The sequence below is a fragment of the Phyllobacterium sp. SYP-B3895 genome (genome assembly GCF_009647635.1).
Classification (GTDB): domain Bacteria; phylum Pseudomonadota; class Alphaproteobacteria; order Rhizobiales; family Rhizobiaceae; genus Phyllobacterium; species Phyllobacterium pellucidum.
In genome coordinates this window covers 1-54,803 of the sequence record NZ_WJIG01000002.1, presented here as the reverse complement: position 1 = coordinate 54,803, position 54,803 = coordinate 1, and the positions used below count along the sequence as shown (strand labels likewise).

General features: G+C 58.7%; 65 protein-coding genes and 2 pseudogenes (1 of these 67 running past the window's edge). 16 read left to right on the top strand and 51 right to left on the bottom strand.

All coding sequences use genetic code 11. The features are described from left to right. Both GF108_RS06755 and GF108_RS06750 read left to right on the top strand, forming a co-directional pair. Positions 1-89, top strand: partial view of a S10 family peptidase gene (locus GF108_RS06755; protein WP_246663877.1) — the final stretch only. The gene continues 1,483 nt to the left of window position 1, outside the view; 89 of the gene's 1,572 nt are visible here — the last part of the coding sequence; its start codon lies beyond the left edge, outside the window; it ends in the stop codon at positions 87-89. A 156-nt stretch (positions 90-245) separates the two neighbouring features. After that, complete coding sequence (locus tag GF108_RS06750) at positions 246-506, top strand: hypothetical protein (protein WP_210386062.1); 261 nt, start codon at positions 246-248, stop codon at positions 504-506. 18 nt (positions 507-524) lie between these two features. On the opposite strand, the gene GF108_RS06745 is transcribed toward GF108_RS06750, so the two are convergent. Together GF108_RS06745 and GF108_RS06740 are read right to left on the bottom strand one after the other, a co-directional pair. After that, a complete protein-coding gene (locus tag GF108_RS06745) occupies positions 525-1,934 on the bottom strand; it encodes a HAMP domain-containing sensor histidine kinase (RefSeq protein WP_153667381.1) in 1,410 nt (469 codons plus the stop codon). Further along, on the bottom strand, positions 1,931-2,647 hold the full coding sequence (locus tag GF108_RS06740) for a response regulator (RefSeq protein ID WP_153667380.1): 717 nt from the start codon (positions 2,645-2,647) through the stop codon (positions 1,931-1,933). Before GF108_RS06740 ends, GF108_RS06745 begins: the two co-directional genes overlap by 4 nt. Positions 2,648-2,858: 211 nt before the next feature. Between GF108_RS06740 and GF108_RS06735 the strand changes: the two genes are divergently transcribed. The 3 genes from GF108_RS06735 (at position 2,859) to GF108_RS06725 (ending at position 3,884) form a co-directional block, all read left to right on the top strand. Continuing rightward, complete coding sequence (locus GF108_RS06735) at positions 2,859-3,161, top strand: hypothetical protein (protein WP_091922908.1); 303 nt, start codon at positions 2,859-2,861, stop codon at positions 3,159-3,161. Positions 3,162-3,200: 39 nt separating this feature from the next. After that, positions 3,201-3,413, top strand: coding sequence for a hypothetical protein (locus tag GF108_RS06730; RefSeq protein ID WP_027233234.1), 213 nt, complete (start codon positions 3,201-3,203; stop codon positions 3,411-3,413). Between the two features lie 216 nt (positions 3,414-3,629). After that, positions 3,630-3,884 (top strand): GlsB/YeaQ/YmgE family stress response membrane protein, encoded by a 255-nt coding sequence (locus GF108_RS06725; protein ID WP_027233233.1) that lies wholly within the window; start codon positions 3,630-3,632, stop codon positions 3,882-3,884. A gap of 72 nt (positions 3,885-3,956) precedes the next feature. Here the strand turns inward: GF108_RS06725 and GF108_RS06720 are convergent, their stop codons facing one another. Then, positions 3,957-7,034: an efflux RND transporter permease subunit gene (locus GF108_RS06720; protein WP_153667379.1), complete on the bottom strand. Its 3,078-nt coding sequence runs from the start codon at positions 7,032-7,034 to the stop codon at positions 3,957-3,959. Continuing rightward, positions 7,031-8,245, bottom strand: a complete 1,215-nt coding sequence (locus tag GF108_RS06715) for an efflux RND transporter periplasmic adaptor subunit (protein WP_153667378.1) — start codon at positions 8,243-8,245, stop codon at positions 7,031-7,033. Before GF108_RS06715 ends, GF108_RS06720 begins: the two co-directional genes overlap by 4 nt. A 164-nt stretch (positions 8,246-8,409) precedes the next feature. Between GF108_RS06715 and GF108_RS06710 the strand changes: the two genes are divergently transcribed. Then, positions 8,410-8,988, top strand: coding sequence for a TetR/AcrR family transcriptional regulator (locus GF108_RS06710; protein ID WP_027233230.1), 579 nt, complete (start codon positions 8,410-8,412; stop codon positions 8,986-8,988). A 6-nt stretch (positions 8,989-8,994) separates the two neighbouring features. Here the strand turns inward: GF108_RS06710 and tgt are convergent, their stop codons facing one another. Genes tgt through coaD form a run of 5 tightly spaced genes read right to left on the bottom strand, consistent with a single transcriptional unit; the run spans position 8,995 to position 12,865 of the window. Beyond that, positions 8,995-10,131 (bottom strand): tRNA guanosine(34) transglycosylase Tgt, encoded by a 1,137-nt coding sequence (gene tgt / locus GF108_RS06705; protein ID WP_153667377.1) that lies wholly within the window; start codon positions 10,129-10,131, stop codon positions 8,995-8,997. Continuing rightward, positions 10,128-11,204, bottom strand: coding sequence for a tRNA preQ1(34) S-adenosylmethionine ribosyltransferase-isomerase QueA (queA, locus tag GF108_RS06700; protein WP_153667376.1), 1,077 nt, complete (start codon positions 11,202-11,204; stop codon positions 10,128-10,130). Before queA ends, tgt begins: the two co-directional genes overlap by 4 nt. 17 nt (positions 11,205-11,221) lie before the next feature. After that, complete coding sequence (locus GF108_RS06695) at positions 11,222-11,731, bottom strand: peptidylprolyl isomerase (RefSeq protein WP_153667375.1); 510 nt, start codon at positions 11,729-11,731, stop codon at positions 11,222-11,224. A 25-nt stretch (positions 11,732-11,756) separates the two neighbouring features. Beyond that, positions 11,757-12,341, bottom strand: coding sequence for a peptidylprolyl isomerase (locus GF108_RS06690; protein ID WP_027233226.1), 585 nt, complete (start codon positions 12,339-12,341; stop codon positions 11,757-11,759). Positions 12,342-12,370: 29 nt separating this feature from the next. Then, a complete protein-coding gene (coaD, locus tag GF108_RS06685) occupies positions 12,371-12,865 on the bottom strand; it encodes a pantetheine-phosphate adenylyltransferase (protein ID WP_153667374.1) in 495 nt (164 codons plus the stop codon). A 185-nt stretch (positions 12,866-13,050) separates the two neighbouring features. Here coaD and GF108_RS06680 point away from each other — a divergent pair, with 185 nt between their 5' ends. Next, positions 13,051-13,191, top strand: coding sequence for a hypothetical protein (locus GF108_RS06680; RefSeq protein WP_153667373.1), 141 nt, complete (start codon positions 13,051-13,053; stop codon positions 13,189-13,191). An 18-nt stretch (positions 13,192-13,209) separates the two neighbouring features. On the opposite strand, the gene gyrA is transcribed toward GF108_RS06680, so the two are convergent. Then, positions 13,210-15,927, bottom strand: a complete 2,718-nt coding sequence (gyrA, locus tag GF108_RS06675) for a DNA gyrase subunit A (protein WP_153668193.1) — start codon at positions 15,925-15,927, stop codon at positions 13,210-13,212. Positions 15,928-16,244: 317 nt separating this feature from the next. Here gyrA and GF108_RS06670 point away from each other — a divergent pair, with 317 nt between their 5' ends. After that, complete coding sequence (locus GF108_RS06670) at positions 16,245-16,874, top strand: MarC family protein (protein WP_027233224.1); 630 nt, start codon at positions 16,245-16,247, stop codon at positions 16,872-16,874. Positions 16,875-16,886: 12 nt separating this feature from the next. On the opposite strand, the gene GF108_RS06665 is transcribed toward GF108_RS06670, so the two are convergent. Then, a complete protein-coding gene (locus tag GF108_RS06665; protein WP_153667372.1) occupies positions 16,887-18,176 on the bottom strand; it encodes an NAD(P)/FAD-dependent oxidoreductase in 1,290 nt (429 codons plus the stop codon). Between the two features lie 58 nt (positions 18,177-18,234). Further along, the gene (locus GF108_RS06660; protein WP_153667371.1) at positions 18,235-19,098 is read right to left on the bottom strand and encodes an AraC family transcriptional regulator; all 864 of its coding nucleotides are present in this window, start codon (positions 19,096-19,098) and stop codon (positions 18,235-18,237) included. Positions 19,099-19,133: 35 nt separating this feature from the next. Between GF108_RS06660 and GF108_RS06655 the strand changes: the two genes are divergently transcribed. After that, entirely contained in the window at positions 19,134-19,541 is a 408-nt protein-coding gene (locus tag GF108_RS06655) for a DUF2000 family protein (protein WP_027233221.1), read from the top strand. Positions 19,542-19,561: 20 nt separating this feature from the next. On the opposite strand, the gene GF108_RS06650 is transcribed toward GF108_RS06655, so the two are convergent. The 5 genes from GF108_RS06650 to GF108_RS06630 form a co-directional block, all read right to left on the bottom strand. Beyond that, a complete protein-coding gene (locus GF108_RS06650) occupies positions 19,562-20,002 on the bottom strand; it encodes a YqaA family protein (RefSeq protein WP_153667370.1) in 441 nt (146 codons plus the stop codon). 113 nt (positions 20,003-20,115) lie between these two features. Further along, a complete protein-coding gene (locus GF108_RS06645; RefSeq protein WP_113280487.1) occupies positions 20,116-21,348 on the bottom strand; it encodes an HlyD family secretion protein in 1,233 nt (410 codons plus the stop codon). Positions 21,349-21,351: 3 nt separating this feature from the next. Further along, positions 21,352-21,771, bottom strand: a complete 420-nt coding sequence (locus GF108_RS06640) for a hypothetical protein (protein ID WP_153667369.1) — start codon at positions 21,769-21,771, stop codon at positions 21,352-21,354. Between the two features lie 123 nt (positions 21,772-21,894). Further along, entirely contained in the window at positions 21,895-22,992 is a 1,098-nt protein-coding gene (locus GF108_RS06635; protein WP_153667368.1) for a porin, read from the bottom strand. Between the two features lie 538 nt (positions 22,993-23,530). After that, positions 23,531-24,046 (bottom strand): single-stranded DNA-binding protein, encoded by a 516-nt coding sequence (locus tag GF108_RS06630; RefSeq protein ID WP_091922962.1) that lies wholly within the window; start codon positions 24,044-24,046, stop codon positions 23,531-23,533. 416 nt (positions 24,047-24,462) lie between these two features. Between GF108_RS06630 and uvrA the strand changes: the two genes are divergently transcribed. The 4 genes from uvrA (at position 24,463) to glnA (ending at position 30,310) form a co-directional block, all read left to right on the top strand. Further along, a complete protein-coding gene (uvrA, locus tag GF108_RS06625) occupies positions 24,463-27,384 on the top strand; it encodes an excinuclease ABC subunit UvrA (protein WP_153667367.1) in 2,922 nt (973 codons plus the stop codon). Positions 27,385-27,441: 57 nt separating this feature from the next. Further along, complete coding sequence (locus GF108_RS06620; protein ID WP_153667366.1) at positions 27,442-28,248, top strand: DUF72 domain-containing protein; 807 nt, start codon at positions 27,442-27,444, stop codon at positions 28,246-28,248. A 242-nt stretch (positions 28,249-28,490) separates the two neighbouring features. Beyond that, positions 28,491-28,829, top strand: coding sequence for a P-II family nitrogen regulator (locus GF108_RS06615; protein ID WP_027233194.1), 339 nt, complete (start codon positions 28,491-28,493; stop codon positions 28,827-28,829). Positions 28,830-28,900: 71 nt separating this feature from the next. After that, positions 28,901-30,310 (top strand): type I glutamate--ammonia ligase, encoded by a 1,410-nt coding sequence (glnA, locus tag GF108_RS06610; RefSeq protein ID WP_027233193.1) that lies wholly within the window; start codon positions 28,901-28,903, stop codon positions 30,308-30,310. A 63-nt stretch (positions 30,311-30,373) separates the two neighbouring features. On the opposite strand, the gene GF108_RS06605 is transcribed toward glnA, so the two are convergent. Then, a complete protein-coding gene (locus GF108_RS06605; RefSeq protein ID WP_153668192.1) occupies positions 30,374-31,165 on the bottom strand; it encodes an ATP12 family chaperone protein in 792 nt (263 codons plus the stop codon). Positions 31,166-31,233: 68 nt separating this feature from the next. Continuing rightward, positions 31,234-32,220: an RluA family pseudouridine synthase gene (locus tag GF108_RS06600; RefSeq protein ID WP_113280039.1), complete on the bottom strand. Its 987-nt coding sequence runs from the start codon at positions 32,218-32,220 to the stop codon at positions 31,234-31,236. Between the two features lie 330 nt (positions 32,221-32,550). Here GF108_RS06600 and GF108_RS06595 point away from each other — a divergent pair, with 330 nt between their 5' ends. Continuing rightward, positions 32,551-34,326 (top strand): glucan ABC transporter ATP-binding protein/ permease, encoded by a 1,776-nt coding sequence (locus tag GF108_RS06595; RefSeq protein ID WP_370462103.1) that lies wholly within the window; start codon positions 32,551-32,553, stop codon positions 34,324-34,326. Positions 34,327-34,378: 52 nt separating this feature from the next. Here GF108_RS06595 and GF108_RS06590 read toward each other — a convergent pair whose 3' ends face one another. Further along, positions 34,379-35,692, bottom strand: a complete 1,314-nt coding sequence (locus tag GF108_RS06590) for a replication-associated recombination protein A (RefSeq protein ID WP_153667365.1) — start codon at positions 35,690-35,692, stop codon at positions 34,379-34,381. Positions 35,693-35,708: 16 nt separating this feature from the next. Next, positions 35,709-37,133, bottom strand: a complete 1,425-nt coding sequence (locus tag GF108_RS06585) for a DegQ family serine endoprotease (RefSeq protein WP_153667364.1) — start codon at positions 37,131-37,133, stop codon at positions 35,709-35,711. Between the two features lie 195 nt (positions 37,134-37,328). Here GF108_RS06585 and GF108_RS06580 point away from each other — a divergent pair, with 195 nt between their 5' ends. Then, a complete protein-coding gene (locus GF108_RS06580; RefSeq protein WP_153667363.1) occupies positions 37,329-38,135 on the top strand; it encodes an AraC family transcriptional regulator in 807 nt (268 codons plus the stop codon). Between the two features lie 72 nt (positions 38,136-38,207). Then, entirely contained in the window at positions 38,208-38,819 is a 612-nt protein-coding gene (locus GF108_RS06575; protein ID WP_370462102.1) for a LysE family translocator, read from the top strand. Here the strand turns inward: GF108_RS06575 and GF108_RS06570 are convergent. From GF108_RS06570 to tuf, 30 genes and pseudogenes are all read right to left on the bottom strand, one after another. After that, positions 38,816-39,220 (bottom strand): annotated as a pseudogene (locus GF108_RS06570) (hypothetical protein); the annotation flags it as partial. The gene GF108_RS06575 and the pseudogene GF108_RS06570 overlap by 4 nt on opposite strands. Before the next feature lie 267 nt (positions 39,221-39,487). Then, the gene (locus GF108_RS22365; protein WP_153667361.1) at positions 39,488-39,895 is read right to left on the bottom strand and encodes a type II toxin-antitoxin system VapC family toxin; all 408 of its coding nucleotides are present in this window, start codon (positions 39,893-39,895) and stop codon (positions 39,488-39,490) included. 239 nt (positions 39,896-40,134) lie between these two features. Next, positions 40,135-40,563, bottom strand: a complete 429-nt coding sequence (rplQ, locus tag GF108_RS06560; RefSeq protein ID WP_027233184.1) for a 50S ribosomal protein L17 — start codon at positions 40,561-40,563, stop codon at positions 40,135-40,137. 73 nt (positions 40,564-40,636) lie between these two features. Further along, positions 40,637-41,650, bottom strand: a complete 1,014-nt coding sequence (locus GF108_RS06555) for a DNA-directed RNA polymerase subunit alpha (RefSeq protein ID WP_027233183.1) — start codon at positions 41,648-41,650, stop codon at positions 40,637-40,639. Between the two features lie 111 nt (positions 41,651-41,761). Further along, a complete protein-coding gene (gene rpsK / locus GF108_RS06550) occupies positions 41,762-42,151 on the bottom strand; it encodes a 30S ribosomal protein S11 (protein ID WP_008124952.1) in 390 nt (129 codons plus the stop codon). Between the two features lie 130 nt (positions 42,152-42,281). Further along, positions 42,282-42,650, bottom strand: coding sequence for a 30S ribosomal protein S13 (gene rpsM / locus GF108_RS06545; RefSeq protein ID WP_027233182.1), 369 nt, complete (start codon positions 42,648-42,650; stop codon positions 42,282-42,284). A 210-nt stretch (positions 42,651-42,860) separates the two neighbouring features. After that, complete coding sequence (locus tag GF108_RS06540) at positions 42,861-43,511, bottom strand: adenylate kinase (protein WP_091922980.1); 651 nt, start codon at positions 43,509-43,511, stop codon at positions 42,861-42,863. Beyond that, positions 43,508-44,848 (bottom strand): preprotein translocase subunit SecY, encoded by a 1,341-nt coding sequence (secY, locus tag GF108_RS06535; protein ID WP_153667359.1) that lies wholly within the window; start codon positions 44,846-44,848, stop codon positions 43,508-43,510. Before secY ends, GF108_RS06540 begins: the two co-directional genes overlap by 4 nt. Positions 44,849-44,977: 129 nt before the next feature. Continuing rightward, positions 44,978-45,454 carry a 50S ribosomal protein L15 gene (gene rplO / locus GF108_RS06530; RefSeq protein ID WP_027233179.1) on the bottom strand — a complete coding sequence of 159 codons (477 nt, stop codon included), beginning with the start codon at positions 45,452-45,454 and terminating at the stop codon, positions 44,978-44,980. A 16-nt stretch (positions 45,455-45,470) separates the two neighbouring features. Further along, positions 45,471-45,671 carry a 50S ribosomal protein L30 gene (rpmD, locus tag GF108_RS06525; protein ID WP_027233178.1) on the bottom strand — a complete coding sequence of 67 codons (201 nt, stop codon included), beginning with the start codon at positions 45,669-45,671 and terminating at the stop codon, positions 45,471-45,473. Positions 45,672-45,736: 65 nt separating this feature from the next. Beyond that, positions 45,737-46,300: a 30S ribosomal protein S5 gene (gene rpsE / locus GF108_RS06520; protein WP_091922984.1), complete on the bottom strand. Its 564-nt coding sequence runs from the start codon at positions 46,298-46,300 to the stop codon at positions 45,737-45,739. A gap of 55 nt (positions 46,301-46,355) precedes the next feature. After that, positions 46,356-46,718: a 50S ribosomal protein L18 gene (gene rplR / locus GF108_RS06515; protein ID WP_027233176.1), complete on the bottom strand. Its 363-nt coding sequence runs from the start codon at positions 46,716-46,718 to the stop codon at positions 46,356-46,358. A gap of 12 nt (positions 46,719-46,730) precedes the next feature. Further along, positions 46,731-47,264 (bottom strand): 50S ribosomal protein L6, encoded by a 534-nt coding sequence (rplF, locus tag GF108_RS06510; protein WP_027233175.1) that lies wholly within the window; start codon positions 47,262-47,264, stop codon positions 46,731-46,733. A 40-nt stretch (positions 47,265-47,304) separates the two neighbouring features. Further along, entirely contained in the window at positions 47,305-47,703 is a 399-nt protein-coding gene (rpsH, locus tag GF108_RS06505; protein ID WP_027233174.1) for a 30S ribosomal protein S8, read from the bottom strand. Positions 47,704-47,715: 12 nt separating this feature from the next. Beyond that, positions 47,716-48,021 (bottom strand): 30S ribosomal protein S14, encoded by a 306-nt coding sequence (gene rpsN, locus GF108_RS06500; protein ID WP_027233173.1) that lies wholly within the window; start codon positions 48,019-48,021, stop codon positions 47,716-47,718. A 25-nt stretch (positions 48,022-48,046) separates the two neighbouring features. Next, entirely contained in the window at positions 48,047-48,604 is a 558-nt protein-coding gene (rplE, locus tag GF108_RS06495) for a 50S ribosomal protein L5 (RefSeq protein WP_153667358.1), read from the bottom strand. Beyond that, positions 48,597-48,911, bottom strand: a complete 315-nt coding sequence (gene rplX / locus GF108_RS06490; protein WP_027233171.1) for a 50S ribosomal protein L24 — start codon at positions 48,909-48,911, stop codon at positions 48,597-48,599. The genes rplE and rplX overlap by 8 nt, the downstream gene beginning before the upstream one ends. Before the next feature lie 10 nt (positions 48,912-48,921). Beyond that, complete coding sequence (gene rplN, locus GF108_RS06485; protein WP_027233170.1) at positions 48,922-49,290, bottom strand: 50S ribosomal protein L14; 369 nt, start codon at positions 49,288-49,290, stop codon at positions 48,922-48,924. Positions 49,291-49,369: 79 nt separating this feature from the next. Further along, positions 49,370-49,612 (bottom strand): 30S ribosomal protein S17, encoded by a 243-nt coding sequence (gene rpsQ / locus GF108_RS06480; RefSeq protein ID WP_027233169.1) that lies wholly within the window; start codon positions 49,610-49,612, stop codon positions 49,370-49,372. An 11-nt stretch (positions 49,613-49,623) separates the two neighbouring features. Then, entirely contained in the window at positions 49,624-49,824 is a 201-nt protein-coding gene (gene rpmC / locus GF108_RS06475; RefSeq protein ID WP_027233168.1) for a 50S ribosomal protein L29, read from the bottom strand. Positions 49,825-49,836: 12 nt separating this feature from the next. After that, positions 49,837-50,250: a 50S ribosomal protein L16 gene (gene rplP, locus GF108_RS06470; protein ID WP_027233167.1), complete on the bottom strand. Its 414-nt coding sequence runs from the start codon at positions 50,248-50,250 to the stop codon at positions 49,837-49,839. Positions 50,251-50,290: 40 nt separating this feature from the next. Then, on the bottom strand, positions 50,291-50,998 hold the full coding sequence (gene rpsC / locus GF108_RS06465) for a 30S ribosomal protein S3 (RefSeq protein WP_027233166.1): 708 nt from the start codon (positions 50,996-50,998) through the stop codon (positions 50,291-50,293). After that, positions 50,998-51,387, bottom strand: coding sequence for a 50S ribosomal protein L22 (gene rplV / locus GF108_RS06460; RefSeq protein WP_027233165.1), 390 nt, complete (start codon positions 51,385-51,387; stop codon positions 50,998-51,000). The genes rpsC and rplV overlap by 1 nt, the downstream gene beginning before the upstream one ends. A 2-nt stretch (positions 51,388-51,389) precedes the next feature. After that, complete coding sequence (gene rpsS / locus GF108_RS06455; protein ID WP_008124912.1) at positions 51,390-51,668, bottom strand: 30S ribosomal protein S19; 279 nt, start codon at positions 51,666-51,668, stop codon at positions 51,390-51,392. Between the two features lie 15 nt (positions 51,669-51,683). Next, a complete protein-coding gene (gene rplB, locus GF108_RS06450; protein WP_027233164.1) occupies positions 51,684-52,517 on the bottom strand; it encodes a 50S ribosomal protein L2 in 834 nt (277 codons plus the stop codon). Between the two features lie 20 nt (positions 52,518-52,537). Further along, positions 52,538-52,831, bottom strand: coding sequence for a 50S ribosomal protein L23 (locus tag GF108_RS06445; protein ID WP_027233163.1), 294 nt, complete (start codon positions 52,829-52,831; stop codon positions 52,538-52,540). Further along, positions 52,828-53,448, bottom strand: a complete 621-nt coding sequence (gene rplD / locus GF108_RS06440; protein WP_027233162.1) for a 50S ribosomal protein L4 — start codon at positions 53,446-53,448, stop codon at positions 52,828-52,830. The genes GF108_RS06445 and rplD overlap by 4 nt, the downstream gene beginning before the upstream one ends. Beyond that, the gene (rplC, locus tag GF108_RS06435) at positions 53,448-54,185 is read right to left on the bottom strand and encodes a 50S ribosomal protein L3 (protein ID WP_027233161.1); all 738 of its coding nucleotides are present in this window, start codon (positions 54,183-54,185) and stop codon (positions 53,448-53,450) included. The genes rplD and rplC overlap by 1 nt, the downstream gene beginning before the upstream one ends. A 25-nt stretch (positions 54,186-54,210) precedes the next feature. Further along, entirely contained in the window at positions 54,211-54,519 is a 309-nt protein-coding gene (gene rpsJ / locus GF108_RS06430) for a 30S ribosomal protein S10 (protein WP_008124902.1), read from the bottom strand. Positions 54,520-54,582: 63 nt separating this feature from the next. Then, a pseudogene (gene tuf / locus GF108_RS06425) lies at positions 54,583-54,803 on the bottom strand (elongation factor Tu); the annotation flags it as partial.

The window sequence follows — 54,803 nt, the reverse complement described above, 5'->3', positions numbered from 1 at the left end:
TCTATACACGCACCGGTTCAAGGCAGGCGCTCAGCGCCGATGCGCGGGCATTCTATTCATCGAGCGTTGAAAAGGTGCAAGGGGAGTAGTGACGATCTAAATCGCGCTCCTCCCCGGGCCGTTCTCCTACGCGGTGTATTTATTACGGCGACTGCGTGTTGCCGGCCGCTACTTAATCCAATCGAACAAGACCTACCACTTTCTGCCGGATTGCCTGTCGTCGATTCGTCTTTACTATCAGCGCCATGACTATTTCGCCGCCCAAAAGAACCGACGATCCGTTGAGCCAGGCTGCCGAATGCAAGGCAGCCCTCGGTGCCGGATTCGAGGATCTTGTGAGACAGGCCCTGAGCGCCGGCTGGGACCAATATGACGTCGCCCTCGCGCTCTCCGAGCTTGGAGAACAACTCGTCGAAACGACGGCGGAGAATGCAGGATCGGAAGCCGACATTGCCATCGCCAAGGCCCTGTTCGAGATCCGCAAAACCTTCATGACATCGCATTGAGGGATTTGACCCGTCGCTTCAGCCAGCGCGAGGAATACGCAATTCCGCGCGCAGACCCCCCGCAGGATCATTTGCAAGCGTAATGTCACCGCCGCTGCGTCGCGCGATATTGCGCGCTATGGTCAGCCCGAGGCCAAAACCGCCGGTCTGGCGGTTGCGGGACGTCTCGACCCTGCGAAAAGGTTGGAAAACCTCGTCGAGCTTCTCCGCCGGGATCCCGGGGCCTTCATCCCGGATCGTGAGGACAATGTCGCCATCCCGCTGCGCTAGATCAAGGTGGGCCTTGCTGCCGTAGGTTACTGCATTGTCGATGAGATTGGTCACGCATCGCCGCAACGCCATGGGGCGCCCCGAACAGATAAATGCGCGGGAGACGGGCGTTTTGAACGAGACTTGCGAATAATTGTCGGCAATCGCATCGACAAGGGACCAGAAGTCGATTTTTTCCGGCGCCTCGTCAACGATCTCATAGCTTGCAAAGTCTATGACCGACCGGGCTATCCCTTCGATATCGTTTAGATCATGGACAATCTGCTGGCGAACCGGCGCGTTCCGTAGCAGTTCGAGCCGCAGCCGGATGCGGGTCAAGGGCGTGCGCAGGTCATGGGCGAGCGCAGCCGCAAGCTGCTCCCGGTCCGCTACATAGGCGCGCAACTGGGCCTGCATGGTGTTGACCGCCCTCGCCGCCGATTTGTATTCGCTGCTGCCGATCACTGGCAGTGGCGGCGCCTTCACATCCTCGCCAATGCGCTTCACGGCCCGCTCAAGGGCACGATAAGGGGCAGTGAGCCGCCGCGTCGCCCATATCGACATGCCGATGACTGCCGCGGCAACGCCGCCGAAGAGCGGCAATGACTGACCCGAAAATATCGGATGGGGCGGCGTGATGGGCGTGACGAAGTTCAGCCATTGCCCATCGTTGAAACGTATCGATGCGGCCAGGCCGTCGCTCTGGCTCAAGTCCTCGGCAATATCCGAGAGTTGACGCTCGATAAGGCCGGCATCGGGATCGTCCGGCGCGTTGGTATTGGCAAGTTGTCCAGTCGGAACCTGTGCGAGCACCCGGCCGATGCGGGCATCGGTCACGCCGAACTCCTGGAGCTGCGCGACAAGAACGTCTTCCAGTTCCGCCAGGCTGTCGTCGGCAGCAATGGCCGACTTGACGACCGGCTCGGCGGACAGGCTCATCGTATTGGCTGAATTCGAAAAGGCGGTGACAAGCTGCTTGCGCTGCGCCCCCGGCACTGCGGAAAACACTTTAGCCAGCGTATGAGCCCGTTCGTTCAGCCGGAAAAACTCAAGGATTTCAGTATTTTCTGCTCGGTCGCGCGCAACGATAGAAAGGGTTGCGACTTGCGACGTCAAAAGCCCGGCGATCAGGACAAGCAATATCCAGCTTGGCAGTGACTGGGGCAGATAGCGGTTCATTCTGCCGTGACTTCCGGCACGAATTGATAACCGCCACCCCGGATCGTCAATATCAGCTTTGGCGATCGCGAATCGTCTTCCATCTTGCGCCTTAGCCGGCTGATAAGAATGTCGACGCTGCGATCATAGCCATAGGCGGTGTTGCTTCCAGCAAGCTCTTGCAACTGATCGCGGCTCAGCATGCGCTGCGAACTCTTCACCAGCGCCTCAAGGAGATTGAACTCGCCCGTCGTAAGTTCCACCCTCACTTCATCGGGCGAAACGAGGCGCCGGCGCGAACAATCCATGCTCCAGCCGGCGAACTTGTAAATCTTGGGTTCCGCGCGCCGGTCTGCTCCGGGCGTCTCGAGGCGGCGCAGCACTGCCCGCACCCGCGCCAGCAATTCCCGTGGATCGAATGGTTTGGAGACATAATCGTCGGCCCCCATCTCCAGCCCGACTACGCGATCGGTGGTTTCAGCAATTGCCGTCAGCATGATGATCGGCACACGCGAATGCATCCTGATCTCGCGGCAGATTTCCATACCGCTTTTGCCGGGCAGCATAACGTCGAGGATAAGGATATCGATCGGCGTGCGCGCCATGACCGCCTGCATTTCCTCGCCGTCACGAGCGACCGAGACCTGCATGCCGCGCTTCTTGAGGAACTCATGCAGTAGATCGCGGATCGCATCGTCGTCATCGACGATCAGTATGTGCGGCTCGGATTTCATGTTCTATTCCCAAAAGTCCTTCCGACCTGACATTGCACTTCGAGTCTTACGCGCGGTTGCAGCCGAAAAGCCACGCAAATTTTCGGGATTGTGGCTTCAGAAACATTCCAGAAACAAAACACCACGAACGAGAAAAAACGGGGCAACAGTGCTGCCCGATAAAGGGTGCGTCGGTTTCAACTGTTTGCAGAATGGATGCTGGTACAGCGCAATGGCTTTCTTCAACTCCTTCACTGCCATTTCGACCGCCATCCTCGCCGGGGGGATCGTCCTCTCCGCCTCGGCCGGACAGTCGAACGCCGACGAGACACTTACCCGCACAGAGTTGTGCGGCAAACTTCAGCTACAGACTCAACACGCACTCACCGAACATGCCGAGGCCAAACGGGCGGCCAAGGCGAAAGCACTTCAAAAGCAGGCGGCTAATTTCTGCGCGAGCAATAAGCAGGCGCAGGGAATTAGAGATTACGCCCAGGCGTTGAAGCTGCTTGGGGTGCGGCCGGTCGACGATTGACCGCATCCACGAAGCCCGCTTCAAAAGGAAACTGATGCTATGAAAAAGTCCCTCTACACTGCTCTCGGTCTCGCTGTCGCCCTCGCCGTCTCGGCTCCCGTCCTGAGCTCAGGCGCTTATGCAGCCGCCGCAGCCAGCACAACCGCCTCGACCTCGACGCAGAAGGTCATGCCAAAGCATCACGTGAAGAAGGTTCACAAGACCACCACGAAGAAGGTACCTGCCAAGCCGGCTGCAACGACCGTTCAGTAAGAACGCTTGCAAATTTTTGAAAACATACCGGCCGTGGCAGTCCGCGGCCGGTATTTTTGCGTGCCGCTGGTGCCGGTTACCACGTTGGCAAGATTCGTTGTGCAAAGATCGATTGCCGTCGTAGCATCGGGCAGGTGATTCTCCTGCCAAGCATGGACTGAAGCATCCAGGGGCTGGCGAACCATCATAACGAAACCGGTTCATGGAGATTCCAAGATGGGTGCAGAAGGTCTTCTTATCTTTCTTCTGGTGGGCTTGATTGCTGGCTGGCTCGCGAGCCAGCTTGTCCGGGGCGGCGGCTTCGGCCTCGTTGGCGACCTTGTTGTCGGCGTGATCGGCGCCTTTATTGCCGGCTACCTGTTTCCCGCCCTCAACATTTCCCTTGGCGGCGGCATTCTCGGCGCCATCATCGCAGCCGCCATCGGCGCAATCATCCTTCTCGTCATATTGCGCGCCTTCAAACGCGCCTGACCGAAGCGATCAAAAGAAAAGGCCCCCGAACGCTGCCGTTTGGGGGCCTTTCCATTTCCACGCGCCGGTCCGTCAGGCCCGGCCGAATTCAGGCTGGGCGTCCGGCGTTTTCTCGGATTCGACGGCCACGTCCTTGCGCGAGATGAACGTATAGAACATAGGCACAACGAAGAGCGTGAAGATCGTTCCGACGATGATGCCGGAGAAGATCACGAGACCGATCGAGTAACGCGCCGCGGCACCAGCGCCTGTTGCCGTAATCAGCGGAATAACACCAAGCGCCATCGCCGCCGTCGTCATCAGAATGGGACGAAGTCGTGTCTTCGCCGCAAGGATGATGGCGTCATGACGCGATATGCCGTGCAGTTCGCGCTGCTGGTTGGCGAACTCGACCATGAGAATACCGTGCTTGGTTATGAGCCCGACGAGTGTGATCAGCCCGACCTGCGTATAGATGTTGAGCGTTCCGAGCCCAAGATTGAGTGGGACGATCGCGCCGAAGATCGACAACGGCACCGACATCATGATGATGAACGGGTCGCGGAAGCTTTCGAACTGCGCCGCAAGGACGAGATAGATAACCACGACCGCGAGAACAAACGCGATCAGGATCGTGCTGCCCTGCTCGATTTCAAGTCGCGACTGACCCGAATAGTCCATGAAGAACCCATCCGGCATCAACGGGCGAGCCGTATCGATGATCGTCTGCAATCCCTGACCGGTCGTGACGCCAGGCATCGGCAGCGCGGAAATCGTCGCCGAATTCAGCTGGTTGAACTGTTCGATTGCCGCCGGTGACGCATTCTCGGTGATCTTGATCACCGCAGACAACGGCACCATTTCGCCCGACGCGCTCTTGACGAAGTATTGGCCGAGGCTTTCCGGATTGGCCCGGTAATCCTGCGGCACTTGAGGAATGATGTCATAGCTGTTGGAATCGCGGTCAAACTTCGAGATCTTGCCGCCGCCGACGAGCAGGCCGAGCGTCTGGCCGATATCGCTGACGGGAACGCCAAGGGCGGAAGCACGGTCGCGATCAATCGTGACTGTCACCTGCGGCGCATTAAACGACAACGAGTTCTGGACGATGATGAATTGGCCCGATGCCTGCGCCTGCTTCTTGATCTCCTCGGCCACCTCGTAGACCTTGTCGGCCGGTCCGGTAGACTGAATGACGACCGAGATCGGCAGACCACCACCCGTACCGGGCAATGTCGGCGGCGCGAAGATGAAGGCTTCGGCACCTGCAATCGGGCTGATCATCCCCTGCAGTTCCTGCTGAAGCTGCTTTTGCGACTTGTCGCGCTGGGTCCAGTCCTTGAACACCCAGATAGCGAAGGCCGAATTCGTCGTGCCGAGACCGAGGATGTTGAACCGGGCCTTGAGTTCCGGCAGGTCCTTGGTCAGCGCATCGATCTGATCCGCATAGAGCTTGGTATAGTCCGAGGTTGCATATTGTGGTGCGTTGACGATCGCAAACAGGGCGCCGGAATCCTCTTCGGGAGCAAGCTCCGATGAGGTCTTGGTAAAGAGGAAGCCGGTTAGCGAGACCAGTGCGATGACGATAAACAGCGTGAGGAAGCGAAAATTCAGCGACCCGGCGACGCGGCGTTCATAGGCGCGCTCCAGCCAACCGAAAGTATTATCGACAATCCGCTGGAAACGGCTGTGATTGCCCGGCTTCAACAGAAGCGCGCACATCATCGGCGAAACGGTCAAGGCCGCAACACCAGAGATGATAACGGCACCCGCGAGCGTGAAAGCGAACTCGCGGAAAAGCGCACCCGTCAGACCACCGGTAAAGCCGAGCGGCGCAAACACCGCGGCGAGCGTGATGGTCATGGCGACGATCGGACCCGTGATTTCCTTCATGCCCTTCAGTGCGGCATCGACCGGCCGCAGCCCCTCCTCGATGTGCCGGTGGATATTCTCCAGCACCACGATCGCGTCGTCGACGACGAGGCCGATCGCGAGAACCATTGCGAGCAGCGACAGAAGGTTGATCGAATAGCCAAGGATGAACAGGAAGAAGCACACGCCGACAAGCGAGATCGGAATGGTGACGACCGGGATGATGACCGACCTGAACGAGCCGAGGAACAAGAGGATCACCAGGACGACGATAAGAACCGCCTCGCCTATGGTCTTGAACACCTCGTGGATCGATGAACTGATCTGTTCTGTGGCGTCGTAGAGGAGGACGATCGACATCCCATCGGGCAGGGTTGCCTGGATCGATGGCAGTTCGGCGCGGACCGCCGCTGTCATATCGATCGGATTTGCAGCGGGTGTCGGGAAGACGCCAAGGAAGGTGCCGCTGGACCCGTTGAAGGTCACAATCGTATCCTTGTTGACGGCACCAAGCTCGATGCGCGCCACATCCCTGAGGCGCACGATATTGTCGCCGTCGGATTTGATCGGCATTGCGCCGAAGGCTTCCGGCGTCTGCAACGTCGTCTTCAACGTGATCGGTGAGGCTGTATAGAGGTTTTCGACCTTGCCCGGCGCCGACAGGAAGTTCGACTGGTTGATCGCAGTCAGCACTTCCGATGCCGTGGTCTTGCGGGCCGCGAGCTTGATCGGGTCGATCCAGACGCGCATCGAGAACACCTGGCCGCCGAGAATCTGCGCATCGGCGACGCCCTGAATCGTCGACATGCGCGGCTGGATAACGCGCTCCAGATATTCGGTGATCTGCTCGCTGGTCATGTTCGGATTCTGTACCGCGAGGTACATCGTCGCGAAGTCCTGGCCCGTGCCCTTGGTGATGACAGGGTCGTCAGCCTCGGCAGGCAGATCGCCGCGCACCTGGTTGACCTTCGAGATAACTTCGGTGAGCGCGGCGTCAGGATCGGCGCCGAGTTTCATCTGCACGGTAACCGTACTCGATGACGGACCCGACGACGAGGTTACGTAGTCGATGTTTTCCGTCGTGGTCACGGCCTTGGCGATAGGCGCCGAAATGAAGCCCTGCATAAGGTCGGCACTGGCACCCGCATAGGCGGTCTTGATCGTGATAACCGTTTCCTCGACCTTCGGATATTCGCGAACCGAAAGGTTCACGAGCCCCTGCGCGCCGAGCAGAATGATCATCAGAGCAACGACCGTCGAAAGGACCGGACGGCGAATGAAGATTTCTGAGAAGTTCATTTTGTGGGCAGCCCTGCGTCTTTGGTGTTGGCGGGATTGACATCGTTGGCAATCTTGACGGCAGCACCGGGGTTCAGGCGGTTCTGGCCGGCGGTGACGACGATGTCGCCGGGCTTAAGACCCTTGGTGATCTCGACATTCAGGCCGGATCGGCGTCCGGGCGTCACAAATACCTGAGCGACAACAAGCTTCGGCTCTTCCTTTGCCTTTTCGTCGGCCGGCTTTGCCGTCTCGGCGGATGCGGCGCCGGGCTGCTGCTGTTCGGTCGGCTTCTTTTCCTCGGGCTTCTGTTCTGCCGGACGGACGACGAACACGTAGTCGCCGTAAAGACTGGAAACGAGCGCCGTCTGCGGCAAGGTCAGAACATTGTCTTCCTTCGGCAATCCGACGCGGACCTGTGCGAACTGGCCGGGGCGCAGCTTGCCTTCGGAATTGTCGACCTTGGCGCGAACCGAAACAAGACGCGTCGCGGGATCGATGCGCGGCTCAATGGCCGTGATTTCACCCTTGATGTTGATTTCACTATCGGTCAGGCCGAGCCGGATTGGCTGGCCGACCTTGAGCTGGCTCAAGGTCTCCTCGGGAACGGTGAAATCGACGCGCATCGTCGAAAGGTCCTGCAAGCTCACGACTACAGTGCCGGGTGCGAGATACTGACCAAGCTCGATGCGCGGAATACCGACGGTGCCGGTGAACGGCGCCTTGATAAGCTTCTGGTCCATGACGGCCTGCAGCTTGGCAATCTCGGCCTTTTTCGCGAGCGATGCCGCCTGGGCTTCGTCGACGTTGGACACGGCACCCACACCACGCGTATTCAGCGTGCGGGCGCGCTCGAGCGTCTGGTCCATAAGCACATTCTGTGCCTGGGCGGCGACGATATCGGCCTTTTCGATCGCGTCATCGAGCTGGAGCAGCGGAGCGCCCTTCTGGATGACCTGATTCGCCGTGAACGGGATATCCTTGACGATGCCGGCAACCTCGACGGAGAGTTCGACGCCCTGGATAGCGCTTACCGTGCCGATTGCCTCGATTTCCGGCGTCCATGACGTCGGCTCGACCGTGTAGGTCGAAACCGGCGCAGCCGGCTGCTGCATCGTTGCAAAGAAATCCTTGATTGCCTTGTCACGGAACAGATTGAATCCGACCAGCCCGACGCCCAGCAAAACGACCAGGACGAGGATGATAACGGGAAGTAGGAACCGCTTGATCATGAGGAGACTGCTCCGAAACAAAACAATGGCCAGCAAATATGTCTGCCAGCCTTTCTTACGGGGATTGATTTACGCGGACTTGATTACCGCGGGCGAAGTACTGTACCGTCTGGACGGTAATGTCAATATTGTTTTGGCAACAACCCTACGACGAAAGTTTCAGAATGGTGGCGGACATCCCAACGACAAGAGACAAGATCCTGCAGGCGGCAGCCGAGATCACCAAGGAAGTGGGACCGGTGAATCTTTCACTTGATGCTGTGGCCAAGCGAGCGGGACTTTCGAAGGGTGGACTGCTTTATACGTTTCCAACCAAGGCCAAGTTGCTCGAAGGTCTGGTAGAGCAGCACGTCTCGGAATTTGACCAATCACTTCGCCGTGAAGAGGCTTCCCGCAACTTCGGCCCGAACAGCGTCGTTCTTGCCGTGATCGCCGTGTACCGTGCCGAATTTGTCTGCAACGAGCCCGAACCCTCTGGTATTCTTGCCGCCATCGCCAACGATCCGGGCTTTCTCGAGCCGATCCGCCGCTACAACAAGCAACTGCTGCAGCGCATGCGTGAAAACGCAGCCGACCCAATGCTGGCAATGATGGTTTTCCTGACCATCGAGGGTCTGCGGAGCCTCAAGCTGTTCGAGATGAATGTTCTCGATCGCGCCGAACAGATCGCCGCGATCGACCGCCTCAAAAATCTCTTCGAACCTGCGGACCCCGCGCCGGTTGAAACGCCGGCAGTCGCTTGATCTCGACTACGAGTAAGCGGGGAGATCGCCCTTCGCCCACTCGGCCTGCGTCGCTTCGCAGAACTGGACATAGGTTCCAGTCTCGATCGCACCGCGTATACCCTGCATGAGTTGCTGGTAATAGGCGAGATTGTTCCATGTCAGCAGCATGCCGCCAAGCGCTTCACCCGATTTGACGAGGTGGTGCAGATAGGCGCGGCTGTAGTCACGTGCCGCAGGACAGGATGATTCTTCGTCGAGCGGCCGCGGATCGTCCGCATGCCGGGCATTGCGCAGATTGACCTTGCCGCGACGGGTAAAGGCGAGACCGTGCCGGCCTGCCCGCGTCGGCATCACGCAATCGAACATATCAATGCCGCGCGCCACCGACTTCAGAATATCGTCAGGAGTGCCGACGCCCATCAGATAGCGCGGCTTTTCCACCGGCAGCTCCGGGCAGGTAATGTCGAGCATATCGAGCATGACCTCTTGCGGCTCGCCGACGGCAAGGCCGCCAACGGCATAGCCCTTGAGGTCCATGGCCTTGAGCGCCTGCGCCGAACGAACACGCAGATCGGCCACATCACCGCCCTGCACAATCCCGAACATGGCTTTCCCTGGCTGGTTGCCGAATGCGGTCTTGCATCGCTCGGCCCAGCGCAGCGACAGTTCCATGGCCCGCTCGATATCCTTCGGCGTCGAAGGCAACGCAACGCATTCATCGAGTTGCATCTGGATATCGGAATCGAGTAGACCCTGAATCTCGATCGAGCGCTCCGGGCTCATCTCGTGGGCGCTGCCATCAATATGCGAGCGGAAGGTGACGCCGTTTTCGGTCAGCTTGCGCAACTGCGCCAGCGACATCACCTGAAACCCGCCGGAATCCGTCAGGATCGGTCCTGGCCATCTGGCGAACTCGTGCAGCCCCCCAAGCCGCGCAACGCGCTCGGCGCTCGGGCGCAGCATCAGGTGATAGGTATTGCCAAGAATAATGTCAGCGCCAAGCTCGCGCACCTGGTCCATATACATCGCCTTGACGGTGCCGCCAGTACCCACCGGCATGAATGCGGGGGTGCGGATTGTGCCGCGCGGCATGGTGATCGCGCCGCGTCGGGCCTTGCCATCGCTGGCAATCAGTTTGAATTCAAAATTGGTGCTGGTCATTCTGATCGCCATAACAGGCTTGCATCGCCATAGGAATAGAAGCGGTAGTGATTTTCGATGGCATATTCATAGGCTGCCCGCATGCGATCCATGCCGCTGAACGCCGAAACAAGCATGAACAGCGTCGAGCGTGGTAGGTGAAAATTGGTCATCAGCATGTCGACGGCACGGAACCGATAGCCTGGCGTAATGAATATGTCGGTCGCTCCTGACCACGCGCGAACGATCCCGTCTTCGCCCGTTGCGCTTTCGAGAAGCCGCAGCGACGTCGTACCGACGCTGACGATCCGCCCCCCACGCGCCCTGACCGCATTGAGCGCATCGGCGGTCGCATGGTCGACATGGCCGATTTCGGCATGCATCTTGTGTTCGGAGGTGTCGTCGGCCTTGACCGGAAGAAACGTCCCTGCCCCGACATGCAGCGTCACGAAATGTTCCTCGATGCCGCGTTGCTTCAAATCGTCAAGGAGCGAGGGCGTAAAATGCAGACCGGCCGTCGGGGCAGCAACAGCGCCTTCCTCGCGGGCATAGACGGTCTGGTAATCGTCGCGGTCGCGGCTGTCGTCGGCCCGCTTCGAGGCGATATAGGGTGGCAGCGGGATATGCCCGACCGCGGCGATGGCCTGGTCCAAATCGGCTCCGCTGAAATCGAAAACGAGCAGGGCTTCGCCCGCCTCGCCCTTCTCGGCCACCGTTGCCTGCAGCGAGCCGAGCAGGCACGCATTATTGCCCTGGCCGAAATCGATCCGCTCACCTTCCTTGATACGCTTTGCCGGGCGCAAAAACGCCTTCCAGCGGTCGGGCCCGGTACGCATATGCAACGTGGCGCCAATCTGCGCGCGCACCCCATCGCGCTCGCGAAAGCCTTCAAGTTGCGCCGGTATCACCTTGGTATCATTGAATACGAGCGCGTCGCCTTCACGCAGATAATTGCCAAGATTGCGTACTGTATCGTCGCCAAGGTCCGAGCCATCCGCCTTTACAAGCAAAAGCCGCGCTGAATCGCGCGGCTCTGCTGGTCTCAATGCGATGTTCTCTTCCGGCAGATCGAAATCGAAAAGATCAACACGCATGATGCAACGAAACGATCTTACTCAACGTCCGCGGCAACGCGCATCGAAACAATCGAATCCGGGTCCTGCACGGGTTCGCCGCGCTTGATCTTGTCGACATTGTCCATGCCCTCGATGACCTGGCCCCAAACCGTGTACTGACGGTTCAGGAAGCCGGCATCGTCGAAGCAGATGAAGAACTGCGAGTTGGCGGAATTCGGGTTCTGCGCACGCGCCATCGAGCATGCGCCGCGGCCATGGTTGGTGTTGGAAAATTCAGCCTTGAGATCCGGCTTGTCCGAACCGCCCATGCCGGCGCGCGAAGGATTGAACGAAGTGCCTCCCTTCTTGCCGAACTTGACGTCACCGGTCTGCGCCATGAAGCCGTCGATCACGCGGTGGAAGACGACGCCGTCATAAGCGCCTTCGCGTGCAAGTTCCTTGATGCGGTTGACATGTTCCGGCGCAAGGTCCGGATAGAGCTCGATGACGACATTGCCTTTGGTCGTTTCGAGCAGGATCGTGTTTTCGGGATCTTTATAAGCCATTTTCGCCAATCTCCTGTGATATGAATTATTTGCCGGCGCCGACGGTAACTTTGATCATTCTGTCGGGATTCTCGACGGCGCCATTGTTTGCTTCCGAGCCCTTCTTGATCTTGTCGACATATTCCATGCCGCTCGTGACCTTGCCGACGACTGTATACTGCCCATTCAGCGAGGGGTATTCGGTGAACATGATGAAGAACTGCGAATTCGCAGAGTTGGGGTTCTGCGAGCGCGCCATCCCGACGACGCCGCGCACGAAAGGTTCCTTGGAGAACTCTGCGGGAAGGTCGGGCCGCGTCGAGCCACCGGTGCCGGCGGCCTGCGCATTGAAGCCCTTTTCGGCATTACCGTACTGAACATCCCCGGTCTGGGCCATGAATCCTGGAATGACGCGGTGGAATACGACATTGTCATAGGCGCCTTCCTTGGCGAGCGCCTTGATCTGCTCGACATGCTTCGGTGCGAGCTTGGGCAATAGCTCGACCTTGACGTCGCCATCCTTGAGCTTGATCGTCATCGTATTGGCGTCATCGGCAAAGCCGGGGTTCAGCGTCGCAAACGTAAGCGATGAAACTGCAGCCGCAATGAGGGCTCTACGAGTAAAGGTCATGAAAAATCTCTCCGGGATCAGTGACTTGGTCAGGGTTTGAATTTGGTCGCAAGCGCATCAGCGACAAGCGCGGGAACGAAGTGCCGGACGTCGCCGCCCATCGCTGCAATCTGGCGAACCAATGTGGCGGTAATGGTGCGCACCGCCGGGTCCGCCGGAAGAAACACGGTCTGCAATTCCGGCGCCATCTTGCCGTTCATGCCCGCCATCTGCATTTCGTAATCGAGGTCAGTGCCGTCGCGCAATCCGCGAACCAGCAGAGATGCGCCGAATTTGCGTGCCGCGTCGATCACCAGACCGTCGAAGGAAATAACTTGGATCCGCTCGCCGTCCTTGCCGAACACCTCGGCCGAGACACGCTTGACGAGGTCCATCCGCTCGTCGAACGAAAACAAAGGCGCCTTCCCCGGGTGAACACCGATCGCGACATAGACCTTGTCCGCAAGCCGCAGCGAGCCCTGCAGGACATCCATGTGGCCATTGGTGATCGGATCGAAGGATCCGGCGTAGATCGCGATTGTCATGACCGGTTCCTATCGGTTTTGCTTGGAGCTTTCAATGGCTCGCACGATCCAGATGAACGATAGATGAACACATAAATCAGCAAGCATTCATCCGCGTTCAACTATGCGTGAGACGCTCGCATGAAACCATTTCGAAGTCAGCACGTTACTATCCATAAGTTGGCCAGGAGCAAAGGGACAGATTGATGTTTATTCTTCTCAGCATTGCCATGATGGTTGCAATGGTCGTTTCGGCGATTGTCATGATCGTGGAAGAAAGCAAAAAGCGGGAAGCTCCTGTCAGAACCACCCGCTTTGGTGTTTATCATCATCGCCGCGACATTTAAGTCCGACCTGCCTGAGCCTTAGTTAGGCTCAGCGCCGTCTGTGGCTTCCGGTACTGAGACCTCGCCTTCGGCAGCCACTTCAATCTCGACTTCGTCGGTCTCCGTCTCGGAAATCCGCTCGACCGACACCACCTTCTCACCATCCGCCGTATTGAAGATCGTGACGCCCTTTGTCGAGCGTCCGGCAACACGGATACCGTTGACCGGCACACGGATGAGCTGGCCGCCATCGGAAACGAGCAGGATCTGATCCGAAGACTCTACCGGAAACAACGAGACCAGCTTGCCGATTTCGTCGGTCTTGGACGTGTCGGTGGCGCGTATGCCCTTGCCACCGCGACCGGAAACACGGAATTCATAGGACGACGACCGTTTGCCGTAGCCGTATTCGCTCACAGTCAGGACCGTTTGCTCGCGTTCGCGCAGTTCGGCGTAGCGCTCGGGCGCGAGGTCCGCAATGTCTGTCGCCTCTTCGCCGACAAGATTGATCTCCTCGACATCATCGGCGCCCTGTGCACGGCGTTCCGCCGCCGCCTGCTTGAGATAGGCCGAGCGCTCTGCCGGGCTCGCATCGACATGGCCGAGGATCGACATAGAGATGATCTTGTCGCCATTGGCCAGATTCATTCCGCGCACGCCGATGGAGTTGCGACCGGCGAAAACCCGCACGTCCGTAACCGGGAAGCGAATGCACTGACCGCCGGCGGCCGTGAGCAGCACATCGTCGAACTCGTCGCATGTATCGACGCTGAGGATTTCGTCACCCTCCTCGTCGAGCTTCATTGCGATCTTGCCGTTGCGGTTGACCTGGATGAAATCCGACAGCTTGTTGCGGCGAACCGTGCCGCGCGTGGTTGCGAACATCACATCGAGGTTGGCCCAGCTGGATTCGTCTTCCGGCAGCGGCATGATCGTCGTTATGCGCTCACCCTGTTCGAGCGGCAGCATGTTGATCAGAGCCTTGCCGCGCGACTGCGGCGTGCCGATCGGCAAGCGCCAGACCTTTTCCTTGTAGACGATGCCGCGCGACGAGAAGAACAGGACCGGCGTATGCGTGTTGGCCACGAACAGGCGCGTAACCGAATCCTCATCCTTCATCGTGACGCCCGAGCGCCCCTTGCCGCCGCGGCGCTGCGCGCGATAGGTCGCAAGCGGCACACGCTTGATATAGCCGGCATGGCTGACGGTGACGACCATATCTTCACGGGCGATGAGATCCTCATCGTCCATGTCGGCGCCGCCTTCGGTAAGTTCGGTGCGGCGGGGCGTGCCGAATTCGTCGCGGATCGCGGCGAGCTCGTCTTTAACAATGCCCATGATCCGCAGACGCGAGGCGAGGATTTCCAGATAATCCTTGATTTCGACGCCAATCTTGTTGAGTTCGTCAGCAATTTCGTCACGGCCGAGCGCTGTCAGGCGCTGCAGGCGCAGATCCAGAATGGCACGCGCCTGCTCTTCGGAGAGGTTGTAGGTGTTGTCGTCATTAAGCTTGTGGCGCGGATCGGCAATGAGCAGGATCAGCGGCGCGACCTCGCTTGCAGGCCAGCGACGCTCCATCAACTGGTCGCGGGCCGTGGCCGGGTCCGGAGCGCGGCGGATCAGCGCTATGATCTCGTCTATGTTCGCGACGGCAATCGCAAGACCCACCAACACATGCGCGCGGTCACGGGCCTTGCGCAGCAGATACTTGGTACGGCGGCTGACGACTTCCTCGCGGAAGCTGACGAATGCGCGCAGAATATCGAGCAGGTTGAGAAGGCCGGGCTTGCCGCCATTGAGCGCCACCATATTGGCGCCGAAAGAGGTCTGCAGCGGTGTGAAGCGATAAAGCTGGTTGAGGATGACATCCGCCACTGCATCGCGCTTCAATTCAACAACGACACGGTAGCCGTCGCGGTCGGATTCGTCGCGAATGTCGGAAATGCCCTCGATGCGCTTTTCGCGCACCAGATCGGCCATTTTCTCGATCATCGCCGCCTTGTTCACCTGATAGGGAACCTCGGTAATGATGATCGCCTCGCGGTCACCGCGCATGCTTTCGATGGCAACCCTGCCGCGCATCAGGATCGAGCCGCGGCCAGTGCTGTAGGCCGAATAAATGCCGGAACGGCCAAGGACAAGACCGCCGGTCGGGAAATCCGGACCCGGAATGATTTCCATCAGTTCCGGCAATTCGATCGCCGGATTGTCGATAAGTGCGATACAGCCGTTGATTACCTCGGAAAGGTTGTGCGGCGGCACGTTCGTCGCCATGCCGACTGCGATACCGCCGGAGCCATTGACCAGAAGATTGGGGAAGCGCGCCGGCAGAACCGTCGGCTCCTGCTCGCGGCCGTCATAATTGTCCTGAAAATCGACAGTTTCCTTGTCGATATCCTCGAGAAGCGATTCCGTGACCTTTTCGAGGCGGCATTCGGTGTACCGCATCGCCGCCGGTGAATCACCGTCGATCGAGCCGAAATTGCCCTGGCCGTCGACAAGCGGGTCGCGCAGCGACCAATCCTGCGCCATGCGGACGAGCGCGTCATAGATCGAGGCGTCACCATGCGGATGGAACTTACCCATCACCTCACCGACGACACCGGCCGACTTGCGGTACGACCTGTTCCAGGACAGGCCCATCTCGTTCATCGCGTGCAGGATACGCCTGTGCACCGGCTTCAGACCATCGCGAACATCGGGCAAGGCGCGGCTGACGATCACGCTCATGGCGTAATCGAGGTAGGAACGCTGCATTTCCTCGATGATGGAAATCGGCTCGATACCGGAACTGGGCCCGGATTTATCGTCTTCAGGTCCGGATGGTGGAGTTAGGTCAGACACGAGGCACTCATCTTTCGTATGGAATCAATCTTTGATCTTATAGCGGCTTTCATTGCGAAAAGCCAACAAACGGGGTCAGAATTCACAGCAGAAAACCATTTGATATCAAATGGATAGAAGAGATTTTCTCATGCGGTGAAATTGTTGGGCGGGAAATTGCATGTTTCTCGACGTTGGATATCGAATCCGGTAGGTTGGCTGGGCTCTTAACCGAGAAGAAAAGCAAAATCGTGGCGTTCTACGACACCATTCTCAATGCCCTCGTCACCCTGATGGTGACCATCGATCCTCCGGGGCTGGCGCCGCTGTTTCTGGCGCTGACGCGCGGCATGAACCGCAGTGAACGCAGCCAGGTCGGACTGAGAGCAAGCATCATCGCCTTCGGTATCCTCACCATATTCGCCGTCGCCGGCGCGCAGATTCTCGCGCTGTTCGGCATCACACTGGGCGCCTTTCGGGTGGCCGGTGGTCTCCTGTTGTTCTGGATCGCGTTCGAAATGATTTTCGAGCGCCGCACCGAGCGCAAGGAAAAGAGCGCCGAGGTTGCCATCACCAAGGATCACATCCGCAATGTTGCCGCCTTCCCGCTGGCGATACCGCTCATTGCAGGTCCCGGCGCCATCTCGGCGACCATCCTGCTTGCCGGCACGCTTTCCGAGCCAACGTCGCGCGTTGCCCTCATCGGCATTATTCTGGTCTGTATAGCCGCCTGTTACGTGGTGTTTCTGCTCGCCGAACGCGTCGACCGCTTCCTAGGCGAAACCGGCCGCTCGATCCTGACCCGCCTGCTCGGCGTCATCCTGGCCGCCCTCGCGGTCCAGTTCGTGGCCGATGGGATACGGACGCTCGTCCAGGGCTGACCTTAGCTCAAGCTACGCTGACTTGTCTTCCTCCGCGGCATCGCGCTGCGTGATCAGCCTGGCGCTGCGCACGCCGCTCACCGATATCCACAGCCAGCTCAGCGCCACGGCGAGGCGATTGCGCACGCCGATCAGGTAGTAGATGTGGGCCAGGCCCCATAGCCACCAGGCGAGATAGCCCTTGAGCTTGAACCAGCCGAAATCGGTCACCGCGGCGCGCTTGCCGATGGTCGCGAGATCGCCGGCGTGATGGTAGACGAAGGGCTTCGGCGCATTGTCGCCCGCAAGCCTCGCCTTGATTGTCTTTGCTATGTGCTTGCCCTGTTGCTTGGCGGCAGGTGCGATGCCCGGCACCGTGCCCTTGTCGCCATTCGCCACCGTTGCGGTATCGCCGATCACGAAAATCTCAGGGTGGCCCGGCACGGTTAGATCTGGATTGACGACGACCCGCCCGGCGCGATCGGCCGGAACGCCCAGCCATTTGGCAGCGGGCGATGCCTGCACGCCCGCCGCCCAGATAATCGTGCGGGCACGCAGCGTCTGGCCGGCGAATTCGACCCCGTCTGCATGGCACGCGGTAACCGGATTGCCGAGATGGACGGTCACGCCGAGCATTTCCAGCGCCATCTTGGCATAGGCGGACATGTCTTCCTTGAAGGCGCCAAGCACGCGGCTCCCGCCTTCAATCAGCACGACCCGCGCGCTGGCGGGGTCGATCTCCCTGAAATCACCCTTCAGCGTGTCGCGGGCAAGGTCAGCAATCGTCCCAGCAATTTCGACGCCGGTCGGTCCGCCGCCAATGATGACGAACGTCAGATATTCTGACCGTTTTTGCGGATCAGGCTCGCGCTCGGCCATCTCGAAAGCCGTAAGAATGCGCCGCCGGATCGTGGTCGCGTCCTCCAGCGTCTTCAGGCCGGGCGCGAATGGTTCCCAGTCGTCATGGCCGAAATAGGCATGGCGGGCGCCGGTAGCAAGCACGAGCGTGTCATAGGGAATAACGTCTCCATCCGCCGTAATCACCGTCTTGGCGGCCGTATCCACGGCTTCCACGCTGCCAAGCAGCGTCAAGACATTCTTGTAGCGCCGCAACAGATGCCGGATCGGCCAGGCGATCTCGGATGTTGCGAGGGTCGACGTTGCCACCTGATAGAGCAAGGGCTGAAAAAGATGGTGGTTGCGCTGGTCTACGACAGTGATCGCGACATCGACACCGCGAAGATTGTAGACGGTCTCGAGCCCGCCAAAACCACCGCCGACAACGACGATACGGTGCTGCACTGGAGTCTGATCTTCCGTCATCGTTGGCTCCGCTGGACAAACCGCATGCCTGTCTAGCAGAGGGCCCGGCGAACTACAATTATGCGTTCGAACCAACCAGCGCGGCCCAGCGGCCGGGTGTTACGCCGAACGCCTTCTTGAACTGCCGGTTGAGGTGGCTCTGGTCGCTGAAGCCAGCATCGGCGGCGATCTCCGCAAGAGGCTCGCCCATCCGGATCATGTCGCGGGCACGTTGCAGACGACGCATGAGCAGGAACCGATGCGGGCTGGTCGCGTACACCGCCCTAAATTGCCTTGATAAAACATAGCGATCAAGGCCACTTATTGCCTCAAGCTCATCCGATTTCACAAGACGCAAGGCGTGCGCCTCAAGATAATCGCGAACAAGTGCCACCTGCCTTACCGCAAGTTTGTCGGTCGGCTTGGGCGATTGCCGGGCGACGCGCGACAGTCCCTGCGCCAACCGCGAGATGACATCATCGACAAGAAGCTCGTCCAGTTCCTCATCGAGATTATCAAGCGCTGCCGAAAGCGTCGCCGCGATCATCGGATCGCTAAGCACCGGATCGCGGACGAATGGCAGCGAACCGGCAGGTCCAAGCGAATCCAATGCCAATGAGGGTTCCAGATAGAGCATGCGATACCGCAGGCCGACCTCGGTCCCCGCCCCGCCATCATGCATCTCGTCCGGATGCAGGACGATGACGTTGCCGGGAAGGCTGCATCGGCGCTCACCGCGATACCAGAAGGATTGCACGCCGTGCAGCGTCAGGCCGATGGCATAGGTATCATGCCGATGCAGTTCATAGGCATTGGCGGCAAAGCGCGCTTCGATCCTTTCGAGCCCCGGATTGGAAGGCGCCGCAACGATCGCGTCCTTCAGCGATGGTTCGCACAAACGTCCAAGACGCTCTGCGGCCTCTTCCCCTAGAACATTGTTCATCCGCTCAACCCGAACCTGCAAAGGCTAGTATATTTATGTTCGACACGAAAATTGCAATTGTTCTGCGCGATGACCTTGCCCCTTGGCAGACGCTGAATGTCACCGCTTTCCTGATGAGCGGCATCGTTGCAGAGACGCCAAACGTGATCGGCGAGCCCTATCGCGACCGCGAAGGCAATATCTATAATCCCTTATCAATCCAGCCCGTCATCGTCCTTGCGGCCGACCAGGCAACGATTTCCACTATCCATCGTCGCTCGCTCGAACGCGATGTCCGCACCTGCCTCTATGTCGAGGAAATGTTCTCGACCGGTCATGACGCAGCCAATCGCGCCATCTTTGCGAAATTCGCGCCTTCGGATGCAAAGGTCGTGGGAATTGCCATGCGCGCCGACAAGAAGCTGGTCGACAAGATCACCAAGGGCGCTCGCATGCACCCGTGATCCGCAAGGTAAAGACCGGCCTATGACAATCCGGTCGTCAGGCCAAGGACGGCGAGGTAACGGCCGATCTTCGCTATCGCCACCAGGATGACGAAACTGGCAAGGGGTTCGCGCAGAACACCGGCAACCACCGTCAGCGGATCGCCGACCATCGGCATCCAGCTCAAAAGCAGCGTCCAGCGCCCAAAACGGCGATACCACGACGCGGCGCGGTCGAGCTGCGCGCTGTTCGCCGGAAACCACTTGCGGTCGCGAAAGCGATCGATACCGCGCCCAAGACCCCAGTTGACGATCGAGCCCAAAATATTTCCGGCACTCGCTACCGCAATCAGAACGGAGGACGGGTAGGCATTGCTGAGCAGGAGTCCGGCCAGTGCCGCCTCCGACTGCATTGGCAGGATGGTTGCGGCCGCAAAAGCAATGGCGAACAGACCAGCATAGACCGCGAAATCTGCTGGCATCGCTATGCGCGCGGCTCGACCAGCCACAGCCGGATATTTTGTTCAGGCATGCGAAACATCGGGACCGTTTTCACGAGAAGCTCGGCACCTCGTTCCATACGTCATGGGCCGCGTCAATGTCCCGAGAACACCAATACCTGAACCGGCAGCAATATGGCCTGAATCCGCAGGATCGCCGCATGGACAAGCCCGACAGCATCGACGCCATGCAGGAAAAAACGATGCAGCGTGCCAAGATCCTTCGATTCGAGAGCTGCGTGATTGCTGGTGTAGGCATTGGCGATACAACTGCTTCCGGGAGGAATGCCTTCCAGGGCACCCGCAAATATCGGTTCGAGAAAGACCGTCAAGGTTCCTGGCTGGGCGATCTGCTGCACGTCGATCAGTTGATCGGTCGGACGCAACTGGCCGGCGGCAATCACGTCCTGCACCTGGGTGACCACCATGGGAATGATGGTGAAGGGCTTACCGATGCAGGTAGCCTCGGCGATCATCCCGGGCTTCATGACTTGCGCTTCAATCTGGTTGAAGCCGGCAATGAGAGCAACGCGGCCGGCCTCGGTTGGCACGAGGATCCCGGCCGGGCGCAGCAGCGAATTGACGAAATCGCCGGGCCGCAGCGTGAACTGGTGGACGGTCCCCGCGACGCCGGCGCGCACGATCATCTTGTCGAGCTCGACCTGCGCCTGTGCCAACGCAGCCTCGGCACTCGATCTCTGCGCAGGCAGCAGCGCGGCGATGCGCGCCTGCAGCGTCTCCTTGTTGGCGACAGCGGCATCGACGGCGCCTTTGCGGCCATCCACGACGACCTGCAGACGCTCGATCTCACGCGGGGCGACCACATTGGCGTTGCGCCGCATGATCTCCTGCTTGGTATTGAGTTCGTCGATGGCCTGCTGAAGCGCGCCCTGCGCTTGCTGGATCATGCCGTCCGCACCCGCAAGTTCGGTTTTGGCCACCGCCGAGGCGGCGTCGACTTCGGCAATGCCGCGTTGCGCGGTTTCCTTGGCGGCTTCCTGTTCGGAGCTGTCGAGCCGGAACAGCGGCGCACCGGCCGCTACACTCTCATTGTTGGTCACATAGACCTCGGCGACGCGACCACTGGTCTCGGGCAGGATCGTGACGGTGCGGAAAATGGCGGTGACGTTGTTCGTTGTCGGATGAAAGTAGAAAATCGTCGTAATCAGGAGGACCGTCAGCAGCAGGCAGGCGGTTATGCCCCAGCGCAGTTCATACCACATCGTATAGAGCGTAATCTCGCGGCCGATGCGCTTGCCCTGGACATAGCGGCGAAAAAGGTAGTCGGGAAACACGGTGAGCATCGAGCAGAGCAGCAACTCGAACATGGCTCAGATCCCCTCGCCTTTGCTGGCGATTTTCTCGGCGTCAGTAGCAGCAGCATCTTCGTCGGTAAGCGCCGAACTCTCGCGGCCCGAGATGCGCTCGAGCGATTGGGCGATTGAACTCATCGGCGTCGAAAAGTCGGGAAACTCGATCATCGCGAGCAGCAGGCCAATGATCCAGTAAATGTGATTGTGGGTAAACAGTGAAATCAACGCCAGTACGGCGACGATTTCGATCTGTACCTTGCTCGTGCGGTGCGCCATGCGCTCCGGCACAGCGTGAAGCTGAAAATAGAGGTTGCCGACGACCAGCACCACGATGAGCAGAAAGACAACGACGGCGTTGAAGAGCCAGTCGCTGTGTCCAGGCACAGGAATAAACGACGGCAGATGGTCAACCACCGCGGGGTTCATCTTTTCGGCCATAACGGCCTCCTCCCACATGCAGAAAGTTCGGGCCCCAAGCGTGCAAGCACATGCACGTAAGCTACAACCTACACGTTGGATCGGCTAAAAAAAGTACGTTACGGTAACTTTCCGTAGGCGTATCTAGAAGTTACGCTGGAAGCGGACAATACCGCCGATCGCGTCATCGTCGCCGAACTCGCTCTCCGCCTGTTCCTTGCGGGCCCCGCCAAACTTGGTGTAGTCGATTTCAGGCCTGATGATGAAGCCGGGCACAAGTTCGTAGTTGACGTTGAGGGCGAGAGCCCAGGTGCCCTGCTCTTCATAGGCCGCCTGGCCGTTGATGGTCGCCTTCTCGGTGACTTTTACGGCGAACCCGCCCCACCCGGCCCAATCTCCCTCCCACAGACCGTACCAATTGCGGTTCTGGTTCGTGTTGAAGGAATCCGAATCGTAGTCGGATTGATATCCCGCCATGATCCATGCGGATATGGAGTCGGTAAGGCTGACGTCCAGGCGAGCCTTTACGCCGACATCATCCTGCACGGAATCATAGCCAACGACGGCGCCGATCTGGCCCCAGCCTTGCTGGAGCTTCACGCCGGCGAGCACATGCGGCATGTAATCGTCGATAACGTAATCGTAGCCGTTGAATTCCTCGCCCTGCTCGGCAGCGACAATTGCGGAGAAACCATTTCCTCCCTTGAACGTATAGCTGACCTGATTGCTGGAAAGGCTGTCTGAGCCATATTGGATGACGTCATCCTGAATGATCGCCTCGCCCGCATAGCCCAGCCAGGAGCCGAAAAGGACGTCATTCACGCCGATCTGGAAGCCGCCGAGTTCAATATAGCCCTGGTGCAGCGAGGCGCCGCCGTCACTGCCGTTGGTAAATTGGAAGCGGGTATCGGCAAAGGAACGGAGCGTGCCAAGCTCGGTTTCGGAACGGGCGTCGAAACGGATTTCGGCGCGCGTGCGCGCATACCAGGTGTCATCGTCTCCCCCGATGTGGCCGCCGGTATAGGGATCATCGCCGCCGGCGACATCAACGCGCAGATAGCCGTTCACCTTCAGGCAGGTCTCAGTGCCTGGAAGATAGAAGAAACCCTTGCCGTAGGCATCGCATACGCGCACATATTCGACAGGTTCGGGTTCAGCGACGACAACCGCATCGGCTGCATAGGCCGCCGATGTCGTTATAATCGTTGCGACTGAAGAAAAAAGAAGCGTTCGAACAGCCATGAGGTCCCCCAGGGTGTACCGGCAACATTCAAACGAAATCGGGAAAACTGCGACGCCCCCGAATGTTGCGCTAATCCCAACTACATCGAACAATCTATATCACGCATGGAAAGCCAATACTGTCGCCATGCCGCCACACCTCAGAGCTTTCCAGGAGGCTCAAAGCAACCTAGCATTGCAACTTGTCAGTGATACGACGGGCCCACGGCCGGCGGCATCGGTTGGGACTAAGGTCGGTCACTCCCGGGCCCTTGGTCGTAGTTCGATTTACCGAGCGCCTGATCTATTTCTATCTGCTGGAAATCATTGCAGAATTTGTCCGTGCACATTTCCCCGTAATGGCACGAGGCTCGGATCAATACCGAGCCTCTTTTTTTATGCGCAACGGGCCTCGAAGCAGCGAATGTCACTTTCGGGGCCAAAGGGAACAAGCCTAAGCGGCCAAAGATAGGGAAAAAAGCTCAGTCGATTGCAGTCTGCACTATCGTTGAGGACCTGTTCTGAACTTTGGTTCCCCGGTGCTATGGGCGACCCGTTCTCAGAACGGGATTTCGTCGTCGAGATCGCGCGAGAAATTCCCGCCGGAACTGGAGGAACTGCTCGACGACGAGGCGTTGGAACGCCCGAAGTCGGAGCCATAGTCATTGTCGGAAACCTGCCCGCGCGCCGAATTGTTGTCGAAGGACCGGCCACCGCCCTCGCCGCGCGAATCCAGCATCTGGAGTTCGCCGCGGAACTTCTGCAGCACGACCTCGGTCGAGTAGCGGTCATTGCCGGTCTGGTCCTGCCATTTGCGTGTCTGCAGGGCGCCTTCGAGATAGACCTTCATGCCCTTCTTCAAATACTGCTCGGCGACCTTGGCAAGATTGTCGTTGAAGATAACGACGCTGTGCCATTCGGTCTTTTCCTTGCGCTCGCCGCTGTTCTTGTCGCGCCAGCTTTCCGAGGTGGCGATGCGCAGATTGACGACAGGATCGCCCGAACCGAGCCGCCGCACTTCCGGGTCAGCGCCAAGATTGCCTACCAGAATGACCTTGTTGACACTGCCTGCCATGATATGAACTCCATCAACCCTGTTCTAAAAATTTCGGCCATCATACAGAACGCGCATGGACGGCGGGCAATTCATTACCGCTATCCACAATATACAGCCCGCGCATTTCCCGCTTCGCCACCCAGCTGACAGGCTCCTGCCAAATCTGTCAGGAGGTTTGGCATATGATTGTTGTGCAACCTGTCGCCAGGATGCCGGCAATACACTTTCATCGCGAAGCGCTTTGCGAAGATCGGCAAGTCTCTTGCCCTTTGTTCTATTTTTGTTCTATCACTTGCCCAAGCAATGTCAACATGGGTATGGTGATTCCGACCGGGTTTGATCTCGCAAATCGCCAAAGACTTTCTAAATAAGGGAAAGTCTCTCGCCTGAGAGCAATCCCTCCTTCCAAACGGCGTGCCTCAAAGGCAAGACTCATGAGCGATCAGAAGTATATTTCCATTCGCGGTGCTCGCGAACACAACTTGAAGAATATTGACCTCGATCTGCCGCGCGACAAGCTGATTGTCATGACGGGGCTGTCTGGATCGGGGAAGTCGTCGCTCGCCTTCGACACGATCTATGCGGAGGGACAGCGTCGCTATGTCGAGAGCCTGTCGGCCTATGCGCGGCAATTCCTTGAAATGATGCAGAAGCCGGACGTCGACCAGATCGATGGCCTGTCGCCGGCAATCTCGATCGAGCAGAAGACAACCAGCCGCAATCCGCGTTCCACGGTCGGCACGGTTACGGAAATCTATGATTATCTGCGCCTGCTGTTTGCGCGCGTCGGTATTCCCTATTCGCCGGCAACGGGGCTTCCGATTGAAAGCCAGACGGTCAGCCAGATGGTCGATCGCGTTCTGGCGCTTGAGGAAGGCACGCGCCTTTTCATTCTCGCGCCGATCGTCCGCGGCCGTAAGGGTGAGTACCGCAAGGAACTGGCGGACCTGCAGAAACGCGGCTTCCAGCGCGTCAAGGTGGACGGCATCTTCTATGAAATCGCCGATGTCCCTGCCCTCGACAAGAAGTACAAGCACGATATCGACGTTGTAGTCGATCGTATCATCGTGCGCCCGGACATGTCGGCGCGCCTTGCCGACAGTCTCGAGACCTGCCTGAAACTCGCCGACGGCATCGCGATTGCGGAATTTGCCGACAAACCGTTACCGGCTGACGAGACGGCGAGTGAATCCGCCAACAAGTCGAAGAACGAGACCCATGAACGGCTCATGTTCTCGGAAAAATTTGCGTGCCCGGTCTCGGGATTTACCATTCCCGAGATTGAGCCGCGGCTGTTCTCGTTCAACAATCCATTCGGCGCCTGCCCGACCTGCGATGGACTTGGCACGCAAAAGGCCATCGATCCGACCATGATCGTGCCTGATGAGAATGTGACCCTCAAGAACGGAGCCATCGCCCCGTGGTCGAAGTCGAGTTCGCCCTACTACAACCAGACGCTGGACGCGCTTGGCGCGGCCTATGGCTTCAAGCTTGGCGACCGTTGGAGCGATTTGAGCGAAGAGGCTCAAAAAGCCATCCTCTATGGCACCGGCAACCGCGAAGTCCAGTTCGTCTATGATGACGGTCTGCGGTCATACCGCACCACCAAGCCTTTCGAGGGCGTCATTCCAAACCTCGAGCGTCGCTGGAAGGAAACGGATTCCGCCTGGTCGCGTGAGGAAATCGAACGCTTCATGTCCGGCACGCCATGCCCGGCCTGCAACGGCTACCGATTGAAGCCGGAGGCACTGGCCGTCAAGATCGGCGGATTGCACATCGGCGAGGTCACCGAGAAGTCCATCCGCCATGCCGACGCCTGGTTCCGTGACATCGACAAGACGTTCAATGACAAGCAGACGGAGATTGCCGCGCGCATTCTCAAGGAGATCCGCGAGCGCCTGCGTTTTCTGAACGATGTCGGCCTTGATTATCTCGCGCTGTCGCGCAATTCCGGCACCTTGTCGGGCGGCGAGAGCCAGCGTATCCGGCTCGCCTCGCAAATCGGCTCCGGCCTGACGGGCGTGCTTTACGTCCTCGATGAGCCGTCCATTGGCTTGCACCAGCGCGACAACGAGCAACTATTGAAGACGCTGCGTCATTTGCGGGATCTCGGCAACACGGTGATCGTCGTCGAACATGATGAAGATGCGATCCTGACGGCTGACTATGTCGTCGACATTGGACCGGCGGCTGGCATCCATGGCGGCGAAATCATCGCCCAGGGAACGCCCGCCGACATCATGGCGAGCCCGAAATCGCTGACCGGCAAATACCTTTCCGGCGCGATCGAAGTAGCCGTGCCATCAGAGCGGCGCAAGTTCAACAAGAAGCGCATCAAGGTCGTTGGCGCACGCGGCAACAATCTCAAGAATGTTTCGGCGGAAATCCCGCTCGGCACCTTCACGGCGGTGACGGGCGTGTCGGGCGGCGGCAAGTCGACCTTCCTCATCGAAACACTGTTCAAGGCTGCGTCGCGGCGCATCATGGGTTCGCGGGAGCATCCGGCGGAGCACGATCGCATCGACGGGCTCGAATATCTCGACAAGGTGATCGATATCGACCAGTCTCCCATCGGTCGCACGCCGCGCTCAAATCCGGCGACCTATACCGGTGCGTTCACGCCGATCCGCGACTGGTTTGCCGGGCTTCCCGAGGCGAAAGCTCGCGGTTACCAGCCCGGCCGCTTTTCCTTCAACGTCAAGGGCGGGCGCTGCGAAGCCTGCCAGGGCGATGGCGTCATCAAGATCGAAATGCACTTCCTTCCCGATGTGTATGTCACCTGCGACGTCTGTCACGGCAAGCGCTACAATCGCGAAACGCTCGAAGTATTGTTCAAGGGCAAGTCGATTGCCGACGTGCTCGATATGACGGTCGAGGAAGGCGCGGAGTTCTTCGCCGCCGTTCCGGCCGTTCGCGACAAGTTGCAAACCCTGGCCAAGGTCGGCCTCGGTTATATTCATGTGGGACAGCAAGCCAACACGCTTTCCGGCGGCGAGGCGCAACGCATCAAGCTCGCCAAGGAACTGTCGCGCAAGGCTACCGGCCGCACGCTCTACATCCTCGACGAGCCGACGACGGGGCTGCACTTCCACGACGTGGCGAAGCTCCTCGAAGTGCTGCACGAACTGGTCGACCAGGGCAATACGGTGGTTGTCATCGAGCACAACCTCGAAGTGATCAAGACTGCGGACTGGGTAATCGATCTTGGGCCGCATGGCGGCGACGGCGGCGGCGAGATCGTTGCGGTCGGACGTCCCGAGGACATTATCGAGGTCGATCGCTCCTATACCGGTCATTTCCTCAAGGAACTTCTGAACCGGCGTCCCGGCCATAAGGCGCAGGCCGCCGCCGAGTGATCAAAACCCGCCACTGCCGTGGCGGGTTTTTCGTATTCGCATAGCGGAGGAGAATAAATGACCGACAGCGGCACCGTGCGCACCGGCATCGGCGGATGGATCTTCGAACCCTGGCGCGGCACCTTCTATCCGAAGGGCCTGTCGAAGACCAAGGAACTGGAGTATGCCGGCCAGCACCTCCAGACCATCGAGATCAACAGCACCTACTACAGCACGCAAAAGCCGGCGACTTTCGCCAAATGGGCCTCGCAGGTGCCGGATGGTTTTATCTTCTCGGTCAAGGGCCATCGCTTCGTCACCAATCGGCGGGTGCTGGCGGAAGCCGGTGAATCCATCGAATTTTTCTGCAAATCCGGAGTTGTCGAACTTGGTGACAGGCTCGGCCCGCTCGTCTGGCAATTCGCGCCGACGAAAAAATTCAACGCCGAGGATTTCGGCGCGTTCCTCGATCTTCTGCCGGAAAAGGAAGCGGGGCACGCGCTCCGCCATGCCGTGGAAGTCCGCAACCCCTCCTTCGTCGATCCGGATTTCATTGCGCTTGCCCGCAAGAAGAACGTTGCAGTTGTTTACGCCGAACACTTCGAATATCCCGAAATCGCCGATGTGACCGCGGATTTCGTCTATGCGCGTTTGCAGAAAGGTGACGATGCGGTGGAGACCGCCTATCCGACGGAAGCGCTCGACAGATGGGCCGACCGCGCCAAGGACTGGGCAATGGGCAACGCACCCGAGGATCTTCCTCTCGCCGCTCCCGACGAAAAGGCGCCGAAGCGCCAACGCGACGTGTTTGTTTATTTCATCCATGAAGGCAAAGTGCGCGCTCCGCAGGCAGCTCAGGCACTCGCACAGCGGATCAAGCAGTAAGCCGGCACTCGCAACTCGGCTTACCGCACAATTTTTATGCAATTTGCTTATTTTTTAATCTGCATCCTCAGTCGTTTTTCGAAGCAGTCCTACCTTGGAACAAGGTGGCGGGGACAAATGCGCCGCCCGCTACGCCGTAACGTCGATATTTGTGACTACGCCGCCGAATTGGCATAGTTCCTGCTTTTGTTGAGGCAAGCGGGCAAGAGGCTCGTTTGTGTACATAGGGAGATTATTCTCTGATGAAGAAAATCGAAGCCATCATCAAACCATTCAAGCTGGATGAGGTGAAAGAGGCACTGCAGGAAGTGGGGCTTCAAGGCATTACCGTTACCGAAGCAAAGGGCTTCGGCCGCCAGAAGGGCCATACGGAACTCTATCGCGGCGCCGAATACGTCGTCGATTTCCTGCCGAAAGTGAAGGTCGAGATCGTTCTTGGCGACGATTCCGTCGAGGCCGCCATTGAGGCAATCCGCAAGGCCGCGCAGACCGGCCGCATCGGCGATGGTAAGATATTTGTCTCCAACATCGAGGAAGTCGTGCGTATCCGGACAGGCGAGTCCGGCATCGACGCAATCTAAAGCTAACTCTCCCATCTGCTGGCACGTTCGGGCCGGCAAACCCAATCATCGTCACCGAGTGAGGAAAAAACATGACCACCGCCAAAGACATCCTGAAACAGATCAAGGACAACGATGTGAAGTTCCTTGACCTTCGTTTCACCGACCCCAAGGGCAAGCTGCAGCACGTGACGATGGATATTGCAGAAGTCGATGAGGACATGTTCGCCGATGGCGTCATGTTCGACGGTTCCTCGATTGCCGGCTGGAAGGCCATCAATGAGTCCGACATGGTGCTGATGCCCGACACTGACACGGTTCACATGGACCCGTTCTTCGCCCAGTCGACAATGGTCATCCTGTGCGACATCCTCGACCCGATTTCCGGCGAAGCGTATAATCGCGACCCGCGCGGCACCGCCAAGAAGGCCGAAGCCTACATGAAGGCACAGGGCGTCGGCGACACCATCTTCGTCGGTCCGGAAGCCGAATTCTTCGTCTTTGACGACGTCAAGTACAAGGCCGATCCCTACAACACAGGGTTCAAGCTCGACTCGACCGAACTGCCGTCGAATGACGACACCGACTACGAGACCGGCAATCTCGGTCACCGTCCGCGCATCAAGGGCGGCTATTTCCCGGTCCCGCCGATCGATTCCTGTCAGGACATGCGCTCGGAAATGCTGACCGTGCTCACCGAAATGGGCGTGCGCGTTGAAAAGCACCACCACGAAGTGGCTGCTGCCCAGCATGAGCTCGGCGTCAAGTTCGATGCGCTGACCCGCAACGCCGACAAGATGCTGATCTATAAGTACGTCGTGCACCAGGTCGCCAATGCCTATGGCAAGACCGCGACCTTCATGCCGAAGCCGGTTTTCGGCGACAACGGCTCGGGTATGCACGTCCACATGTCGATCTGGAGGGACGGCAAGCCGACATTCGCCGGCAATGAATATGCCGGTCTTTCCGAGAACTGCCTGTTCTTCATCGGCGGCATCATCAAGCATGCCAAGGCAATCAACGCCTTCACCAACCCGTCGACCAACTCGTACAAGCGCCTGGTACCGGGCTACGAAGCACCGGTTCTGCTGGCCTACTCCGCCCGCAACCGTTCGGCTTCCTGCCGCATCCCCTTCGGCTCGTCGCCGAAGTCGAAGCGCGTGGAAATCCGTTTCCCCGATCCTTCGGCCAATCCTTACCTCGCTTTCAGCGCCATGCTGATGGCTGGTCTCGACGGCATCAAGAACAAGATTCATCCGGGCCAGCCGATGGACAAGGATCTTTATGACCTGCCGGCCAAGGAACTCAAGAAGATCCCGACTGTTTGCGGCAGCCTGCGCGAGGCCCTGCAGAGCCTCGACAAGGATCGCGGCTTCCTCAAGGCCGGCGGCGTCTTCGACGACGATCAGATCGATTCTTTCATCGAACTGAAGATGGCCGAGGTCATGCGCTTCGAAATGACCCCGCATCCGGTCGAGTACGACATGTACTACTCGGTGTAATCACCTGACAACGAAAAACCCCGGCTTGCGCCGGGGTTTTTTCATTGCCCTGTCTTGGATCAATCAGCTTGCGACAGCTTCCAGCATTTGGACAGCCGCCATCATTTCCCGCTCGCGGATGGCCCGGCGCTCGCTCGCTTCCGCATCTTCGCCCCAGTGCTCGATCGTCCAGTCCTCGTCCACATGAGCAAGCTTCCAGGCTTCGGCACCTGAGATTTCACCTTTGGCGACGGCAAGCGCGAGAATGGCAGAGCCGGTCAGCGTCGTGATCGTGTGGAGGGCGGCGATAGCGAAGGGATCGCTGAACTGCCCGAGATGCACGCTGAAAGCGGCGAGTGCCTCGCGCGGCTGTTCGATATGCATGACACCTTCGGCTAGCATAAAGCGCGCACCGAGGCTGGCTCCGGCCCAGTCGACCAGCGGATCCCAAAGTTCGGTCTGACGCGTTACTAGCCGCTCGGGCGAACCGGCGCGATAGCAGAGCATATCCGACGCAGCAAAGCGCAGCACATCCTCGAGCACCGCCTGCGGATCGTGCACGATACCATCGATCGCCGTGTTGGCGATGCGCGTTGCCGGCATCCGCGCTGGATCGATTTCCTTTTCCTGCGCGGCAAACTCTTCTGCTACCAATTGCGCGGCGGCATGCGTCGGCAATGCGAGGTCCTGGCGCGCCGGCGTCTTGACCCTGCGCCCGTCGAGTTCGACGACGAACCTGCCGTCGCGCTCAGCGACCTGCGCTTCCTTGTAGAACCGCTTTGGCAGCGGCAGTTTCGACTGTATCTGGGCGCGCCGAACCGGATCGGGATCGGAAAGCCCCTCTTTCGCATCGAGGTTGAAGAGATCGTTGCGCATGTCGTCACCCATTGATGTTCAATTCGTTGCGGCGGATATAGGCGCGAGAGAATGCGCGGGCAAGCCGCTCACATCTCTTCGTCCGCATCGGCCTCGTCAAAGCCGAGCAGGTTCCAGGATTGTACCATGTGCGGCGGCAAGGGCGCCGTGACATCGATCGTCCCGCCCGATGGATTGGGAACACGAATGCGTCGCGCATGAAGATGCAGGCGATTCTGAATCCCGCCCGGGAACGACCAGTTGGTATCCGCCTCGAAATACTTCGGATCCCCGATGATCGGGCAGCCGATATGGGCGGCGTGAACGCGCAACTGGTGGGTTCGTCCCGTATATGGCTCCATCTCGAGCCAGGTAAGCACCTGCCCCGCCGATTCAATGACGCGGTAGTAGGAAACGGCATGGTCGGAATCCGGCTCGCCATGCTTGGCGATACGCATTCGGTCGCCATCGGCTGTCGCCTCCTTAACCAGCCAGGTGGTGATCTTGTCCTCGCGCTTCCGCGGCACGCCCTTCACCAATGCCCAATAGGTCTTCTTGGTGTCGCGCTCGCGGAACGCCGCGGTGAGAGCCTGCGCGGCGCCGCGGGTCCTTGCAACGACGAGAACGCCGGAGGTATCCCGGTCGAGGCGATGCACGAGACGCGGCTTTTCGCCCTTCTTGTTGCGCCAGGCTTCGAGCATGTCGTCCACATGGCGATTGACGCCGGAGCCACCCTGTACCGCGAGCCCCGCCGGCTTGTTGAATACGAATACCTTGGGGTCTTCGTATAGCAACATTTGCGACAGGACGTCGCCATCCTCACGGCCGCGTATGCTTTTGCCGGTGAGATTGCCCTCGGCCTTTGAATCGACTGGCAGCGGCGGAATTCGCACGCTCTGGCCCGCCTGCAGGCGAGTGTCCGACTTTGCCCGCGACCCGTCGACCCTGATCTGCCCCGACCGCAGCAATTTCTGCAAATGGCCGAAGCCGAGCCCCGGATAATGCACCTTGAACCATCGGTCGAGGCGCATCTCCGCCTCACCTGTATCGACTGTTTTTTGTTCTACAACTGCCATAAACCTGACCTTTCAGGCATGCGCATAACACTATGCGGCAACTCTTGCGAGCCATATTGCGAGGCTCGTGCGATTACCCGCCGCACAGCGGGCAACACGCTACCTAAACCACAAGTATAATTTCGTTCATATTACATTCAGGCGCGCTTCTTTATTTTGCAAACTCAAATGGTTGAATCTTCACGGGACGTTACGCGACGTAGAAAATTGTTCCTGCCTGGAGCTTGAAACTACGAAGACTTTCGGGTGTTGAATATTGCGGTGCACAAGAGTCTGATGCAGAGTCAAATCTGAGCGCGAGTAGCGTCCCCAAGCAAGCGGAGTGGCAAAGTGTCATTGTTAGGTATCTATTGGAAATCGCTCCAATATCTTGGCGAAGAGAAAGGCGCGACAGTATTCATCTGTGTCGTCAACATCGCCTTGGCCTTAACCATGCTGATCGAGCCTGTTCTTGTGGGCCGCGTCATCTATGCAATCTCTATGAAAGCGGACGTTTTGTTTCCGCTGACGCAGCTTGCTGCCGTCGGCCTGTTCCATATCGGCGCAAACGTACTGGTGTCCCGCGAGGCAGATCGCCTGGCGCATCGGCGCAAGCTTTCTGTGCTGACCGAATCCTATAACCGCGTCATCAGCATGCCGCTCTCCTGGCATCACCAGCGCGGCACGTCCAATTCCATGCATACGCTGTTGCGCGCCATCGAGACGCTGTTCGGCCTGTGGCTCGAATTCATGCGCACGCACCTTGCTACGATGGTCGCCCTGGTTGGCCTCATACCTCTGGCCTTGGCCCAGGATTGGCGCCTCGCTTCGGTTCTTGCCGTGCTCGGCGTCGTCTATGTCATCGTCAGCCGCGTCGTCACCGCGAAGACCAAGGATGGTCAGGCACAGGTCGAGCGTCATCATATCAAGGCGTTCAGCCATGTTACCGACTCGATGGGCAATATCTCCGTGTTGCAGAGCTATAACCGCATAGACGAGGAGACCCGTGCGCTCCAGACCTATGCGAAGCAGCTCCTCGACTCGCAGTATCCGGTCCTCAACTGGTGGGCGCTTGCCAGCGGCATCAACCGCATGGCCGCTACCATTTCGATGATCGTCGTCTTGTTTCTCGGCTCCTACTTCGTCGCCCATGGCGAGATGAATGTCGGCCAGGTCGTTGCCTTTACCGGCTTTGCCGCCCTCCTCATCGGCCGCCTCGACCAGTTGAGCGCCTTCGTCAACCAGATCTTTGCGGCACGCGCCAAGCTCGAAGACTTCTTCGAGATGGAAGCTTCGGCAGCATATGAGGTCGAGTCCAAGTCGGCGCATGACATCGACAATGTTAAGGGCGATGTGGAGTTCGAGGATGTTTCCTTCGCCTTCGCCAATTCGACACAGGGTCTGAAGCACGTCTCGTTCAAGGCCAAGGCTGGCCAGACGGTTGCCATCGTCGGCCCGACCGGCGCCGGCAAGACGACCCTGATCAACCTCCTGCAGCGGGTCTACGATCCGAAGGAAGGCCGCATTCTCGTCGACAATATCGATACGAGGACGATCAGCCGTCGCTCGCTGCGCAATGCCATCGCGACCGTGTTCCAGGATGCCGGCATGTTCAACCGCTCGATCGAGGACAACATCCGCGTCGGCCGCCCCAAGGCGAGCGAGGAAGACGTTCTGGCCGCAGCGGAAGCAGCCGATGCAAGCGATTTCATCCTCTCCAAGTCGGCGGGTTACGGCACCGTCGTCGGCGAGCGCGGTTCGCAGCTTTCCGGTGGTGAACGCCAGCGTGTCGCCATCGCCCGCGCCATCCTCAAGGATGCGCCGATATTGGTCCTTGACGAGGCAACAAGTGCGCTCGACGTCGAGACCGAGGCCCGCGTCAAGGTTGCAGTCGACAAGCTCTGCCAGAACCGCACGACCTTCATCATCGCTCACCGTCTCTCGACGGTCCGTGATGCCGACCTCGTGCTCTTCATGGATCAGGGTGAAGTCGTCGAGAAGGGCAGCTTCGACGAGCTTGCACGCCAGAATGGCCGCTTTACCTCGCTGCTCAAGGCCGGTGGCCTGAAGCTCGACGACGATACCGCAAATGTCACGCCCTTCCCGCGCAAGCCGGAAGCCGCTTGAAAAGACTGACATGAAACGATCAAGGGCCGCTTTTCAGCGGCCCTTTTTGTATTCACTCTTCGCCGCGTTCCTTGCGCAGCTTGTTCCAATAATCGATGCGCTTGCGCAACTCCCGTTCGAACCCGCGCTCCGGCGGGTCGTAAAAGGTCTGGCGGCCAAGAGCTTCGGGGAAATAGTTCTGGCCTGAAAAGGCGTCGGGCTGATCGTGGTCATAGGCATAGCCCTTGCCGTAGCCCTCGCCCTTCATCAGTTTCGTTGGCGCGTTAAGGATATGCTTGGGCGGCACGAGTGAGCCATGTTGCTTTGCGGCCTGCATCGCCGCCTTGTAGGCGGTGTAGACGGCGTTGGATTTCGGCGCAGTCGCCAGATAGACACAGGCCTCGGCCAGCGCCAGTTCGCCCTCGGGTGAGCCGAGATAGTCATAGGCGTCCTTGGCTGCATTGCAGATCGCCAACGCCTGCGGATCCGCAAGCCCGATATCCTCGCTCGCCATCCGTACTAGCCGGCGGCCGATATACAGCGGGTCTTCCCCGGCATCGAACATACGGCAAAGATAATAGAGCGCCGCATCCGGATCGGAGCCGCGCACCGATTTGTGCAGCGCGGAGATCAGATTGTAGTGGCCATCCTGCCCCTTGTCATAGACGGGCGCACGACGCTGCACTATCTGCTGGACCCGTTCTGCATCGAAGGTTTCGCCGTCGCGCGCCGCCCGCCACACTTCCTCGGCAAGCGTGAGAATTGCCCGGCCATCGCCATCGGCCATACGCACCAGGCTGGCGCGCGCTTCCTCCGTCAGCGGAAGCTCGCGGCCCTCATGAATCTCCGCCCGTTCCATCAGGGCGTTGAGGCTTACCTCGTCATGCGGGTGAAATACCAGCACGCGGGCACGCGACAGGAGAGCGGCGTTAAGCTCGAACGACGGGTTCTCGGTGGTCGCGCCGACAAGCACGATCGTCCCGTCCTCCATGACAGGCAGAAAGGAATCCTGTTGTGCGCGGTTGAAACGATGAATTTCGTCGACGAAAAGCAGCGTGCGCCGCCCGGACATTTTGCGCGCACGTGCCGCGTCGAAGACTTTCTTCAGGTCGGCGACGCCCGAGAATATCGCCGAAATCTGCTCGAACGCCAGATCGGTTTCATTGGCGAGGAGCCGCGCCACCGTCGTCTTGCCCGTACCCGGTGGCCCCCAGAAGATCATCGAGCCGAGCGAACCGGATTCGATCATGCGCGTCAACGCGCCCTCCGGCCCGGTAAGATGTTCCTGGCCGGTTACTTCCTGCAATGTTTTCGGCCGCAAGCGGTCCGCAAGCGGCCGGCTTTTGTCCAATGCCGGATCCTCGCCGACTGAAAAGAGATCCGCCATGTTTCCTTTGTCCGTATCAGCGAATGACCTGGCGGATTATGGCACCGCCGCGCTCGAAATCGAAGCGCCAAAGCGTCGGCTTCGCTGACATCGCCTTGCTGAGGTCGGAGACGCTCGCAATCTCCGCGCCGTTGACGCCGCGAACAATATCGCCGGGTTGCAAGCCGATGCGCGCCGCCGGCGTGTTTGGAAACACCTTGTCGATTGCTACACCCTCCGTATCCGATGGAAGGTCGAGACGCGACGCACTGCTCGGCGAGAGTTTGATCACATGCGCGCCGGACAAGGGATTGCGTCCCTGGATCAGCATCTGGTTGTCGGCAGAATCCGGCCGCGGCTTTTCTAGCGCGACGGTGACGGTCTTTTCCTTGGCGCGGCTGAGCACGTCGAACTTTACACTCTTGCCGATACCCGCCGTCGTCAGGCGATAGCCGAGACCGTCCGGATTCTCGATGCGCACGCCGTCGACGGAGAGGACGACGTCACCGACCAGCAGTCCGCCCTTTTCGGCCGGGCTATCCTTGGTAACCGCAGTCACAAGAGCGCCATAGGGCTGCTTCATGCCGAGGCTCTCGGCGACATCCGGCGTCACGTTCTGAAAGGCAGCGCCGATATAGGGCCGCTCGAACGTATCCGCGCCGCCCTTGGCCGTCTCAACAACGGCGCGTACCATATTGGAAGGAATAGCAAATCCGATACCGATCGAGCCACCTGAACGTGAGAAGATCGCCGTGTTGATGCCGATAAGCTTACCGCTCATGTCGATGAGGGCCCCGCCGGAATTACCGGGATTGATCGCGGCGTCGGTCTGGATAAAGAAGTCGAAATCGGAAATGCCGACGCGCGTCCGCGCCTGCGCCGAGACGATGCCGCTGGTTACCGTCTGGCCGACGCCGAACGGATTGCCGATCGCAAGAACGAGGTCACCGACCTCCACCTTGTCGGAATCGGCCAGCTGAAGCGATGGCAATGCTTCGCCCGCTTCGATTTTGAGGATGGCGAGATCCGTCGATTCATCCTTCAGCAGCACCTTGGAGTCGAATTCGCGGCCATCGGACAGCGCAACCTTCACTGTATCGGCATCGCGGATCACGTGGTTGTTGGTCACGATGATGCCGGAAGCATCGGCAATGACGCCGGAACCGAGCGCGGACTGGACGCGTGGGGGCCCGTTGAACTGACCGCCGAAAAACTGCTCGAAAAATGGATCGCCTGCGAAAGGCGAGCGGCTTTGAACGGCGTGGGCGGCATAAACATTCACCACGGCGCCCGCCGTCTGCTTGACCAAAGGCGCGAAGGAAAGCTGCATGTCACTTCGCGTCGCCGGAAGCTGCCTGGTCGTGTCTGCCGCCGTCTGCGCGAAAACGGGCGCTACAGTACCGGAAAGCAGTGTTGTGCAGAGAATGAGGGTCCGCGCCGAGGCGGCAACCTTGGAACTCATGGCGATCTCCTGAAGTGATGAATCAGTCAAACTCTCGACCAATGTGGCGCTTTTAGAGCCGAATACCAGCGAAGAAACAAAGCAAATTTGAGACGCAAGGGTGCGCTTCCCCGCGCAAATTGCCGCTTCTGCAGATCGGCGATTTGGCGTAGAAGAAAATGCGGCCGTGACACCGGCGGTCAAAGCGAGACGAGCATGGCCAAGGGCGAGTTCCATATCTACCCCAGTCATATTGCCGGGGTTGAAGCTGTAGCTGCTTCCACGGCCCATGCCTTTCCGCGTCACTTTCACGAGCAATACGGTTTTGGTCTCATCGAGCAAGGCGCACAGAAATCCGCGAGCGGCCGCGGCATGGTGGAAGCTGGGGCCGGCAACATGATCACGGTCAATCCCGGTGAGATCCATGACGGGATGCCGATCGGCGATGCCGGGCGCAGCTGGCGCATGCTCTATTTTGATCCGGCCGTCATTGCCGAAGCCACAAGCGAGCTCGACGAGGGTGTGGATGGCGATTTCGAGTTCACGCTTCCGGTGATCGATGATGCGCGATTTGCTGTGCCGTTCGTCAGCCTGTTCAAAGCCCTTACTGCGACCGGCGACCGGACCAGCAAGCTGCTATGCGACGAACTGCTTTTGCACATTCTCGAGGGCATGAATCATGAGCGCACAAGGGTCCGGGACGGGCTCCCTGCCCCGGTCCTGCGCGCCAAGGCGAAGATCGATGACGATCCTGCAGGACACGTCAGCCTTGCCGATCTCGCCGACATCTGTGGCATCAGCCGCTTTCAGGTGCTGCGCGGGTTCGTCAAGGCCACGGGTCTTTCGCCGCACGCCTATTTGATGCAACGCCGGCTCGACCTCGTGCGGCACCTTATTGCGCAGCGCACCGGCCTTGCGGAAGCCGCAGCGGCCAGCGGCTTCGCTGACCAGAGCCACATGACCCGCCTCTTTATTCGCAAATTCGGGGTCTCTCCGGGTGCCTACGCGGCGTCATACGCCTGACCTTGCAATCTCGTTCAAGACGCCACGTTCGGCTTGCTCCAGTTTCGGCCGAGACACAAAAGGAGCACACAAGTGGGTCTCGAATTCCTCATTACATCATTCATCATTGTCGTTTCGCCGGGCACGGGCGTGGTCTATACGCTGGCAACCGGCCTCTCCCGCGGCGCCTGGGCGAGTGTCGCTGCCGCATTCGGCTGCACGATCGGCATTGTTCCGCATATGGCGGCCGCAATCGGCGGATTGGCGGCCATCCTGCACACCAGCGCCGTCGCGTTTCACACGTTCAAGTATCTGGGCGTCGCCTATCTGCTCTATATGGCGTGGAACGCGCTGCGCGAGAACGGCTCGCTCAAGATCGACACCGATAGCGGTCAGAGTTCGATGGCGGGAATTACGCTGAAGGCGATCCTGATCAACATCCTCAACCCGAAACTGTCGATCTTCTTCCTCGCCTTCCTGCCGCAATTCGTCAACGCGAACGAACCGCATCCGCTGCTGCGCATGCTTTGGCTGAGCAGCGTGTTCATGCTGATGACGTTCGTCGTCTTCGTGCTCTATGGGCTATTCGCGGCATCGGTACGCAATCAGGTCATCACCAGGCCACGCATATTGACCTGGCTGCGCCGGAGTTTCGCCGGCGCATTCGTCGTGCTAGGGATGAAGCTTGCGCTGGCCGACCGTTAGCGGGCGCTCAGCACCTTCTGGCATCCGGGCGAAAGCCGCGCCGCGTTCTCGCGCAGACAGGCAATTCCCCGACCGCCACCGAGAGCCACCGATCGACAGAATGCCCGGAAGTCCGGTCCGCATTCCTGGCGGGCGATCGCCATTTCCTCGCGCGGCGTGAAGGCCTTGCCAGCGGGCGCTGCCGCAGCGGGCGCGGCTGTCGTCGCTCCTGCTGCGGGAGCGCTCGATCCGCCGATCGCCGCAACCGCACTCTTGCAGGCAGATGAAAGTGATGAACTATGCTGTTGCAGACATGAGAGGGCGGCCTGCCCTCCAGGCTGCACGCCCGAACATTGCGCCATGAAATCGTTGCGGCAGTTGGACTTGATGGCGTTTTGCTGGGCCGCTGTCGGCTGCTGCGCATATGCGGCTCCCACAAGAAGCGTCAGCAACAGCATACCAGCCGCCACGAACGCACCCAATGCAGCCGCGCTGCGTTGCAAATGCCTGATTGTTCCTTGAAATGCTGCTTCCCGGTCGTCGTTCATCGAACCCTCCCTCGGAATAGACCGAGGGCAGATTGCCGGTCGGGGTCCATCAACACAAGTACGTAAAAGGGTTACCCGAGCCGGGCACACGAACGCGAAAGAGCCTTGCACGAGGATGGGCTGCGGTCGTTCCTACAACGATCAGCCGGGCTCGTTGAGGAGGTCTTCTATTGACGCCACCGGTATGATGGCCTGTGCTGTTTGCGCAAGATCACGGTCCAGCGTGATGAAGGCATCGGCCTGAAGCCGGGTCAAGGCGAGATATTCTGCCTGATAAGTGTCAGGCCAATCCAGTTGCATGGCAATGTCCCAGGCAACCCGCTGAAGGACCCGATCACCGAGCAGACGGAGCTTCAGCGCACGAAGATAGTCAAGTTTTGCGTTGGCGACGTTGCGATTGAGATCCCCACGCCGAACGGCCTTATAGAGCAGCGCCAGAACTTGCGACCTTAAAAGCGTTGGCGCGAGCAGCTTATGTTTCGCAGGGATTGCCGCGTCGATCTCCGCAAGATGCAAGGCAACGTCAGGGCCAATTACAAAGCGTGCCATAACCAAGGAACTCCCTGATCGGGATCATATCGCGCCCGACTTCTGCAACGTGTGGAACGGACCATGCAGGTTTGACAACGAGTCGGACGTTGTAAAGCGATTTCCGACAAACGCCAGAGTCGCCAGCCTTTGTACTCCATCGCCCGTCTTGGAGCGGGTCGTGGTGCCCTAGCCCGGCAGCACCTTTAACGCGAAAAGGGGGCACGAGGCCCCCAAATCAACTGCTATAGCTGGCACGCTTACGCTGCTTCGGCTTCGTTGGCCTGCTCGGCAGCAACGCGAGCCAGGTCCTTGGAACCCTTGGCGCTGGTGTCGCGATCAACGAATTCGACAACTGCGAGCGGTGCATTGTCACCGGTGCGGAAGCCTGCCTTCATGATGCGGATGTAACCACCGTTGCGCTGGCCATAGCGCGGTGCAAGCGTATCGAACAGCTTGGCAACGAGCTTGGCATCGCGGATAGCCGAGATAGCCTGACGACGAGCGTGCAGGTCACCACGCTTGCCGAGCGTGACAAGCTTTTCAACGATGGGACGAATTTCCTTGGCCTTGGGCAGCGTTGTCACGATCTGCTCATGCTCGATCAACGATGCGGCCATATTGGCAAACATCGCCTTGCGGTGGCTGGCAGTCCGGTTAAGCTTGCGGCCTGAATTACCGTGGCGCATGAGCCTTCTCCTTAGTTTCTTTGTTCGGGCTCACTGCCCGGGCTTTAGACTGTCGGGCGATCTGCCCGGGTTCTTAATACTGGTCTTCGTAGCGCTTCGCGAGATCTTCGATGTTCTCCGGCGGCCACGAGGGTACTTCCATGCCAAGATGGAGACCCATGGAAGCCAGAACTTCCTTGATTTCGTTCAGCGACTTGCGGCCGAAGTTCGGGGTGCGCAGCATTTCTGCTTCTGTCTTCTGAATAAGATCGCCAATGTAGACGATGTTATCATTCTTGAGGCAGTTTGCCGAACGGACCGAAAGCTCAAGTTCATCGACCTTCTTGAGAAGGGCCGGATTGAACGCAAGTTCAGTGACCTGTTCCTGCTGAACTTCCTTCTGCGGCTCGTCGAAGTTGACGAAGATCGCAAGCTGGTCCTGCAGGATGCGCGCTGCATAGGCAACCGCATCTTCACCGGAGATCGAGCCATCAGTTTCGATCGAAAGGATCAGCTTGTCATAGTCGAGAACCTGACCTTCACGGGTGTTCTCGATCTTGTACGAAACCTTGCGTACCGGCGAATAGAGGCTGTCGACCGGGATGAGCCCGATCGGCGCGTCTTCAGCGCGGTTACGGTCGGCAGGCACGTAACCCTTCCCGGTGTTGACGGTGAATTCCATCCGGATTTCAGCGCCTTCGTCGAGCGTGCAGATGACGTGTTCCGGGTTGAGGATCTCGATGTCGCCAACGGTCTGGATGTCACCAGCCGTAACGACGCCCGGGCCTTCCTTGCGCACGACCATGCGCTTCGGACCATCGCTCTCCATGTGGATTGCGATTTCCTTGATGTTGAGGACGATATCCGTGACATCCTCGCGAACGCCCGGAATCGACGAGAATTCGTGCAGAACGCCGTCGATCTGTACCGCCGTCACGGCAGCGCCGCGCAGCGAGGACAAAAGCACGCGGCGTAGGGCATTGCCGAGCGTCAGGCCATAACCACGCTCGAGCGGTTCGGCGACGACCGTTGCCTTGGTCTTCGAGCCGGAGGTCTGAAACTCGACCTTGTTCGGCTTGATAAGTTCTTGCCAGTTCTTCTGGATCATTTAGCTTTTCCCTATCCTTGCCTTTACCACCATCCAATCGTGGCATTGAGGCGTGGAAACCGCAGAGGAGCTGGAAACCCAGCTCATGCGGTCAAAATCCTGTCGCGAAGTTTAGACGCGGCGACGCTTGCGCGGACGGCAGCCATTGTGCGGGATCGGCGTTACGTCGCGGATCGACGTAATCGTGAAACCAGCAGCCTGGAGCGCGCGCAGAGCCGATTCACGGCCGGAACCAGGTCCGCAGACCTCGACTTCGAGCGAACGCATGCCATGTTCCTGTGCCTTCTTGGCACAATCTTCAGCGGCCATCTGTGCAGCGAAGGGGGTCGACTTGCGCGAACCCTTGAAACCCTGTGCACCTGCGGAAGACCAGGCAATCGCATTGCCCTGTGCGTCCGTGATGGTGATCATCGTGTTGTTGAATGTCGAATTGACGTGGGCAACGCCCGACGAAATATTCTTGCGCTCGCGGCGGCGAACGCGCGTGGCTTCCTTGGCCATGGTAGTCCTTTCAGTTGATCTCGACGCCTCCGTATTTCCAGAGGCTCCACCGTGGTTTCAGTTAAAGTGCGAAACCAGCACTGCATCTGCCAGAGGCAGAGCCGGCGCGAGCAATCGCGCCGGCATGAACTTACTTCTTCTTGCCGGCGATTGCCTTGGCAGGACCCTTGCGGGTACGCGCATTGGTATGCGTGCGCTGGCCACGAACCGGCAGCGAGCGGCGATGACGCAGACCGCGATAGCAGCCCAGATCCATCAGACGCTTGATGTTCATCGAAACTTCACGACGCAGATCACCTTCAACCTGGTAATCGCGGTCGATCGTTTCGCGAATCTGCAAAACTTCCGCATCGGTCAACTGGTTGACGCGACGCTCTGCAGGAATGCCGACCTTCTCGACGATTTCCTGCGCAAACTTTTGACCAATCCCGTGAATGTACTGAAGCGCAATTACAACGCGCTTGTTCGTCGGGATGTTGACGCCAGCGATACGTGCCACGTCTATTCTCCTTGTTGACCGGCAGAGCTGGAGTGCCAACACGGCAGCCAGATGGCGGGATGAAAACTTATATCCGGGACAAACACAAACGATCAGCCCCGAACCTGCTTTACCGGATCGGCGCCGACCGCTTCATATCCAAGCGAATTTGCGCCGTACTTGAAGGAATCGCTGCAAAAAGTCAACTCCTTCGATGAAATTATGTCAGATCTATAAATCCGACAGAATTTTTTCGATCGACGCGGTGACATCTTCCATGTCGGCCATGCCATCGACCTTCTTCAACTTGCCCTTGGCATAGTAGTAACCAATCAATGGCGAGGTCTGCTTGTAGTATGCTTCGAGGCGCGTGCGCACCGTCTCGGCATTGTCGTCAGGCCGGCGCTTGAACTCGGTCGATCCGCACTTGTCGCAGACGCCGGCAACATGCGGCTTCTTGTTGGTGTCGTGATAACCGGTCCCGCACTTGGCGCAGGAGTATCTTCCGGAAATACGCTCGACGAGAACATTGTCGTCCACTTCAAGCTCGATCACGCAATCCAGCTCGAGCCCCTTGGCCGCAAGCATGTCTTCAACCGCATCCGCCTGTACCAGCGTGCGCGGATAGCCATCGAGGATGAACCCCTTGACCGCATCCGGCTGGTCGATGCGTTCGGAGACGATCGCATTGACGATCTCGTCGGAAACGAGGTTCCCGGCATCCATGACCGCTTTGGCCTTCAGGCCAACTTCCGTTCCGGCTTTCACCGCCTCGCGCAGCATATCGCCCGTCGAGAGCTGTGGAATCCCTAGTTTTTCTACCAAGCGCTGAGACTGAGTTCCCTTACCTGCCCCCGGTGGTCCGAGAAGTATTAATCTCATCTGTTGCGTTTCCCCCCACGGAGCTTCGACTTCTTGATCAGCCCTTCATACTGATGCGCAATCAGGTGACCCTGGATCTGTGCAACCGTATCGAGCGTCACGCTCACGACAATCAACAGCGACGTACCGCCGAGATAGAAAGGAACACCCGCCCACGAAATCAGGAATTCTGGCAGCATGCAGATGATGACAAGATAGATAGCGCCAAGAACCGTAACACGCGTCAGGACGTAATCGATATATTCAGCCGTACGCTCGCCGGGGCGAATGCCGGGAATGAAACCGGAATGCTTCTTCAACTGGTCGGCGGTGTCCTTCGGATTGAAGACGAGCGCCGTATAGAAGAAGGCAAAGAAGACGATCATCGCTGCATAGAGCGCCATGTACATCGGCTGGCCATGGCCGAGCGACGACAGAACCGTCGTTGCCCATGCCGGCAGATTGTGGCTCTGCGCGAAGCCGGCGATCGTTGCAGGCAGAAGCAGCAGCGACGAGGCAAAGATCGGCGGAATGACGCCGGCGGTGTTGAGCTTCAGCGGCAGATGCGACGTGTCGCCCTGGAACATGCGGTTGCCGACCTGACGCTTCGGATACTGGATCAGCAGGCGGCGCTGTGCGCGCTCGACGAAGACGATGATGCCGATGACGGCAATCGTCAGGACGATGATCGCAAGGATGACCGTGGTCGACAGAGCGCCGGTACGGCCGAGTTCCAACGTTCCGGAGATTGCCTGCGGCAGGTTGGCGACGATACCCGAGAAAATGATCAGCGAAATGCCGTTACCGATACCGCGGGCAGTGATCTGTTCGCCCAGCCACATCAGGAACATGGTGCCGCCGACGAGCGTGATCACGGTCGAGAACAGGAAGAACGGACCCGGATTGGTCACAATTCCCTGGCTGCCCTGCAGGCCGACTGCGATCGCATAGGCCTGGACGGTTGCGAGCAGCACCGTGCCGTAGCGGGTATACTGGTTGATGACCTTGCGGCCCTGCTCGCCATCCTTCTTCAGCTGCTCCAGCGCCGGTACGACCGACGTCATCAGCTGCACGATGATCGAGGCGGAAATATAAGGCATGATGCCAAGCGCGAAGATCGCCATGCGGGCGACGGCTCCACCGGCGAACATGTTGAACATCCCGAGGATGCCCTGTGCCTGGTGATTGAATGCCTGTGCGTAAGCGGCAAGATTGATGCCCGGCAGCGGAATGTAGGTACCGAGACGGTAGACCAGCAATGCGCCAAGAGTAAACCAAATGCGCTTCTTGAGCTCTTCAGCCTTCGAGAAAGCAGAGAAATTAAGATTTGACGCGAGCTGTTCTGCGGCTGAAGCCATTATAGTCTCCGGTCTGTGCCCGACAGGGCCTCGCCACCCGAACGGGAATCGGCGGCTCTACCCAGATATGTGCCCTTGATAAAAGGTACAAGCGGCGATCAGGGAGATCGCCGCTCGAATAGTCAGATTTTATTCTGCAGCAGCAGGCGCTGCCGGAAGCTTGACGGTACCGCCGGCCTTTTCGATCTTTTCGATCGCAGCCTTGGAGGCGCCGGCCACTTCAAGCGTTACCGCCGTCTTGATGTCACCATCGGCCAGGAGGCGAACGCCATCCTTGGCGCGGCGGATGACGCCGGCAGCCTTGAGGGCTTCGAGGGTGATCGACGCCTTCGCATCGAGCTTCTTGGCATCGATGGCAGCCTGGATACGGCCGACCGAAACGACGTTGAAGCTCTTGGCGAAGATGTTGGTGAAACCGCGCTTCGGCAAGCGGCGGTAGATTGGCATCTGGCCGCCTTCGAAACCGTTGATGGCAACGCCCGAACGCGACTTCTGGCCCTTCACACCGCGACCGGCAGTCTTGCCGGAACCGGAGCCGATACCGCGGCCAACGCGCTTGCGAGCTTTGGTGGCGCCTGTGTTTTCACTCAGTTCATTGAGTTTCATCTGAATATCTCCGGTATCAAGCCTCGTCCACAACGCGGACGAGATGTTGAACCTTGGCAATCATGCCACGCACCGAAGGCGTATCTTCAAGCGTGCTGCGGCGATGCATCTTATTGAGGCCCAGGCCGACGAGCGTTGCGCGCTGTTCAACCGGACGGCGGATAGGGCTACCGATCTGTTCGACCGTAACCGTCTTACCCTTCTTTTTCTCAACCATGACTTTGTCCTTTGTCTACAGTGGGCGGAGCCAACGGCCCCTGCCCCGCTGCGCCAGTTCCTGGCCTATTCTTCCGAACCGACCACGTCGCGGCGGCGAGCCTGCAGTGTCGAATACTTGATACCGCGCTGTGCAGCGATGTCCTTCGGATGCATCTGATGCTTGAGGGCATCAAACGTCGCGCGAACCATGTTGTAGGGGTTCGACGAACCGAGCGACTTGGCGACAACGTCCTGAACGCCGAGCGTTTCGAAGACGGCGCGCATCGGACCACCGGCGATGATGCCGGTACCTGCCGTTGCTGCACGCAGCAGAACCTTGCCGGCACCATGACGGCCTTCGACATCGTGATGCAGCGTACGGCCCGAACGAAGCGGTACGAAAATCATCTCACGCTTGGCGGACTCTGTTGCCTTGCGGATGGCTTCCGGCACTTCGCGTGCCTTGCCATGACCGAAGCCTACGCGGCCCTTCTGGTCGCCAACGACGACGAGAGCAGCAAAACCGAAACGCCGGCCGCCCTTGACGACCTTGGCAACACGGTTGATATGGACCAGCTTGTCAACGAATTCGCTATCGCGCTCTTCGTTGCGGCCGCGATCTTCGCGGCTTCTCTTTTCCTGTGCCATGCTCCTAATTCCTTTTTCTTTTCCGGTAGCACGAATGGTTTTTTAAAGTCTGACCTTAGAAGCTAAGGCCAGCTTCGCGAGCAGCTTCGGCAAGCGCCTTCACGCGGCCGTGGTAAATATAAGCGCCACGGTCGAAGACAACTTCCTTGATGCCAGCCTTGACGGCCCGCTCGGCGACGAGCTTGCCGATGAGGGCTGCTGCATCCGAATCGGCACCGGTCTTCAGCTTGCCCTTGAGGTCAGCTTCGAGGGTAGATGCGGATGCAATCGTATGTCCACGCGCGTCGTCGATGACCTGCGCATAGATATTCTTTGAAGAACGGTGGACGCTGAGCCGCGGACGGTCACCGGCAACCGCCTTGAGCTGGCGGCGAACACGCGCAGCGCGACGCTGAATGATTTCTTTCGGCGATGCCATGACACGAATTCCTTACTTCTTCTTGCCTTCTTTGCGAACGATCTTCTCGCCCGCGTACTTGACGCCCTTGCCCTTGTAGGGTTCCGGACCACGATATTCGCGGATCTCGGCAGCGACCTGGCCGACCTGCTGCTTGTCGATACCGGTCACGACGATTTCCGTCGGCTTCGGTACGGCAACAGTGATGCCGGCTGGCACTTCGTAGACCACTTCATGACTGAAGCCGAGCGACAGCTGCAGGTTCTTGCCCTGCATTGCCGCACGATAGCCGACGCCGCTGATCTCGAGACGCTTTTCGAAGCCGTCCTTAACACCTGTGAAGATGTTGACGACCATCGTGCGGCTCATGCCCCACTTCGAGCGTGCGAGCTTCGTATTGTCACGCGGATTGACGCTTACCGCGCCATCCTCGAACTTGACCACAATGTCGTCATTGGCGACGAAGGAGAGTTCCCCCTTCGGGCCCTTGGCCTTGATGGTCTGGCCGTCTACGCTGGCTGTTACGCCCTGCGGGACTGCCACGGGTTTTTTACCGATACGAGACATTTTTCAACCTGTCCGTTTCTTCCTGTTTACAGCCCACGCATTAGAATATGCGGCAGAGCAACTCGCCACCAACATTCTGTTCACGTGCCTCGTGATCCGCCATCACGCCCTTCGGCGTCGACAAGATCGAAATACCAAGGCCGTTTGCAACCTGCGGGATCGACTTGACCGAAACGTAAACGCGACGGCCGGGCTTCGAAATACGGGTAATCTCGCGAATTACCGGTACGTTCTCAAAATACTTCAGCTCGATTTCGATCTCGGACTTGCCGTTTTCGAAATCAACCTGGCTGTATCCGCGGATATAGCCTTCGGACTGAAGAACATCCAGAACGCGGGCGCGAAGCTTGGAGGCAGGGGTCGAAACCTTGCCCTTCTTGCGCATCGTCGCGTTACGGATGCGGGTCAGCATATCGCCGAGAGGATCATTTACAGACATCTGTTTGCTCCCTTACCAGCTCGACTTCACGACGCCGGGCACCTGGCCGGACGAACCCAGCTGGCGCAATGCGATACGCGACATTTTAAGCTTGCGGTAGTAACCGCGCGGACGGCCCGAAACTTCGCAACGATTGCGGATACGGACCTTGGTGGAATTGCGTGGCAGTTCTGCCAGCTGAATGGTGGCGCGGAAGCGCTCATCCAGCGGCAGCGACTGGTTCATCACGATAGCCTTCAGGCGCGCGCGCTTTGCAGCGAAACGCTTCACCAGAAGACCACGGCGCTTGTTCTTTTCGACTGCGCTCGTCTTAGCCATTTCTAATACCTCGCTACGCTTGCCGTTACTGCCGGAAGGGGAAGTTGAAGGCGCGCAGCAATGCGCGTGCTTCATCATCCGTCTTTGCAGTCGTACAAACGATGATGTCCATGCCCCAGATCTGATCAACCTTGTCGTAGTTGATTTCCGGGAACACAATGTGCTCCTTGATGCCCATGGCGAAATTGCCACGACCGTCAAAGCTCTTTGGATTCAGACCGCGGAAATCTCGAACGCGCGGCAGCGCGATCGTGATCAGGCGATCCAGGAATTCATACATGCGCTCTTTGCGAAGGGTGACCTTCGTTCCGATCGGCATATTCTCACGAACCTTGAAGGTAGCGATCGAATTGCGCGCATGCGTAATAACCGGCTTCTGACCGGCAATCAATGCCAGATCTTCAGCTGCGACAGTTGGCTTCTTGGAGTCAGCAGTAGCTTCACCAACGCCCATGTTGAGAACAACCTTGGTGATGCGCGGGATCTGCATCTCGTTGTCATATTTGAACTGCTCGAGAAGAGCCTTGCGTACCACATCCTGGTACTGCTTCTTCAAGCGGGGTTCGATTTTTGCATCAGCCATCGATCAGATCTCCTGAACGCTTTGCTACACGTACCTTCTTGCCGTCTTCGAGGACCTTGAAGCCAACACGGGTCGGCTTGCCATCCTTGGGGTCGGCGATCGCGAGGTTCGACAGATGGAGCGGCGCTTCTTTCGAAATGATGCCGGCTTCCTGGTTCTGTGTCTGCTTCTGGTGACGCTTGACAACATTGACGCCGCGAACGAGCGCTTGCTCATCCTTCGGCAAAACTTTGATTACTTCGCCGGTACGGCCCTTGTCCTTACCAGCCAGAACGACAACGCGGTCGCCTTTACGGATCTTCTGCATCGTCTGCTCCTTACAAAACTTCTGGAGCCAGCGAGATGATCTTCATGTGGCTTTTTGCGCGGAGTTCGCGCGGAACCGGTCCGAAGATACGTGTGCCGATAGGCTCTTTCTTGTTGTCGATCAAAACGGCTGCGTTCTTGTCGAAACGAATAACGCTACCGTCCGGGCGGCGGATGTCCTTGGCAGTGCGAACAACCACTGCCTTCATCACGTCACCTTTTTTAACGCGGCCGCGCGGAATTGCTTCCTTGATCGAAACGACAATGATGTCGCCGACCGAAGCATATTTCCGCTTCGAACCGCCCAGCACCTTGATGCACATGACACGACGTGCGCCGGAATTATCCGCCACGTCGAGGTTTGTTTGCATCTGAATCATGACTAGCCGCCTTCTTCTTGTTCAACCGGACTGGGCTTTCCTTGCCCCTCGCGATTGTTGCGTACTTACATACAGATAATTAGCTCGCCGGGGCGTCCGTTACGACAACCCAACGCTTGTCTTTCGAAATCGGCTTGGATTCCTCGATGGAAACCGCGTCGCCGACCTTGAACTGGTTATTCTCGTCATGCGCCTTGTACTTCTTCGACTGGCGCACAGTCTTCTGGAGGAGCGGGTGCGAATAGCGCCGCTCGACCTTGACCACAACGGTCTTGTCGTTTTTGTCGCTCACGACAACGCCCTGCAGAATGCGTTTAGGCATGGTTTTCTTCCTTAAGCCTTGCTCTCGACCGCTTTCTGGCGGGCGACAGTCTTGATGCGCGCAATATCACGGCGGATCTGCCGGACGCGAGCGGTTTTTTCCAACTGGCCGGTTGCCTTCTGGAAGCGCAGGTTGAACTGCTCTTTCTTCAGGGAACCCAATTCTTCATTCAACTGATCGAGGCTCATCGCCCGGACTTCTGCGGATTTCATAACATCCACCCCTTATTCTGCGATGCGCTGAATAAAGCGCGTCTTGACCGAAAGCTTGGCCGCGCCGAGACGCAGTGCCTCACGGGCAAGCTCTTCCGAAACGCCGTCGAGCTCGAACATGACGCGGCCTGGTGCGACGCGGGCTGCCCAATAATCGACCGAACCCTTGCCCTTACCCATACGGACTTCGGTAGGCTTCGATGTGACCGGAACATCCGGGAAAACCCGGATCCAAACACGACCGGCACGCTTCATGTGACGGGTAATTGCACGGCGAGCGGCTTCGATCTCACGCGCCGTAACGCGGTTCGGCTCGAGGGCCTTCAGGCCGAAAGCACCAAAATTAAGATCCGTACCGCCCTTCGACGCGCCGTGGATACGGCCCTTGAACTGCTTGCGGAACTTTGTGCGCTTAGGCTGCAGCATTGTTCTCTACTCCAAAATTCACGATCCGGAAAGACGCTAATTAAGCGTTTTCGCGGCGACGGTTCGAACCCTGATGGCTATCACCCTCGACAGCACGGCGCTCGGAAGCCATGGGATCGTGCTCAAGGATTTCGCCCTTGAAGACCCAGACCTTGACGCCGCAAATGCCATAAGCAGTGTGAGCTTCAGCAGTTCCGTAATCGATATCGGCACGAAGGGTGTGCAAAGGCACGCGGCCTTCACGGTACCATTCCATACGCGCAATTTCCGCGCCGCCGAGGCGACCCGAACAATTGATACGAATGCCTTCAGCACCAAGACGCATGGCCGACTGAACGGCGCGCTTCATGGCACGGCGGAATGCAACGCGGCGCTCGAGCTGCTGAGCGATCGACTGGGCAACGAGCGTTGCGTCAGTCTCCGGCTTGCGGACTTCGACGATATTGAGCGCGGCATCGGCATTGGTCATTTCTGACAGCTTGCGACGCAGCTTCTCGATATCGGCGCCCTTCTTGCCGATGATCAGGCCCGGACGGGCGGCATGGATCGTTACGCGGCACTTCTTGTGCGGACGCTCGATCACAACCTTGGAGATCGCAGCCTGCTTCAGTTCGTCCATCAGATACTTGCGGATCTTCAGGTCTTCATGCAGCAGCTTGCCATATTCACCCGTATTCGCATACCAACGCGAATCCCAGGTCCGATTGATACCGAGGCGGAAGCCAACCGGATTAATCTTCTGGCCCATTATGCGGCCTCCCCTTTTTCCTGTGCTTCGCGAACGACGATCGTCAGATGCGAGAACGGCTTCTCGATCCGGCTTGCACGACCGCGACCACGAACATGGAAGCGCTTCATCACGATTGACTTGCCTACATAGGCTTCGGCAACAACCAGAGCATCAACATCCAGGTCATGGTTGTTTTCCGCGTTGGCGATAGCCGATTCGAGAGTCTTTTTCACCGTGCCTGCAATCCGCTTGCGCGAAAATTCCAGATCGGCAAGAGCGGCGTTGACCTTCTTGCCGCGGATCATTGCAGCCACCAGATTAAGCTTCTGAGGGCTGATGCGGAGCGTGCGGGCAACGGCTTTCGCCTCGTTGTCCTTAAGCTGGCGCGGAGCCTTAGCCTTGCCCATCGTTATTTCCTCTTCGCCTTCTTGTCCGCGCCGTGACCGTAATAGGTCCGCGTCGGAGCGAATTCACCAAACTTGTGTCCGATCATCTCTTCGTTGACCGAAACGGGAACATGCTTGTTACCGTTGTAGACGCCGAACGTCAGACCGACGAACTGCGGCAGGATCGTGGAGCGACGGCTCCAGATCTTGATAACTTCGCTGCGACCGCCCTCACGTACCTTCTCAGCCTTCTTGAGAAGATAGCCATCGATGAACGGGCCTTTCCAAACTGAACGAGCCATTTCAGACTACCTCTCTTACTTCTTGCGCTGATGACGCGAACGAGCGATGAACTTGTCCGTCGACTTGTTGGAGCGCGTCTTCTTGCCCTTCGTGGGCTTGCCCCACGGAGAAACCGGATGACGACCACCGGACGTACGACCTTCACCACCACCGTGCGGGTGATCGACCGGGTTCATGGCGACGCCGCGAACGTGCGGGCGCTTGCCCAGCCAGCGGCTGCGACCTGCCTTGCCGAGGCTGATATTGCCATGGTCCGGGTTCGAAACCGCACCGACCGTTGCAAAGCACGAGCCGTGAACGAGGCGCTGTTCACCCGAGTTCAGGCGAAGGATCGCCATGCCCTGGTCGCGGCCGACGAGCTGTGCATAGGTGCCAGCCGAACGGGCGATCTGGCCACCCTTGCCCGGCTTCATCTCCACGTTGTGGATGATGGTGCCGACCGGGATTGCCGACAGGGGCATTGCATTGCCCGGCTTGACGTCGGTCTGTGCACCGGCGATGACGCTGTCGCCAACGGCCAGGCGCTGCGGCGCCAGGATGTAGCTCAGCTCGCCATCTTCGTAACGGATGAGCGCGATGAATGCGGTCCGGTTCGGATCGTATTCAAGCCGTTCAACCTTGGCAGCGACGTCATGCTTGCGACGCTTGAAGTCGACGAAGCGATAGGTGCGCTTGTGCCCGCCACCCTGGTAGCGTGCAGTGACGCGACCCGTGTTGTTGCGACCACCCTTCGATACGAGACCTTCGGTCAAAGCCTTCACAGGCTTGCCCTTGTAGAGCTCCGAACGATCCACGATCACCAGCTGACGCTGACTTGGTGTGGTTGGATTATAATTCTTGAGTGCCATTGTCTTTACTCCACGGCCCCTCAGAGACCAGTCGAAACATCGATCGACTGCCCTTCGGCGAGCGTCACGACTGCTTTCTTGACATCACTCTGGCGCCCGACGATGCCGCGGAACCGCTTCACCTTGCCTTTGCGCACAGCTGTATTGACTGCAGTGACCTTCACGCGGAACAGCGCTTCGACTGCGGCCTTGATTTCCGGCTTCGTTGCCTTGCGGGCTACGTTGAAGACGACCTGGTTGTTTTCAGAAACCAGGGTCGACTTCTCGGTGATGACCGGGCTGACGATCACGTCGTAATGGCGAAGATCAGTCATTTGAAACGCTCCTCGAGAGCTTCAACCGCTGCCTTGGAAAGCACGAGCTTGCCGCGGCGCAGGATGTCGTAAACATTGATGCCCTGAATCGGCAGGACGTCGATGTTCGGAATGTTCGAAGCAGCGCGACGGAAATTCGCATCGATCTCGGCACCGCCGATGAGAAGCGCATTTTCGAGGCCAAGCTTGGCGAACTGCGAAACAAGAACCTTGGTCTTGCCTTCGGCTGCGGCCAGATCATCGACGATGATCAGGTCGGAAGCCTTGACCTTGGCAGACAGGGCATGACGAAGCGCAAGGGCGCGGACCTTCTTCGGCAGGGCATGTTCGTGGCTGTGAACAACCGGACCATGAGCCTTGCCGCCGCCGCGGAACTGCGGTGCACGTGCCGAATGGTGACGGGCGCGGCCCGTACCCTTCTGCTTGTACATCTTGGCGCCGGTGCGTGCGATTTCCGAACGGCCCTTTGCCTTGTGCGTTCCCTGCTGCTTCTTGGCGAGCTGGTAACGGACCATGCGCTGAAGGATGTCGTCGCGCGGTTCAAGGCCGAAAATCTCCTCGGAGAGTTCCACCTTGCCGGCGTCCTTGCCTTCAAGTGTTGTAATCGAAAGGTCCATTATTCGGCTCCCTCAGTTGTCTGCGCCACTTCTGCATCAGACACAGCGGCTGTCGCGTTTGCTGCCTGGCGGAGACCAGCCGGCTTCGGAGCGTTGTCCGGCAGCGCTACCTTGACGGCATCGCGTACCAGGATCCAAGCACCCTTCGAACCCGGAACCGCACCACGAACCAGAATGAGCCCGCGATCGAGATCGGTCGAAACGACTTCGATATTCTGCGTCGTCACGCGGGTCTGACCCATGTGACCGGCCATCTTCTTGCCCTTGAACACCTTGCCCGGGTCCTGGCGCTGACCAGTTGAACCGTGTGCGCGGTGGGTAACGGAGTTACCGTGCGAAGCGCGGTGGCCGCCGAAGTTGTGCCGCTTCATCGAACCGGCAAAACCCTTGCCGATCGAAGTACCGGTCACGTCGACCTTCTGGCCGGCAACGTAATGCTCCGCAGTGATCTCGACGCCGACATCAAGCAGATTATCGGCAGAGACGCGGAACTCCGCGACCTTGGCCTTCGGCTCGACCGAAGCTGTCGCGAAATGGCCGCGCAGGCCCTTCGTCGTATTCTTAACCTTGGCCAGACCAACACCGAGCTGAACGGCAGTGTAGCCATTCTTCTCGACTGTACGCTGAGCCACAACCTGACAATTCTCCATCCGGAGTACTGTCACCGGCACATGCTCACCTGCGTCGTTATAGACGCGAGTCATGCCCAGCTTCTGTGCAATTACACCTGAACGCATCGGTTCGTCCTTCCGTCCTCAAGCCTTACAGCTTGATCTCGACATCAACACCAGCGGAGAGATCGAGCTTCATCAGCGCGTCTACGGTCTGCGGCGTTGGGTCTACGATATCGAGAAGACGCTTATGAGTGCGCATCTCGAACTGTTCGCGGCTCTTCTTGTCGATGTGCGGCGACCGGTTAACAGTGAACTTCTCGATCCGTGTAGGAAGCGGGATCGGTCCGCGCACGTTGGCACCGGTACGCTTGGCAGTCGACACGATTTCCCGCGTCGAATCGTCAAGGATCCGATGATCAAACGCCTTGAGGCGAATGCGGATGTTTTGACCGTTCATTTCATCTTTTCCTTGTTTAGCGGAGACGCCATGTAGCAGGCGCCTCTGCATAAAACCTTAATTTTACTCAATGATCGACGAGACGATGCCGGCACCAACGGTGCGGCCGCCTTCACGGATAGCGAAGCGAAGCTTCTCTTCCATGGCGATCGGCACGATCAGCGTCACATCGACTGCGATGTTGTCGCCGGGCATGACCATTTCCGTGCCTTCCGGCAGCGTCACAACACCCGTCACGTCGGTCGTGCGGAAGTAGAACTGCGGACGGTAGTTGGAGAAGAACG

Coding starts and splice junctions, on each gene's coding strand:
- GF108_RS06750 (WP_210386062.1), top strand. CDS start 246: ATGACTATTTCGCCGCCCAAAAGAACCGACGATCCGTTGAGCCAGGCT.
- GF108_RS06745 (WP_153667381.1), bottom strand. CDS start 1,934: ATGAACCGCTATCTGCCCCAGTCACTGCCAAGCTGGATATTGCTTGTC.
- GF108_RS06740 (WP_153667380.1), bottom strand. CDS start 2,647: ATGAAATCCGAGCCGCACATACTGATCGTCGATGACGACGATGCGATC.
- GF108_RS06735 (WP_091922908.1), top strand. CDS start 2,859: ATGGCTTTCTTCAACTCCTTCACTGCCATTTCGACCGCCATCCTCGCC.
- GF108_RS06730 (WP_027233234.1), top strand. CDS start 3,201: ATGAAAAAGTCCCTCTACACTGCTCTCGGTCTCGCTGTCGCCCTCGCC.
- GF108_RS06725 (WP_027233233.1), top strand. CDS start 3,630: ATGGGTGCAGAAGGTCTTCTTATCTTTCTTCTGGTGGGCTTGATTGCT.
- GF108_RS06720 (WP_153667379.1), bottom strand. CDS start 7,034: ATGAACTTCTCAGAAATCTTCATTCGCCGTCCGGTCCTTTCGACGGTC.
- GF108_RS06715 (WP_153667378.1), bottom strand. CDS start 8,245: ATGATCAAGCGGTTCCTACTTCCCGTTATCATCCTCGTCCTGGTCGTT.
- GF108_RS06710 (WP_027233230.1), top strand. CDS start 8,410: ATGGTGGCGGACATCCCAACGACAAGAGACAAGATCCTGCAGGCGGCA.
- tgt (WP_153667377.1), bottom strand. CDS start 10,131: ATGACCAGCACCAATTTTGAATTCAAACTGATTGCCAGCGATGGCAAG.
- queA (WP_153667376.1), bottom strand. CDS start 11,204: ATGCGTGTTGATCTTTTCGATTTCGATCTGCCGGAAGAGAACATCGCA.
- GF108_RS06695 (WP_153667375.1), bottom strand. CDS start 11,731: ATGGCTTATAAAGATCCCGAAAACACGATCCTGCTCGAAACGACCAAA.
- GF108_RS06690 (WP_027233226.1), bottom strand. CDS start 12,341: ATGACCTTTACTCGTAGAGCCCTCATTGCGGCTGCAGTTTCATCGCTT.
- coaD (WP_153667374.1), bottom strand. CDS start 12,865: ATGACAATCGCGATCTACGCCGGATCCTTCGATCCGATCACCAATGGC.
- GF108_RS06680 (WP_153667373.1), top strand. CDS start 13,051: ATGTTTATTCTTCTCAGCATTGCCATGATGGTTGCAATGGTCGTTTCG.
- gyrA (WP_153668193.1), bottom strand. CDS start 15,927: ATGCAGCGTTCCTACCTCGATTACGCCATGAGCGTGATCGTCAGCCGC.
- GF108_RS06665 (WP_153667372.1), bottom strand. CDS start 18,176: ATGACGGAAGATCAGACTCCAGTGCAGCACCGTATCGTCGTTGTCGGC.
- GF108_RS06660 (WP_153667371.1), bottom strand. CDS start 19,098: ATGAACAATGTTCTAGGGGAAGAGGCCGCAGAGCGTCTTGGACGTTTG.
- GF108_RS06655 (WP_027233221.1), top strand. CDS start 19,134: ATGTTCGACACGAAAATTGCAATTGTTCTGCGCGATGACCTTGCCCCT.
- GF108_RS06650 (WP_153667370.1), bottom strand. CDS start 20,002: ATGCCAGCAGATTTCGCGGTCTATGCTGGTCTGTTCGCCATTGCTTTT.
- GF108_RS06645 (WP_113280487.1), bottom strand. CDS start 21,348: ATGTTCGAGTTGCTGCTCTGCTCGATGCTCACCGTGTTTCCCGACTAC.
- GF108_RS06640 (WP_153667369.1), bottom strand. CDS start 21,771: ATGGCCGAAAAGATGAACCCCGCGGTGGTTGACCATCTGCCGTCGTTT.
- GF108_RS06635 (WP_153667368.1), bottom strand. CDS start 22,992: ATGGCTGTTCGAACGCTTCTTTTTTCTTCAGTCGCAACGATTATAACG.
- GF108_RS06630 (WP_091922962.1), bottom strand. CDS start 24,046: ATGGCAGGCAGTGTCAACAAGGTCATTCTGGTAGGCAATCTTGGCGCT.
- uvrA (WP_153667367.1), top strand. CDS start 24,463: ATGAGCGATCAGAAGTATATTTCCATTCGCGGTGCTCGCGAACACAAC.
- GF108_RS06620 (WP_153667366.1), top strand. CDS start 27,442: ATGACCGACAGCGGCACCGTGCGCACCGGCATCGGCGGATGGATCTTC.
- GF108_RS06615 (WP_027233194.1), top strand. CDS start 28,491: ATGAAGAAAATCGAAGCCATCATCAAACCATTCAAGCTGGATGAGGTG.
- glnA (WP_027233193.1), top strand. CDS start 28,901: ATGACCACCGCCAAAGACATCCTGAAACAGATCAAGGACAACGATGTG.
- GF108_RS06605 (WP_153668192.1), bottom strand. CDS start 31,165: ATGCGCAACGATCTCTTCAACCTCGATGCGAAAGAGGGGCTTTCCGAT.
- GF108_RS06600 (WP_113280039.1), bottom strand. CDS start 32,220: ATGGCAGTTGTAGAACAAAAAACAGTCGATACAGGTGAGGCGGAGATG.
- GF108_RS06590 (WP_153667365.1), bottom strand. CDS start 35,692: ATGGCGGATCTCTTTTCAGTCGGCGAGGATCCGGCATTGGACAAAAGC.
- GF108_RS06585 (WP_153667364.1), bottom strand. CDS start 37,133: ATGAGTTCCAAGGTTGCCGCCTCGGCGCGGACCCTCATTCTCTGCACA.
- GF108_RS06580 (WP_153667363.1), top strand. CDS start 37,329: ATGGCCAAGGGCGAGTTCCATATCTACCCCAGTCATATTGCCGGGGTT.
- GF108_RS22365 (WP_153667361.1), bottom strand. CDS start 39,895: ATGGCACGCTTTGTAATTGGCCCTGACGTTGCCTTGCATCTTGCGGAG.
- rplQ (WP_027233184.1), bottom strand. CDS start 40,563: ATGCGCCACGGTAATTCAGGCCGCAAGCTTAACCGGACTGCCAGCCAC.
- GF108_RS06555 (WP_027233183.1), bottom strand. CDS start 41,650: ATGATCCAGAAGAACTGGCAAGAACTTATCAAGCCGAACAAGGTCGAG.
- rpsK (WP_008124952.1), bottom strand. CDS start 42,151: ATGGCCAAGGAAGCCACGCGCGTTCGCCGCCGCGAGCGCAAGAATATT.
- GF108_RS06540 (WP_091922980.1), bottom strand. CDS start 43,511: ATGAGATTAATACTTCTCGGACCACCGGGGGCAGGTAAGGGAACTCAG.
- secY (WP_153667359.1), bottom strand. CDS start 44,848: ATGGCTTCAGCCGCAGAACAGCTCGCGTCAAATCTTAATTTCTCTGCT.
- rplO (WP_027233179.1), bottom strand. CDS start 45,454: ATGAAACTCAATGAACTGAGTGAAAACACAGGCGCCACCAAAGCTCGC.
- rpmD (WP_027233178.1), bottom strand. CDS start 45,671: ATGGTTGAGAAAAAGAAGGGTAAGACGGTTACGGTCGAACAGATCGGT.
- rpsE (WP_091922984.1), bottom strand. CDS start 46,300: ATGGCACAGGAAAAGAGAAGCCGCGAAGATCGCGGCCGCAACGAAGAG.
- rplR (WP_027233176.1), bottom strand. CDS start 46,718: ATGGCATCGCCGAAAGAAATCATTCAGCGTCGCGCTGCGCGTGTTCGC.
- rplF (WP_027233175.1), bottom strand. CDS start 47,264: ATGTCTCGTATCGGTAAAAAACCCGTGGCAGTCCCGCAGGGCGTAACA.
- rpsH (WP_027233174.1), bottom strand. CDS start 47,703: ATGTCTGTAAATGATCCTCTCGGCGATATGCTGACCCGCATCCGTAAC.
- rpsN (WP_027233173.1), bottom strand. CDS start 48,021: ATGGCTAAGACGAGCGCAGTCGAAAAGAACAAGCGCCGTGGTCTTCTG.
- rplE (WP_153667358.1), bottom strand. CDS start 48,604: ATGGCTGATGCAAAAATCGAACCCCGCTTGAAGAAGCAGTACCAGGAT.
- rplX (WP_027233171.1), bottom strand. CDS start 48,911: ATGCAGAAGATCCGTAAAGGCGACCGCGTTGTCGTTCTGGCTGGTAAG.
- rplN (WP_027233170.1), bottom strand. CDS start 49,290: ATGATTCAGATGCAAACAAACCTCGACGTGGCGGATAATTCCGGCGCA.
- rpsQ (WP_027233169.1), bottom strand. CDS start 49,612: ATGCCTAAACGCATTCTGCAGGGCGTTGTCGTGAGCGACAAAAACGAC.
- rpmC (WP_027233168.1), bottom strand. CDS start 49,824: ATGAAATCCGCAGAAGTCCGGGCGATGAGCCTCGATCAGTTGAATGAA.
- rplP (WP_027233167.1), bottom strand. CDS start 50,250: ATGCTGCAGCCTAAGCGCACAAAGTTCCGCAAGCAGTTCAAGGGCCGT.
- rpsC (WP_027233166.1), bottom strand. CDS start 50,998: ATGGGCCAGAAGATTAATCCGGTTGGCTTCCGCCTCGGTATCAATCGG.
- rplV (WP_027233165.1), bottom strand. CDS start 51,387: ATGGGCAAGGCTAAGGCTCCGCGCCAGCTTAAGGACAACGAGGCGAAA.
- rpsS (WP_008124912.1), bottom strand. CDS start 51,668: ATGGCTCGTTCAGTTTGGAAAGGCCCGTTCATCGATGGCTATCTTCTC.
- rplB (WP_027233164.1), bottom strand. CDS start 52,517: ATGGCACTCAAGAATTATAATCCAACCACACCAAGTCAGCGTCAGCTG.
- GF108_RS06445 (WP_027233163.1), bottom strand. CDS start 52,831: ATGACTGATCTTCGCCATTACGACGTGATCGTCAGCCCGGTCATCACC.
- rplD (WP_027233162.1), bottom strand. CDS start 53,448: ATGGACCTTTCGATTACAACACTTGAAGGCAAGGACGCCGGCAAGGTG.
- rplC (WP_027233161.1), bottom strand. CDS start 54,185: ATGCGTTCAGGTGTAATTGCACAGAAGCTGGGCATGACTCGCGTCTAT.
- rpsJ (WP_008124902.1), bottom strand. CDS start 54,519: ATGAACGGTCAAAACATCCGCATTCGCCTCAAGGCGTTTGATCATCGG.